This is a genomic window from Pedobacter antarcticus (assembly GCF_900103515.1).
Lineage (GTDB): Bacteria > Bacteroidota > Bacteroidia > Sphingobacteriales > Sphingobacteriaceae > Pedobacter > Pedobacter antarcticus.
Window position 1 is genome coordinate 115,185 of record NZ_FNGZ01000005.1, and the last position, 57,671, is coordinate 172,855.

A 57,671-nucleotide genomic window follows, 5' to 3' on the forward strand; every position below is an offset into this window, starting at 1 on the left:
TTATTTACATTTCAGTATATCAGTCACCGTGTTTTAAGATGGACTATCACTCCTTTTCTATTAATTCTTGTTTTTTTTCTAAATATAGTGTTAGTCGTCAATGATGCCGGGCTATTCTACATAGCCTTATTGATCGCTCAGTGCCTGTTTTATTTATTAAGTATAGCCGGAGTATATTTTGAAAGAAAAAACATCAGAATTAAAGCGCTCTTTATTCCCTATTATTTTTGCGTAATGAACTATGCGGTAATTGCAGGAATAAACCGGTACTTCAGAAAGCAGCAAAGTGCTGCCTGGGAGAAATCCAGACGAAAGTAAAATGGCATACTAGAGTTGCCAGAAATAAGTTTTTTTGTCAGAATTATTGGTTGCAAGGCTGAGTATATAATTGTCATTCATCAGATAACTTTCTAAATTAAACCCGTTAGGGGTTCTATATACTCGTGGTGCTATCGTTGAGAAGGTAGCCATATCATCGATCAGTCCTTCTCCCGTAGCTTTCAATACGGCCTCTTTTCTGGTCCATACGGTGAAGAACCGTAGTCGGTCAGTATCTATCCATCGCTGTTCTTCTTCATGGAAATGCTGATCACAGATATCTGAGAAATCAAAATCAGGTTTAATAAATTCAAGATCGATTCCGACAGGCTGCTCACTTACAGCAATAATAATAAAATCTGCTGAACGCGTAAGGTTATACTCCAATCCATCCACGGAAGGTTTGTGTCCTTTATCTTTTTTGAAATTTAGTGCTGATGGCGACGAATTCAGAAAAACAGAAAGAATATTCCTCAGAAAATACCTTGATCTTTTGAAGTTCTCTTTTAAAGAAGGTAAGCGTAATTTACTAAGATGATGTAATTCGCAATCTGAAAGTATCATATCAGCATCTAGTAATTCTTCTCCTGGTCTAGCTATCGCCGGAATGCAGAAAATATGTAAATCCTGACTGAGCTTTTGAATGGGCAAATAGGGACGCCAGGAGTGGCCCGTCAGTTTCTGTAGAGATAAGTCATACATAGGTTTTAAAGTTTGTCCAGCACTCCTTGCAAGATACGCGCAAACCCTTGATCGTTAGGAGAGTATAGGAACGTCCTGTGATCCCCCGGTATTTCATGTACTTCTACTCCTTTTTTTGCAAATTTCGCCCAGCCAAGAAATTTCAGGTCATCCAGAAAATATAATCTTTTGTTAACCCGGAACAAATGAATTTTGAGGTCTGAAGGTTTGAGTCTATATTTTTGATAAGCAATATCATAACTATTCACTATTTCCAATTCTCTCTCATTAAAATGCTTAGTTTCTTCTTCTTTGTTTTTTGAAAGTAATTGCTTAATTCTGGTTTTAGACATATACATCTGATAAGACCAGGCATCTTTAGGGTTTTTAATAAAGGAGCTAATGAAAAATGGTATTTTTCTGAATTGCCGGATGATTTTCTTACTCATCTTAATTCTTAAATTTTCATCTTCATTCGTTGCGTAGGTATCGATTATTCCGAGGAATTTCACCGTTTTTCCCATTCGCTGTAATTGATTTGCGATTTCAAAAACTATTTTACCGCCCATTGAATAGCCTGCAAGACAATAAGGACCATCTGGGTTGTTTTGCAGGATTTCCTCTAGATATTTACTGGCTATTTCTTCATTCGAATACAGAAGCTCCATATCCCGTTTCATCCCCAGGCCCTGAATACCGTATACCGGCTGATCGTCGTCGATATATTTGCTCATGGATGCAAATAATAAAACGTGCAGACCACCACCATGCACAAGATAGATAGGATCTTTTTTGCCTGAGGGTTTAATAGGGACCAAAACATCCCAGGAATGTTCTTCGTTATCGTCGTCACCTCCGGTTTTTTTTGCCAGACTTGAAATTGTGGATGATTCAAAAAGGGTTGATAAAGGCAACCTTTTTCCTGTGACACGCTCTATTTCTACCATGACTTTGACGGCGAGCAATGAATGCCCTCCTAATTCGAAGAAATCATCATCAGGTGAAGGATTAACGAGGCCGAGCACATCAGACCATATCTCAGCAATAACAGCTTCTCTTTTAGTCATTTTTCTAATTGCTGACTGATTTGCTGCTGCTGTTTGCTGTTTTGGTGGTTTTGGTAATGCCTTACGGTCTATCTTATGATTAGGTGTAAGTGGAAACTCTTCCATGATTACAAAATCCTGAGGGATCATATATTCAGGTAAATGATTTCTGAGTTCTTTTTTCCATTCACCAAAAGTATCAGATTCTAGAAGTTCTTTTTCGACCGGAATGACATAAGCAACCATTCGCTGATCTCCCGGAATGTCTTCCCTGGCGATAACAATTGCAGATTTAACCTCATTAATATCATGCAGTACGCTCTCAATTTCACCAGGTTCAATACGAAAGCCTCGTACTTTGATCTGCTGATCTGAACGCCCCATATAGAGGATTTCACCATCAGCCGTGTATTTTCCTAAATCACCAGTCTGGTACATCCTGGAATCAGGAGAGTCACAGAAGGGATCTTTTATAAATCGTTCGGCGGTAAGTTCCGGCTGATTCAGATATCCCAGGCCGACACCATCACCGCCTATATATATTTCGCCGGTAGCTCCTGGTTTAACTGGGTTAAGCTGGGCATTCAGAATATAAAAACGAGTATTTTGAATGGGCTTTCCAATAGTGATCTGTTTGTCTTCTGCAGATAACAGTTTCAGTGATGACCATATTGTTGTTTCAGTAGGGCCGTACATGTTATACACAGATCCAACTTTGGTATGCAGAATTTCTGCGAGTGCTGGAGGAAAAGCTTCACCGCCACAAAGTACTTTAAGTCCAGGGCTTGAATTCCAGCCTGCGTCAATAAGCATTCTCCAGGTTGCTGGCGTCGCTTGCATGAAAGTAATTTCTCTACTGCTTAGCGTTTCCAGTAAACGGCGTCCATCTCTTGAGGTTTCTCTATCGCATAAAATTAACTCGGCGCCGCTGATCAGCGGTAGAAAAAGTTCTAGACCTGCTATATCGAATGAGATGGTCGTGATTGCAAGTAACTTATCGCGGGAGTTCAGGCCCGGATCTTTCTGCATACTCAATAAAAAATTCACCAGATTATAATGCATAATCTGTACTCCTTTGGGCTTACCTGTTGACCCTGATGTGTATAGAACGTAAGCAAGGTCATTACCCGCAACGATTGGGAAATCGCATTCCTGGCCCACATATTCTAAAGAGCTGAAGATTTCAGAGATAGATAATTCGGTTGCTCGAGAATGATACTTTCCTTTGCATAAATCGGAAACAAGCAGGAAATGTGCTTCGGAGTTCTCCAGCATATATTCAATTCTTTCCGCAGGGTATTCCGGATCAAGAGGTAAGTAGGCGGCGCCACATTTCATAATGGACAGCATACAAATTAGCATTTCAATGGATCTTTCTGCTGCGAGACCGGTTATGTCCCCCGAAGTCATTCCTTGTTTTATCAGATATTCAGCAAGTTGGTCAGATTTTAACTTAAGCTCAAAGTAAGATATAGATCTTTCACCGAATGATACGGCAGTTTTATCCGGATAAGTTAAGGCCGTCTGATCGATCAGTGATATCAGAGAGCTTTCCCTTGGGTAAGGTACATCTGTCTTATTCCAAAGACGAATGCTCTCATTCCATGAATTGCTTTTTTCTTCAGTAAGGTCTTTTATTGGAATATCTGGGTTTGCAGTTACTTTCTCTAGCAAATTTTGAAAATCGAACGCCATCCTTTGGATAGTTTCCGGTTTAAAAAGCTGAGTGTTATAGGACCATTCTAAAATATAAACATTGCCTGCCCCTGAAATATTTAAGAATATTTCAAAGGTTTCGTTAGAACGTGGATTCGAAATTAGCTTATAATCCAGTTGATCGAAAACCAAACCTTGGTCCATGCCAAGGTCAATATTAAAAATAACCGGTACCATAGGAATTCTGGAATGATCCCGTTTAATATTCAATTTCTTGATAAGTTGACCATAAGTAAAAAGCTGATGATCGTAGGCATCAAAAAGCTCAGGTCTTCTTTTCTTCAAATAAGCATTGAAGCTCATTTCCGAATCGATAAAGGATCGCAAAGGAAGCAGATTTACGCAGTGACCTACCAGGCCTGTGTTTTCTGTAGCAGCCTGACCAGCGGCCGGAAGACCAACGACGATATCCTGCTGATTTGTTTGCTGAAATAAGAAAACTTCAAATGCATGAAGTAGTGTGCTAACCATGCTAGAGCCATTTTTAGCGCCGGTTTTGCGTATCTGATTTACTAAGTCGGAATTGAGCTGAAAGTCGAACCTTTTAGACTTATAAGTCCTTTGAGACGGCCTGGGGAAATCAGTCTGCAAATCCAGCACGGGTACAGATTCCTGATATTGGTTAAGCCAGAAAGTATTTGTCTGTTCAAATGCGACAGTTTTTTTAAAACTTTCTAGGGTTGATGCATAGGTGCTGATTTGTGGTGGCGCCGGAAGTTCTGCATACCCATTTTTTAAAAGTTGGTTATATAATTTACTAAGGTCATCCAGGATTACACCAGTTGACCAGCCATCGGCAATAATATGGTGCAGGACTACAGTGAACAGAAAGTGTTTCTCTCCAAGTTTATGAAGATGAAAACGATATAGAGGGCCTTCAACTAAAGAAAATACAAAATTCATTTCCTCGACGATGAACTCGTCAATTAAACGGTTTTGTTCTTCAGGTATAGACGACAAGTCTGTAGTTGAAAGAGAGAAATTACCTGGTTGCTGAATAATAAGTACCTCACCATCAGGAGATATGGTTGCACGTAATGCCTCGTGCCTCTCAATTACTTTGCGTAGTGCAGTTTCAAAGTAAGGTGTATTCATTTCACCGCTGAAATCGAGGGAAACAGACTCATTATATGCGCAGTTCGCATCATTACCACCAATCATACAAGATAACCAGATTTCTTTCTGGGGCTCGTTAACAGGGATAATTTTTTCAATCCCATTTTCTTCTTCAAAAGGATTGAAATCAACTGGCTTATAAGTGATATGTTGGCTAGGGTGCGGCATTCTTATTTGGTTTCAATTTGTAAGTATTTTCCAGGAATTTCAGGATTTTCAATAAACCAGGCAGGATTACCATTTTCATCCTTTCCTAATCTTGCACCAGCTACTGGAGGCTGACTTTTGTCTGTCACCTGCACTGGAACACTATTGTTCGGTTCGAGGTATACAGGAATCAATTTAACTGCCAGCAACTCATCGGCGCTTGCTATAAAAGCATTTAATATTTCTTCAATTTCAACAGCAGTATGTGCTTCTGTTAGGAAACAAGGAAAGCCATCCCATATGTGAATTCCTTTGAGTCTCATTAGGCTAAATATCAATTCGCTATACGGATATTCTTCGTGAAATTTAATCTTCCAGAGCGAACCGAATGAAGCTGCGTATACGGGGATATTCTTCTGTTTACAATAAGTATTAACACTCGCGGTTAGACCAGTGGTTAGTTCGTTCAGTTTTTTCTGAAGAGACGGGCCCTGTGCTTTCATGTAGAGCAAGGCTGCTTTTCCTGCGGCAAGTGCCAGTGGATGACGGACAAAAGTGCCCGCAAAATAAGTAACCCCAACTTCCGGGAAAGACTGATCTCCATATTGCCAGAATCCACCGTCCAGGGCATCCATAAACTGTTTTTTTCCTGCTATTGCACCAATTGGCAGTCCTCCGCCAATAACCTTACCATAAGTACCAAGATCGGCATCGATTCCAAAAATGGCCTGAGCACCGCCAGGATGTGCACGGAACCCGGTAATGACCTCATCAAAAATCAGGACAGCACCTGACTTTCTGGTGATCTCGCGTACTTCTTTCAGAAAATCTACAGGTTGGAATTCCGGTCTGCGGCTTTGCACAGGTTCTACTAATACTGCCGCAAGTTCATGAGCACGCTCTCTGATAATCCGGAGGCTCTCAGGGGTGCCATAATCAAGGATCAGCATATTTTGTACAGATTCCGGCATTATACCTGGTGCTGCAGGAAAGCTTTTTAGTTTTTTAGTGCCGCGAACAATAACTTCATCATTGATGCCGTGGTAAGAGCCATTAAATGCAACAATTAAAGAGCGACCAGTTACAGTTCTTGCAATTCTGATAGCACCCAATACCGCTTCAGAACCAGTATTACAAAGTGCAGCCCGGTCAAAGTTGGTAAACTCGCAGATCAAAGAACATACTTCGCCTGCCAGTGCATGTTGCGGACCTATTTCATAACCTTTTTCAATCTGTTCGAGTATTGCTGATTTTAGTACAGGGTGCTGGTAACCCAATAGATTTGATCCAAAACCATTAAGTGCGTCAATATATTCGTTGCCGTCTATATCCCATAAATGACTACCCTTAGATTTATCGGTAACTATGGAGTAAACAATTTCTTTAGTATATGGCTTGAAGCCAGATACCACCCTTGGGTCGGCCATGTGCGTACGGTGCTGCTGGTTATAAGCTTTACTTTGAGGAGTCTTTTCGTTATACCGGCGAATCAGGTCCTTCAGAAAAACGGTTTGTTCTTCAGACATTGCCGCCGCACTTTTTTCAATACGGGCAGTGGCACCAAAAGGTTTTTTAAGTTCCGTTAGTTCCTCAGGAGATAGGTCTGCATTTATACTCATTTTTTCTACCGTGGGAGCAAGTTCTGCCTGTATGAAAACAGGTTGCGTAGCCGGTTGCTGTGGCGTACCCGTAAGCAATTCTACCTGTCTGGATAATAACTGAAGCTGTTGTGCAATAAGACCCAATGCAGTATTTGCAGGCTCGGTTCGAACAGGATTTTGGGTAGCTTGTTGATATACAGGCTGTGGCACTACCGCTTGTGGCGCTTCCGGAGACTGGCTGCTGATATATGCAGCAAGGGAGTCAATAGTTGCATATTCTTCATTTAATTGCCTGAATGTAATTGGCAGTGCGAATTCATTCTTTAAAGTAATGGCGACCTGAGTTAGTAATAGAGAGTCCAGACCAATTTCAATAAAACTCATTTCTGGAGTTACACCTTCCATCTCTATACCAGAAGCATTTTCCAGTATATTTTTTATTTTTTCAATGAAGTTCTGTTTAGGCATGGTGATTTTATCTTTAGGAGATGTCGATACAGGGACTGCGGCGAGCGCCCAATAGTGTTTTTTATGATAGCTGTAGGTAGGCAGTTCAATTCTCTTTACCGGTTGATTTTGGTAAAATTCGTTCCATTCCGGCTGGATGCCAGCAAGCCATATTTTACCCAGGGCCTGGAGAATTGCATTTCTGCCGCCTGATAATTCTTTCTTTTCCAGACTCGCAATTGCCGTAATGCTATTTCTGTCGAGCTGTTGCCAGGCGAGCGTCGTGCAGGTATTTCCAGGACCAGCTTCAAGAAGAACCGGATAGTCTAGTTCTGAGATCGTGTGAAGCGCATCGCTAAACCTGACGGTTTTACGCAGATGTTCTGTCCAGTAGGCAGGATCAGTAGCTTCAGCATCGGTTAAATACTTTCCTGTTACGGTAGAAATAACCGGCTTTCTTGGTTTTTCCAGTTTGATACTGTTGACCAGGGTTTTAAAGTCAACCAATATTGGGTCCATCATGGCAGAATGGAATGCGTGGCTGGTAAATAATTTTTTATGAAGAATAGCATGGGTATCAAGCAGATCTTGAAATTGCTCAATTACCTGGTCGGGACCTGCTATTACGCAAAGCTGCGGGCTATTTACGGCAGCAACAGAGAGAGCGTCGGGCAATAAGCCTACAATGCGATCCAGACCGGTTCTCACACTAAGCATACTTCCGCCGGGAAGTTTCGAAACCATTAACCCGCGGACTGCAATTAAATGCAGTGCGTCCTCCAAGCTCATTATTCCCGCAAAGTGGGCGGCTACATATTCACCGATACTATGACCACATAACATGTCAGGCTTAATTCCCCAGCTAATCCATAAACTGCCAAGAGCATATGAGGTCAGAAACAGGGCAGGCTGGGTATATTGTGTTTGGTTAAGCAATTCCGCAGCATCTGGATAGTCTTCATACAATAGTTTCCTGATATCCAGATCTACCCACTGATTTAAAAGATTGGCACATCTGTCAACAGCGTCCCGGAAGACAGGCTCCGAGGTGTAGAGTTCTTTTCCCATTCCCGGATATTGTGCACCCTGACCGGGAAACATAAAAACTACTTCACCAGGTAATCTTTTAAGCAAATGACTGGTATGTTTTTCTAATTGCTCCTGAAAAGATGTACCGTCAGTTACTATAAATCTGCGATGATTCATGTTTTCCCGCGTTGTCGCAAGTGTATAAGCGGCATCTGATAATAATGTGCCAGTATGCTGATTCAGAAAGTTTTGTAAAGAAAGACCATAGCCATCCAGACTTTCTGCAGACTTTGCAGACCAAATAATTAGCTGCTCCTGCTGAGTACTGTTAACGGCCGTTTCGTCCTCAATCGTAGCTGGCTGAAAACCTTCCAGAAGTACATGGACGTTAGTTCCGCCGACGCCAAATGAACTTACGCCGGCTAAACGGCGCTTATTGTCCGGCCATGGCTGTAAACGATCACAGACATAGAAAGGAGAATCCTGAAGACGAAGTTCCGGATTAGGGGTTTTGAAATTTATAGATGGTGGGATTTCACCATGATACAATGCCAGCGTAGTTTTAATTAAACCAGCTACACCAGCGGCAGCGGTCATGTGTCCCATATTACTTTTGATACTTCCAATTGCGCAATAATTATGTTTTTCCTGCGAACCGAATGCTAGTTTGAGACCTTCGATTTCAATTGGGTCACCAACGGGTGTTGCAGTACCATGCGTTTCGATATAACTGATATCGGATGCATTAATACCAGCATCCTGGATAGCCATCGCAATTGCAGATGCTTGTCCGGTTGTACTGGGCGCAGTAAAACTGCCCTTTTCGCCACCATCATTATTTAAGCCGGTACCTTTAATTATGCCGTATATAGTATCACCATCTCTCAGTGCTGCAGATAATGTTTTTAGCAGTACCACTCCCGCACCGTCGCTGAATACGGTACCAGTAGCATCAGCATCGAAAGAACGGCAATGGCCATCTTTGCTGAGCATTGCACCTTCCTGATATAAATGGCCACTATATGCCGGGGAGGTAATGCTGACACCACCTGCCACGGCAATATCACATTGCTGACGGCGCAAACTATCAACCGCCTGGGCTACGGCGAGTAAAGAAGTCGAGCAGGCTGAAAATACACTTACTGCGGGCCCTTTTAAATTTAGCTGGTAGGCGGTTCTGGATGATATATAATCTTTTTCATTGGCCGTCATGACCTGAAATTCACCAACCTGATTGATGAGTTCGGTCTGACCAGCAATATTATGCGAATAATAACTGTTATTGCCACAACCGGAAAATACGCCTGTGATTCCTGAGTAAACGGCTGGAAGGTGCCCCGTTTTTTCGAGTACATCGCGACTGATTTCTAGAAATATCCGCTGCTGAGGATCCATCAATTCTGCTATCTTTGGACTAATACCGAAGAAAACGGGATCGAATTGAGCCGCATCTCTGATAACCCCACGCGCACGTACATAATTCTCGTCGTTTCGGATTGCGGCAGGAATTGAACGATCGATTTCTTCAGGTGTAAAGAATGAAGTTGTTTCTTTGCCTGCTTTTAAGATATCCCATAGCTCTTCTATTGTATCTGCACCCGGAAACTTACCGGCCATACCAATTATGGCAATGCCCTCGTTAATTTCGGCAGGCCGGGTTTTGCGGAAAGTAAATTTTTTAGTGTTCCGTTCAGGCCTAAGGAAATCCGCAATTTGAGTCACAGTAGGAAATTGGTAGAGCTTAGTGATCGGGAGGATAATCGCATGGATATTTCTAAGCTGCGTAACCGTTTTTAACGCCAACAGACTATTCCCGCCCAGTTCAAAAAAATTATCGTTTACACCAACCTCGTTAATCTCCAGTACGTTGCTCCAGATCGATGTAATTTGTTTTTCAAGCGTACTTTTAGCCGGACTGAATGGAATGGAAAGATCAGGCCTTTTTCCCTCGGGTAATGGTAAGTTTTTTTTATCAATTTTACCGCTTGTTGTTTTTGGAAACTCCTTCATCCAGGTAAATACAGAGGGAACCATATAATCCGGCATGTCTGCTTCCAGTTTTGTGCGGAGTTGTGTTGTCGTAATTTCGGTATTGCCTGCGATCATATAGGCCAGTAACCGTTGTTGATCAGCAAATTCCTGGTTAATGACTACAGCCTGTTTAATTCCTGGAATATGATTCATCCGTACTTCAATTTCGCCCAACTCGATCCGATATCCACGAATTTTTACCTGATCATCCTTTCTTCCAAGAAATTCAATAGTGCCATCCGGTAAAGTCTGGGCTATATCACCCGTACGATAGACCAGTTTTTCATTTCCGGGAAGACGGATAAATTTTTCTGCGGTAAGATCGGGCTGATTTAAATAACCACTGGCCAGGCTTAACCCGGCAATAGCCAGTTCTCCGGTATTTCCTGGTTCAAGGGGGTTCAGATTTTCATCCAGGATCAGGATCTCTGTATTGTTGATTGGAGTTCCAATGTTCGGTAGTGCCGGCCAGACATCAGGGCTGCCTTCTAGTTTGAGTTGGGTAACTACATGACATTCCGTAGGACCGTACTGGTTGTACAATTTACATTCAGGCAGGTGCTCGAAAAAAGTTTTAACCTGAGGTGTTATTTTTAGTTGTTCGCCGGCGGTTATCACTTCACGAAGGCTGGCAGGAAATACATTGGATCCCACTGCGGCTTCAGCTAGAAACTGTAGTGCGACAAAAGGAAGAAAAATACGTTCAATCTTATGTTCAGCTATGAAATTGAGCAGATTGTGAGGATCTAAGCGCAAGTCGTCACTAATCAGATATAAAACTCCTCCGGTGGTTAAGGTAGACCAGATCTCCTGAAAGGATACATCAAAACTCAGCGGTGCAAATTGTAAGGTGCGGCTTTCTGGTCCGGCGAGTGATTCTATATTTTGCCATTCTAAAAGGTTCACCATCGCAATTTGGGTCATATAAACACCTTTAGGCTTACCGGTAGAACCAGAAGTATAAAGAACATAAACATGTGTGCCTTTTACAGGAGTATTAAGCGCTGATCCAGAACCTTTGTCCTGTTTAAGGCAGCTTAGATTCAATGTATTATATAATGATATTTCATTTTCCGGACAAATACAGAATTTTACTCCGGAGCTCTCTTTCATCTCATTTAATCGCTGTTCTGGATAGGATGGATCCAATGGTAGATAAGCTTTTCCAGATTTGATTATGGCTAATACGGCAATAATCATCTCCGCGGAACGCGTTGTACTCAAAGCGATAAGCTCCTCGTCCGGAGCTTGCTCAAGTATACTTGCAGCTAAAATGGATATGCTTTCCGAGAGCGCTGAATACGTTATTTTCCCACTTTCGGATACGATTGCGGTGTGCTGAGGAAAATTAATGGAAGTTTCTTCAAAAAGGTTATAGATGCCTTGGTGTTCCAGTGCAGCAGAATGATCATTTTTGTGTATGTTTTCCATGATTCTAAAACTAATAACCTTGCATGATCTGTGCCGCAGATAATATTTTATTTCCAGATGCTCAACTATATTTAAATATAACGAGGAAGTCAAAAAGGTGTAACTGGAGTTACGAAAACACAATTACTGTCAATATTGATTGATATTCTGTCATTTAAGCTTTAATATCTTGATTCGGCTAATGCAAATTACTCATAATATTCAGACAAACATGGGCTTAGTGTAACGAAATTGTGATATAATATCTGCGTTATTATTAATAGCAGGAAATGTTTCCTTTAATCACATACTGATGAATTTTAATTTTTGTGAATTATCTTACGCAGTATGGGAATATTACTGTACGGAAAAGCCCTTCAAATAAGTAATTTAGCTTATGTTTTTTATGAAAGTCTATTCCCGGTATAAAATTTGGGATTTGACGATTTAAACTTTGATCTTTAACTATGAATTATCTTGATCTTCTTGAACAGGTGAGGGCACATGTTTCAGGCCTATTTCTGAGCAGTACCGACAAACGATTAATCTATCATAACCTGGAACACACAGCGCAGGTGGTAGATGCCGCGACCCGTATAGCCGGTTTCTACCGGTTGTCAGATCAGGACTTCTTTATTGTCAGTACCGCAGCGTGGTTTCATGATACGGGATATCTGACTGCTGTGACCGGGCATGAAGCCCTTGGAGCTGAGCGTGCCCGGGAATTTTTGGCAGGAAAGGATGTCCCCGAAGATGTTCAACAGGCCGTATCGGGCTGTATTATGGCTACAATGATGCCTCAGAAACCGGCTAATCTCAATGAGCAGATCGTTTGCGATGCAGATTTGTTTCATCTGGGAGATCAGAACTTCAGAGAACGAAATAAGCTGATGCGGAAAGAATCCGAAGCCTTTTTAGGTAAGGAGATTTCCAAGGACGACTGGAAGGTTAAAACAATTGCATTACTGGAAGCTCATCAATATCATACTTCCTATGCTAAAGAGCAACAGGGCCCGGGAGAACAAAGTAATCTCGAAGAACTGAAGACCAGACTTGCTGCGGTAAAACAGGAAGTTTTACCTGTGGAAGAAAAGTTGGAGGTTGAACCGGAAAAACACAAGCAAAAAAAGAAAAATCAAGAGAGCAGGCCGGATAAAGGGATAGAAACCATGTTCAGAATTACTGCTGGTAATCAGCAGAGGTTGAGTGATATGGCAGATAATAAGGCCCACATTATGATCTCTACCAATTCTATTATTTTATCAGTTGTACTCAGTTTGTTATTGCGTAAACTGGAAGATAACCCTCATTTGATTATTCCCACCCTCATTCTACTGATCATTTGTGTGGTCACGATGGTTTTCTCGATTCTGGCAACTAGGCCATCATTACCACATGGGACCTTTAGTATTCAGGATATCAGGGATAAAAAAGCGAATCTTCTCTTCTTCGGGAATTTTTACCGCATGCCTTTGCCTGATTACGAGGCTGGTATGGAGCAGATGATGGAAGATCGTGATTTCTTATATGGGAGCTTAATAAGGGATTTATATTCACAAGGAGTAGTTTTAGGTAGAAAATATCAACTACTTCGTATTGCTTACAGCGTTTTTATGTTTGGAATAATTGCCTCAGTGCTGGCATTTATGATCGCAATTGCTATCGTAACGCTTTAATATGAATAGTTATACCTTTTTCAATCGTGATTTAAGCTGGCTTACTTTTAATGAGCGGGTATTAATGGAAGCGGAGAATACAGAAATCCCTTTAATGGAGCGTATCCGGTTTCTTTCGATCTATTCATCCAATCTGGATGAATTTTATCGTGTCCGGATGCCTGTTTTAATGTCTGTCGATGTGAATGATGACAGGCAGGGGATGCATAATACTTATACAAATGCCCAGTATGTTATTAATGTACAACAAGAAAGATTTGGCAGGTTGCTTCAGAATCAGATTATTCCTGCCCTTGCGGCAAGACATATCACTTTAATTTATAAACAGGAAATTCCTGAAGAAATTAAACAAGCTGTATCAGATGTATTTTTTAATAATATTCTTGGTTATCTTCGTTTGTATCAGGTAGACCGTCAATCCTTTTTTGCTGAAAATAACAAACTATATCAGGCCGTAGTTTTGGAAAACAAAGCCGGAAAGGAGCAAATGGAATTTATAGCTATTCCATCGTCTCAATTACCCAGATTTTATTCATTCAACACGGAAACACAACAATTTATCGTCTTTCTGGAAGATATTATTTGTACACATAGCGCTTACTTATTCCCGGATCAGAAAATTACCGGTATATATCAGGTGAAAATTACCCGCGATGCAGAGTTACACCTTGATGAAGGTACAGATGAAGAAAATATCGTTCAGTTTGAACATTTGCTCAAACAGCGGGATTTAGGACCGGCAACACGCTTTCTCATTCAACCTGAAATTCCTTTGAGGTATATTTATACCATGGCATCCATGCTGAAATTAAGTAGAGCTGCAATCATTCAGGGCGGTTTCTATCACCACCTCCGGGATCTGGATTCTATTCCCGTAAAACAGGAGATGTTTTCTTATCCGAAATTGAGCCCGGTCAGGGCAGTTTTTCTCAGACCGTCTGAAACACTTTTTGACTTGATTAATCAAAAAGACCAGTTGGTTAATGTTCCGTATCAGCAGTATGATCCTATTCTACGCTTTTTCAATGAAGCCGCACATGATTCTTTTACAGAAGAAATTTACGTAACCCTGTACCGGGTTGCTGCGCAATCCAGAATTGTGACAGCATTGATTACAGCAGCGCAGAATGGAAAAAAAGTTACCGTGATGGTCGAATTGAAGGCTAGATTTGATGAGGCTAACAATTTGAAATGGGCTACTGAAATGAAAGCAGCCGGCGTGCGTATCTTATATAGTAATGCTGCCCTGAAGGTTCATGCTAAAGTCGCGTTGGTTAGAAGGCGTATAAATGGAGGGCAACAATATCTTGGATTACTAGCTACCGGTAATCTGAACGAATCTACGGCTAAGTTTTATACAGATCATGTGCTCATGACAGCCAGACAACCGATGCTTATAGAATTGCAGCAGCTTTTTGGTTATCTGAGAAAGAAGAAAAAAAGACCCGCGCTGGAAGATCAGATCACTTTTAATAAGTTGCTGGTCGCAGGTTTTAATCTTTTACCCGGTTTTATTACATTGATAGATAGAGAAATAGCTTATGCTCAAGCAGGGAGGGAAGCATCTCTTATTATTAAAATGAACAATCTTGAAGAGCGCGTCCTGATTTCTAAATTATATGAAGCTTCACAGGCCGGGGTGAAAATTCAGCTGATAATACGTAGTATTTGCTGTTTGATTCCAGGAATAAAAGGGCAAAGCGAAAACATCACTGTAACCAGGATTGTTGGAAGGTATCTGGAACATGGCCGGTTATTTCTTTTTCAAGATGCAGGCAGGCAAGAATTATTTATGGGATCATCAGATTGGATGAACAGGAATATTTATAGCAGAATAGAGGTTTGTTTTCCTGTTGAAGACCCGGATTTAAAAGCGGAACTAATCACTTTACTCAATTTACAGTTAAAAGATAATGTTCAGGCGGTCCGGCTCAATGCCCGAATGGAACAAATTCGGGTGGATGGAAACGGACAGCATCATTCACAGGAAGAAATTTACCAGTTTTTAAAGACCGGCAGCACCTAACATTAAACTAAGAAAATGAGATATTTATCAAACAAAATTTATTTACTTCCGGTCTTTTTAGTGCTGATTTTTTTCGCCTGTAAATCTTCCCGTCCTGACTTTACCAGTCCTGCCGGGTACGATTTTAAGAATCCCGAAAAATTTATAATGCCAGATAATTTACTGGAGATTTCAGGAATAGCATTTTATAAGGATAAAAATGATACCATTTATTCAATACAGGATGAAGACGGTCGTTTATTTCGTCAGGCTTGGGGGAAAAAGAAGCAACTGCACACTACATTCGGTAAAAAAGGCGACTATGAAGATCTGGCTATCCTGAAAGAAACAGTACTGGTTCTAAACAGTAATGGAGAGATTACTGCTTTTCCTTTTTCACAAGCAACCACACAAAAGGTGCAAAGTCCTAAAATCTTTAAAAAGATACTTCCTAAAGGCGAATATGAAAGTATTTATGCTTCGCAGCAGACAGGCCAGGTATTTCTGATTTGTAAAAATTGTAAAGAAGACAAGAAACATGGTGAGTTATCTGGTTCCATCTTTACTTTTGATCAGGCTAAACAGGAATTGATCCCTTCAGGAGAAATTAATATGGATTTGTCGGCGCTGATCAGCTCAGGACAGATTTTAAAAACCGGTCTGAAAACATCAGCTTTGGCCAGAGATGAACACACCGGAGAGTGGTATATTCTTTCTTCTGTTAACAAGTTGCTGGTTATTGCAAGTCCGGACTGGAAAATTAAAAGTACACACAGATTAAATTCTTCTACTTTTAACCAGCCAGAAGGGATAGCTTTTGACAAAGAAAGGAACCTGTATATATCAAATGAAGGAGATGAACTCAGCTCCGGAAACATTCTGAAGTTTAAACGTAAATCCTGATGGCAGAGAATCTAAATAACGATAAGATGCAGTCCATAAAATTAGACCTCAGTAAATATATCTGTGGCAGTGAAAATAGTGAATTGGGGGCAGACATCAAATTTTCGATGAAACCATTCGTCGATTTTCTGACTGCGAAGTCCAATGAAGATACATCGGCCAGGAAAAATATATATGCTTATGTTTTGCAGGAATTTGCTGCCTTTCCGGAGCTCGAAAATAATATTGAAGAAGAAAATACAGCACGTTACGCTAAACTTTTTGATTTAATCCATACCCTTGTATCTCCTCTGCTTCAGCGGGAAGGACAACAGTTATGGGCAATCAGTAAACCTGTTTGCCCTTGTTTTTATTACGGCAGCGATGCTTTTTACAGTGTTCTGTTAGATAAAAAGAAACACCATATCAACCAAAACCTAAGTTTACCATCGACCGGTGAGATGGAAAGAAGTATGCTTGGCAATTTCTATAATCTTATTCTGCAGGAATTTTACCAGTTTTCATTAAATCTGGAGCAGCATATAGTTCATTCTGTTCTTGATCTGGAAACTAATTTGCTGAAATATTACCGGTTGGACGTAGACAGCAGGTTTTTAAAGATCCGCGCACAGCAAGCCTTACCGGAGCTATCACTCGATGTTGTGAAGAAGTTTTTAGATGGTGAAGAAGATTATCTGAAGATTCTGAAGGACGTATTACCCCCCGAAATGTTTACAATTGAAGGGATGTCAATCGTAACTCTAACCGATGCCACGGCTGAATATGCACTCGAATCCGTTAAGAGTACAATTATATCTCACAATCAATGTAAATCCGGTTGGGATTTTCCGGCAATTCATATGGCCTTAAAGGCATTAGTCTGCAATAACCAGCTTGAGTTTAGTTTACTTCCTTTTCTAAAACTAAATCAAAAATCCCTTTTATTTGATCACGACGGATTTCATAGCGTCCTGATCAAACTTGCAAAGGAATCGAGGATGCTTGCTGCGGAATATGATAACCTGATCGAAAAATTTCTGCAGCAGCCTAAACGGATTATTTATCCGGAGATCAATGAAGAGGTCTGTGCGGAAATACCAATGTTGAGGTTATTGCTCGATAATGGTATTAAATCCTTTGCATTATACCCATTATATTATAACGGCAAAATTGTAGGTTGTCTGGAAATGTACAGCAGATCATTTGGGGCATTTAATCCACAAACGATTTCTTCAATAGAGTTTGCTTTTCCTTTATTAGCGCAACTTTATCAGAATATTATCATGGATTTCAACAATGAGATTTCCGCGATTATTACCGATCAGTTCACCGCTATTCAGCCTTCAGTCCAGTGGAGGTTTATTGAAGCTGCTTATAATTACCTCAAATCGGGTAGTTTGGAGAAAAAGTTGCAGATAGAACCAGTTAATTTCAAAGACGTACATCCTTTTTATGGGGCGGTAGATATCAGGAATTCCAGCATCCAGCGTAACCTGATGATAAGAAAAGATCTCTTTGATCATTTCCGCTTACTGGAGTCAACCTTAGCGCAACTGCAGCCCGTGCTTTGCGGATCATTAACTGAAGTGCTGGGTAAAAAACTGAGTGTATGGGATGAACAACATTTTAGTGAACTGTCGGATATGGAAGTCATGAAAACTGATGACTACCTGCGCAGACAGCTTCCTGTTCATTTGGAAGTACTGAAAGAGCAGCACCCCGAAACGAAGACCGTTATTGACAGATATTTGGCTGACAGTAAGAGCGGTGGAAAGGTTTTTATAAACCGCGATCGATATGAACTGAGTATGCAGATGATTAATCATGCAGTCTCAAGGCAGCTCGATGAATTTAACCAGACGATACAAGATTTATACCCCTGCTATTTCGAGAAATTCAGAACTGATGGAGTGGAATTTGATATCTATTTGGGACAGTCAATTGCACCTGGTACGCCTTTTCCAGATTTTATGGTTTCAGTTTTCCGGTATCAGCAATTGCGGGTAATCGCTGAGATAGCACATATTACTGCTAATTTACACAGTCATCTGCCACTTCCGCTAGAAACAACACAATTAATATTTGTATATGGAAAACAGCTGGATATAAGTTTCCGGCTGGATGAACAACGCTTCGATGTTGAGGGCAGCTATAATATCCGCTATCAGATGGTGAAAAAAAGAATTGATAAAGCGAATATTAAAGGCACAACAGAAAGATTAACCCAGCCCGGAAAAATAGCTATCGTATATTTTAATCAGTCTGAAGCCCATGAATATCTGAAGCATATCCGTAGATTACAGACAGAAGAGCTGCTTTCGGGCGAAATAGAATATTTAGAAGTTGAAGAATTACAAGGCGTTGAAGGACTAAAAGCACTTAGAGTAAGCATTAGTCAAAATCCTTTATAAAAACATTACCATATCTCTCATGATACTTAAAACCAGCATATCCGCTGTTCTTACCGGCGTTATACTCAGTCTTTCCGTAAATGTGCTGGCACAAACGACGGCAGTAAGAGATTCGGTTACAATGCCCATTGCTTCCGGTTATGACACAGTTTCCAGTGCCCATCGTTTCTTTTTTGGAGAAGGCTACAGGAAGTTATGGGCAGAGCCGGTCAAGGTGCGGGTGATGGATATGCAGACAGAACGGGGGGGAATGAAAATTCTTCAGCTTGGCGGAGGAATGGAAACCAGGTCATTGCGCCTCGCAGATGCCTCTGGCAAAGAGTGGGCATTACGTACAGTACAGAAATATCCCGAGAGAAAATTGCCTGATAACCTGAAAGCGACGATCGTTAAGGACATTGTCCAGGATCAGATTGCCACTACCCATCCTTTTTCGGCTTTGGTGGTTCCTCCATTGGCAGATGCGCTGAATATTCCCCATGCAAATCCAGAACTTGTCTACGTAGGGGACGACCCAGGTCTGGGAATCTATCAAAAGGAATTTTCAAATGCTGTGTACCTTTTGGAAGAACGTTCTCCTGAAGGTCTGAGAAAAAGTGATAATACTTTAAAAGTATATAGAAAATTACAGGAAGACAACGATACCTATCTGGATCAGAAGCTTGTGCTAAGATCACGTTTGCTGGATTTCATTCTCGGTGATTACGATAAACACGACGATAACTGGCGATGGATAAGGGAAGACGACGAGAAAAAAGATATCAAGACTTATATTCCAGTACCCAGGGACAGGGACAAAGTATTCTACAAGACTTCAGGACTTTTGCCCTGGATTTTATCGCATCAGTGGCTGAAAGCAAATATTCAGCCTTACGAGCCGGAGATCAGGGCCGTAGACCAATGGAATATTTACCAGCGGCATTTTGACCGGTACTTTCTAAATGGGCTGGATGAGAAAGATTGGAGAAAAGCAGTTAAAGAAGTTCAGGATATAATTACCCCGGAACTACTTGAAAAGGCATTCCGCAGGATGCCGGAAAATATCTACAATATCAATGGAGATGAAACCTTAAGGATTGCTATAGCCAGAACTAAGAATCTGGATAAGAGCGCACTGGATTATTATCGGCTACCTCTCCCGTACCGTTGATATTCCTGCTACAGACAAAAAAGAACTGATCGAGCTGGAAAAGAAAGCAGGTGGCGAGGTTAAATTGACCATGCATAATATTAAGAAAAATGGCGATGCGGGAAGAAAACTTTACCAGCGCACATTTGAACCCGGTATTACCAAGGAGATAAGAGTATATGGTATGGCGGGTGAAGATCAATTCAGGCTCACTGGTACTGAATCTTCGCCAATTGTCGTACGTATGATTGGCGGAGATGATCAGGATAGTTTCGAGATTGATCCTAAAGCAAAAAACAGGGGTAAAACATATATCTATGACCGATCCGATGAGACTAATAATATCCCATCATCGAGTCTGGCCAAATTAAGATTAGCCAAAGATACAGCTGTTAACTCCTATAACAAAAATAGCTATGAGTTTGACCGTTTCGGTCCGCTCGTACATCTGAATTATAATATAGACCAGGGAATACAGCCCGGTGTTGGGCTATTACTGGAAAAACAAGGTTTCAGAAGAACCCCATATGCGCAGAAGCAGGAGTTCTGGATCGATTACTCCACCGGACGAAAATCATTTATCCTGAGTTATGCCGGAGACTTCAAGAAAATTATAGGTAATACCAGTTTTAAAATTAATGCAAATCTGCTGGGTCCGAATAATCTGAGTAATTTCTTTGGTTTAGGTAATGAAACAGCATTTATCAAAGATGAGCCCAAAGGAATGTCCTATTACCGGAACCGCTATGATTATTTTCAGTCAGACTTTCAGTTTTATCAGCAGATCAGTAAATGGACTATCGGTGGCGGACCGGCTTTCTCTTACTATACCAGCAGTGAAAGTGCTAACGATAATAGGTTCCTCAACGAATTTAATCAGCAGCATCCTGAAATGAATGTCTTTTCTGACAGGGCTTTTGCAGGTTTATTGGCAGAAGTACGGTATGACTCCAGAGATCAGGTTGCAGTACCAACCAAAGGAATGTATTGGAATACCCGTATTTCTGGTATGCAGGAACTCAATAACGGCAATGACCGCATGGGTAAAATACAGACAGAGTTCAGATATTATGCAAATCCAGGAAAAGGAGGTGTGGTTATAGCAAATCGTCTAGGTGGGGGAACTACCTTCGGAGATCCACAGTATTTTCAGTTGATGCAGCTGGGTGGCGTGCATAACCTGCGAGGGTTTCATACCGGAAGATTCAGTGGTAAAACTATGGTATATGAGAACCTGGATCTAAGAGTTAAACTGTTCAATTTCACCTCTTATATAGTTCCGGGTTCGGTCGGATTGCTAGCCTTTAACGACATAGGCAGAGTATGGTATGGCGGTGAGTCCTCTGATCAGTGGCACTATGGATATGGGGGTGGGCTTTATGTAGTACCTGCAGAGATGATCCTTATTCAGGCAGCAGTAGGCTTCTCGAAAGAGAGTACAATGCCGTATATTTCAGTAGGTTTTAACTTTTAGATAAAAGGTGTGCGGTTAAGCACACCCTTTATGAATTAATAGATCGTATTTTACTTGATTAATACCCAGGGTTTTGTGCCAAGTTATTGTTCCCTGAGATAGCTTCCGTAGGGACAGGAAAGCGATTTAAATGAGCTGAACCCGAAGGCTGATGATCCCACCAGGCACCCGTTGTAAACATTTTCCAGCGGATCAGATCGGTTCTTCTTCTTCCTTCTGCCAAAAATTCAATACTCCATTCATCTAAAAAGCGTTGAGCATCCAAATTTGCAGCAGTGGCTGGATTGGGATCTTCTTGATTTGCAAAGTTCCTTTTCCTCACCATATTAATAAGTTCTGCGGCGCCGTTTTTATCGCCTGTTCGCCATTTGCATTCTGCCAGCATATAATAAATTTCTGTTAAACGTATTATAGGATTATCTGCCCCCCAGCGCAATGTGTTTTCAGAAAGTGGCGGTATAGGAACCTTCACTGGCCTTACACCAGTGTTTTCCTCGCCATCTGACATACGGGAAGGCAGATCAGCTACAGTAGCATATTTTTTCCCCGGACCCACCTCAGAAAACCGGGCAACCTGATCCCTAAATACAAGTGGCTGGTCTTTATATTCCTCGCCTCCCTTAATTACTTCTCCAGAAGGGCTGAGGTGCGCACCTGTAATAAACATACCCTCATAGCGACCGTTTCCCAGAAAGCGGTAAGGTTTTTTTCTTAAATCGCCGTCATCAAAAGTTTCGAAAGGAGATCCTAAGCTGAAAACGTTTTTGTAAAGGCTGCCATCAGGTTTTCTAGAAGGCGTAAGGTGAGTACCGTTATCAGCCCCCATATCTGTATTAAAGTACTGCCTTGAGTTATAATGATAAAATCTACTGTAAAACCAATTGTATTGCAGACGATTAAACTGAGAAGGACTGGACCATATAACTTCAGGGGACCTGTCATTGGTGAAACTATGAGGGCCGCTCCAGTTGTCATCCAATGCGTAAAAACCATATTCATTATTGATTATAGCCTTTGAAACCTCCAGGCACTCCTGATACATTGGTTTGCCGATATATGCTTCAGCATTAAAATATAACTGTGCTAACATCGATGCTGCCGCTGCCTGTTTTAACACTCCCTCTTCCGTTTCGCCACCGTTCTTCTTCTTTAATTTGGTCATGGCCTCTTTGAGGATGCTTTCAATATGCTTAAAGACTTCCTCATCTGTATTTCTGGGCAGTGATTCCTGATCTAGAGAATTAAAGATGGGCATTCCTCCAAAATAATCCAGGCCGCGCAGATAAAAATAGGCCATTAGTGTGTTAAGCTGATTAATATGAGCATCCTTATCTGCCGGTGTAAGGGCAAATCGGGAATAATCTAACTTTTCCAGATCACTTCTGGTATCTAAAGCGAGCGCAACACCCATTAATGTACCTCGCCAGGTCCCCCAAATCCAACCCTCATCAGGTGTCCACTTGTGGTAATGAAATCTCTCATTTTCACCCCCGTTATACCAGTGACGTCCTTTTGTTGTGATTGCAAAATTATCTGCAGTATATTCCTGCAAACTCCAACGGTCCTCTCCTAAATACCAGTTGGCATGGGTGAATGGTCGGTTTAAAGCTGCTAAGATGTCTTTTTCACTCTGAAAGAAGTTTTCAGGTGTCACCTGGCTATAAAATTCAGGTTCTAGTTTTGTACAGCTTCCTGCTAAAATGCCGGTAAGTGCTAATGTCCATATAAAAGTTTTTTTCATAATTTCTGATACTAAAGGTCTTAGGGATTAAAAATTGGCTTGTAAACCAAACATGAATGTTCTGGTTTTAGGGTAAGCATTACGCTCTTCAAACCCAGGATCCAGGCCGTTTATATTCACTTGCGGATCCAGTCCACTGTAATTTGTGAATACAAACAGGTCGCGCCCGGTCGCATATAATCTTAGGTTTTTTAAAGGTTTGATCACAGATTTACTAAAGGTGTATCCGAGGCTGACAGCATCAATTTTCAGAAAATCACCCTTTTCCAGCCAGTAGTCGCTTAATTCCTTTTCACCTTTAATATCTTTATGCGCCGTATAAGCTTCTTTTAATACGTTTTGACCTTTTACATTAGGTAAGCTGTAATACATATTAATCATATTGAAGACATCGTAATTTAACCAGCTTCTCATATAAACTCCCGCATCCCAATTCTTATAGGATATACTATGGTTCCATGATAACTGCAGTTTGGGTATACCGTTACCAATGAATCGTTTGTCTGCTATAGTTTTATTCCGCTTCGATACATCAAAGGCCTCGTTATTGCGGTCATTCAGCATCCATTGTCCCTCGGGTGTAAATCCGGCGAACTGCCAGATGAAAAACTGACCCAGATCCTGGCCAGGGTATAAACGAACAGCATTGCCGGGAGAACCTGGAGCTGGGAATCCTTTTCTGTCTGCGAAAGTCTGATTTCCCCATAGGGAATTTAAACGGCTCTTGTTGTGAGCGGCAACCAGTGTAGTTGTATAGTTCCAGTCGGTAGTTTTAACAGCGTTATAATTTAGTTCAAATTCGAAACCCTCATTCTGCATACTACCGATATTAATAGTGGTTTTGTCATGAATCGCAGGAGGTTGAGAGACACTTATATCATAAATCAAATCGTCGATAACACGTTTGTAATAATCAAATCGACCGGATAGCTTTCTGTTAAATAAAGAGAAATCCATACCTATATTATATTCTTTTTTTACTTCCCAGCGAATGTTTTTATTCTGATTATGCATAACGCCGTATGTCCGTATCCAGGTTCCATTTGCCAGATACCACGTATCTGCACTGTACATCCTTGTCGCTACATTAGCATTAAAGCCCTCATTTCCGGTTTCGCCATATCCAGCACGGATTTTGAGATCATCAAACACATTCAGTTTTTTGATAAAAGATTCTTCAGACAGACGCCAGCCTAAAGACAGGCCAGGAAAGGTGCCCCATTTATTTCCTGGCGCAAATTTGGAGGATCCCTCGCGCCTCATGGTTGCTGTAACGATATAGCGATCTTTGAAAGAATAATTGACACGACCGAAGAATGCTGCGAGTTTGATCCATGGATTTTTGTAAGATCCCATTCCTGCGCGGCCATCAACTAGAAAAGTGCCCGTTCCCAAATCATTTTCCCGGATGCCGTCAACAGGAAAATTTGAATTATTTGCATTGAAGCCCTGACCATTGAAGTCCTGATAACTATATCCTGCAACCGCATTAATACTATGATTGTCAAACTTTTTGTTATAATTCATCGTGGACTCAAATATCCTGTCATCCCAGCGTTGAAATTCCTGTTTCCCGTAACCATCAATTCCATTCAATCTTGATTCACGGTGCTGTGCTGAGCGATAAAAAGTGTCATGCTGATTATTACTTTTGATACCTACTGTCGCAGTGGCAAACAGATCTTTGGTCAGATTGACTTTTAAAGTCGAATTAGCTAAAAGATACTTGTACTGTTTATGATCAGAGCGAAGGGCTACCTCTGCAACTGGATTCCAATAATCATAACCGCCAACGAGCACATTGTATCCGGTAATATCATTGGAGTTATAGGGCGTTTCGGTGGGATTTAGAACCAAAGCCATATTGAAGATATCATTATTAGTAAAGTCTGCATCTACCTGCGTATAGCTGATGTTTGTTGCCAGTTCTGCAATTCCATTGAAAAATTTGAAGTTGCTATTAATCCTTCCACCAATTTCTTCCCGTTTGGAACCGATTGCAATACCCTTCGCATTTCGCTTGAATACCGTCGCATACAAATTGGCATTTTCTGTTCCGCCACTCATACTCAAGACATAACGCTGGCTGATTGGATTTTTGTTGGTTACCTCTTTATACCAGTCTGTGCGATGTCCCAGGTCATCACCTAGACCATTGGCTACAAATTCGTCACCGGATAGCATTTCAGGACGTCTTCTGACAGTCTCTGTAAACAATTCACTAGTAAAAGTTACATTCGTTTCACCGGCCTGAGGTTTTTTAGTGGTAATTAATATTACTCCGCCCGAAGCTCTTGTTCCGTAAATAGCTGCTGCAGACGCATCTCTCAAAATATTTATGGATTCGATGTCTTCTTTTACGACCGAGTTGATGTCTCCGCCAGGAACACCGTCAATTACCACAAGTGGGCCTTGAGAAGCATTTACTGAATTTACCCCCCTTAACTGGAGTGATAAACCAGCATTCGGATCTGTACCATTGGTAGATTCGATATTTAACCCAGGCACTTTTCCCTGTATCGCGAGCAGTGGAGATACAGCACCGGAAATCAAATCCTTTTGTCTGAGTGTGGATACTGCACTGGTTAGTTCTTTACGGTCCAGTGAGCCATATCCCACGACGACTACTTCGTCCAGCCTGGCCATATCTTCTACCAGGCTGATCTGAATTTCCTTCTTTCCCAGGACTGATACTTCCTGGCTGACGAAGCCGGTGTAGGAAATAATTAACACCGCATCATTGCTTATATCTTTCAACTGGAATTCCCCGTCACTATTGGTTATGACGGCCTTATTGTCACCTTTTACACGGATAGTTGCACCCGGCAGTGGTCCACCTTTTTTGTCTGTCACTTTTCCCTTCAAATCTATAGCGAACACTGCAGGCGACACTTTACGCTGAATTTTTTCAGTTACAATCAAAGTTTTACCCTTTACAGAATAACTAAGTTGTTGCTGATCAAAAATTTGGATTAAGGCTTTGTCCAGATCCTCATTCCTGAGATTTACGTTGACTGGTTTTGCATTACGGATTATTTCATTGGAATAGATGAAATAGAATCCGGTCTGTCTGCGAAGTTCTTTTAAAATGTCCTTTAGTTCATAATGATTACCGGAGATGGTTACTTTTTGAGCGAAGGTCGTTGCACCGGTCTGAAAAGAAAAAGCAAAAATAAAAATGCCTGTGTATCTGGCCTTCAAAAAGACCTTTTTTACTAATGCACCGGGGTGCCTCCAGGATTTGAAATCCGTAAGTTTGTTCATAAGCTGTTGGTTATATTTGGTTGATTATTAAGTTTTACTTCCAGGTGGAAATACAGATTCAAAGGACCGTTTGATCCAATTGCGTGCAATCATGTTATCAGTCTGTTCTCTGTCATTTATCTTCTAACTATTATTCGGTTTCCTTCGATTTTAAATTTAACGCCACCTGCCAATTCCAGTACTTCTAAAACTTTTGACAGGTTGTTATTTCTGGGGATTACCCCCGTAAAAGTTACAGATGGTTTTTCACCCTGATAAATCACAACCGCATCATACCATCTGGATAATTGCTTCATGACGTCGTCGATATCAGAGTTGTCAAATGTGAAAATACCTTCTCTCCAGGAGGTGATTTTTCCAGTATCTACGTGCAATAGAATGTAAATTTCAGATGAATTGAGCTTGGTCTGTGCCTGTTGTCCGGGATGAAGGATTTTTGATTTGGTTGAAAAACCCACTTTTACGGCGCCCTTAAGCAAGGTGGTTTCCTGATGGTCATCATTTTCATACGCCATCATATTAAAATGTGTTCCAAGTACTTCCACCGTCTGTCCTGTAGTTTGAACAATGAAAGGTTGCGCCGGATTATGTGCGACTTCGAAATAGGCTTCTCCTGTTAATTTAACAGTACGTGTTCCAGCAGATTTAAAAGTTGCCGGATAGGCCAGTTTACTGTCAGAGTTTAACCACACAAGCGTACCGTCTGCAAGCTTAATCTGATATTGTCCTCCCTTTGGCGTTTCTAGGGTGTGAAATACAGTAAATCCGGGTCCGGAACGTGGAGAGTGCTGGTAAATAAGCTGCCCGCTGGTAGTTTTGCTTATTTCTGCATCACCCGTCAATAGCTTCAGCTGATCATTTTTCTGATCATCGAGGGAAAGACGCCGGCCGTCGGGAAGTGTTAAAGTAGCTTTGTTCTGGCCGGGTTTGAGGTCGGCAGTAATTTGGTCGCGTAAGGTAGGTTTATCTGACTGTACAGGAGATAAAGACAAGTAAAGCCAAGTTCCTAACGCTATCAATAAAGAAGCTGCAATACCGGTTCTTAACCATCTGTTAGCCTGCCACCAGGATACTGGTACATTTTGATGATTTCTGTAAATTTGTTTTTTGATTTTGGCGAGGACTTCTTCAGAAGCCGATTCCAATTTTCTGTCATCGCCGGATGGCTCCCTGCGGTTAAGTTCCAAAATGATAAGCTGCCGCAGATGCTCTTCATTATCGCTATGGAAATTATCCAGAAGTTCCTTTGCTTCTTCTACAGAACACTTGTTCTGTAGATATCTGCTGAATATGTCTTTAATTCTTTGATTTTCCAATTGACACTTTTATCCTTATACGGACGAAAAGCATAATACATATGCTACAATTTTCTTTTTTTTATTATTCGGGAATTATTGACTGATATAGCTGCTTATGAGTAGAATCATAAAGATGTCACTTGTCATCAGATGTTTTTTTACCGCACGCCCTGCTTTTACCATGTGGTCATTTACTGTACCAGTGGAGATTCCCAGTAATTCAGCAACTTCTTCATAACTTTTCCCTTCCATTTTACAGAGGGTGAATATTTTTTTTCGCTGGGGGGGTAATGCGTCAATAGCTAGTTTCAGGTTACCGCTAATCTCTTTGAAATTGATGAAGTCTTCTATATGGTTATATAATTCAGTAGATGCATTAATCAGGTGGGTTCTTAATTTAAGGTCAGATGCAGATCTTCTGAAAACGTCAGTAATCTGATTTTCAGTTATTCTGAATAAGTAAGCTTTGAAGCTTTTTTCAGGATCTATCTGCTCTCTTTTCTCCCATATTTTAAGAAAAATATCCTGTAAAACTTCCTTTGCCATTTCTTCATCCTTTAAAAGGCGAATCAATTTTTTTAAAATTCTAATACTATATAGCGAATATATTTTCTCATACGCGGGTACATTACTTTCCCTAATCAACTGCACAAGTTCCTTCTCCTGAAGTGTTTCCATTCAATTTTATTCTTACTAATTGCAAGATGTAATTTACAATAAATTAAGTAATTCTTATTATTTGCTCGTTGTATGCATCCTGTAAACGTTAGTAATCGTGGCTGCAGCTAACCTTCCCCTTATTCGGGGTAGATTTCTGAGAAGGTAACTTTCAAGGTTGTGGTCTGTGTGCCTGACTTCCATTGAATAGTTTGTGGAAATAAAGACCGGTTGTAAGAATAAGTGATATCATAGGGATCTTTATTTTCTTTACCTCCCCAATTGGCCGAATTACTGAAGAAAAACGGATGCAAACCTTCCAACCCGAATATCCATGCGTTTTTTACTTCTTTAAATAGTGGATTTCCTTCCAGATCATTAAAATACAAAACAGTGTTCCCGGGATAACTGCTAATCTGAAAACTGCCGTCCTCTGCGTATTTAAAAGTCATCCTGGACAAGAGTTTTTTTGCAGCGTCGACTTGTGTCACCTCTGTTAAACGCTGTTGCGAATCATAGTCTAACTGGGTATTTGCCTTAAATATTCTTGCATTTTTCTGAACAGTATAATGTTCCATAGTTTGAGGGGATCCAGTTGTATTGAGTACAAATATTGCCTGTTCTTTAAGTACGCCATCCCTGAAATGAGAAATTTCCTTTGCGAGTAGTTTCGAATTATAACTAATTGCGGTGCTATCCCCAGCGTAACTTACAGCGCGGAGATGACGGGCGGTTGTATAGTAAAGTTTCATCGTGTAATTTTTTTCGGAAATAAGCAGCGGTATTAAACTTCTGATCTGATCTTCAGGATCTGGATTCCCCTTGCCGGGTATTTCTCTGTTTATTTCTGCTAATTCTGTTTTTTTTGAGCAGGAAATAAGCGGCAGAAGTAGAGTTAGTGCGATAGAAATTAAATTTTTTGTCAGGCTGGTCATATTTTCAGTTAAAAGGTGAATTAATACCTGTGAATGTAATTCTGTTAGTTGACAGTTAGTTAACCGATCTTTGCGTCGGGCGTACGTCACAAACGAATAAAACTTCTTTCTACCGAAATAATTACAAAAACAATTTGAAAGGATAATTATTTAAATGGTATTTTAATACAAATTTTATTGACCCTTTCTATTAAATATTTAACAAACAAATGGAAATTATTCATTTAAGTGCAGAATGCTATCCAGTAGCAAAAGTCGGGGGTCTGGGAGATGTAGTCGGCGCTTTACCCAAGTACCAGAATAAGCTCGGGCATTTTGCAAAAGTAGTGATGCCTGCCTATGCAGTTCCTTTTTTACAGCAAAATGAGTTTGAAGTTGTCTATGATTCCTGGGGAAGATTAGGAAATGATAATTTCCCCGTCCGGATCTTTCGCGAAAAGACCAATAAAATGGGCTTCGATCTATTTCTGGTCCATATTGCTGGTTTAACCGACCGCGAAAAGGTTTATGGTTATGGCGATGATACAGAACGTTTTCTCGCATTTCAGATTGCTGTGCTGGACTGGATCTCCCAATGGGAGCATCGGCCCGACGTAATCCATTGTCATGACCATCATACCGGACTTGTTCCGTTTATGATGGGTAACTGTCATGCATATACCAGGCTAAAAGACATTCCTTCCATTCTGACGATTCACAATGCTCAGTATCAAGGCCAGTTCGGTTGGGACAAATTATTTAAGATTCCGGCATTTGATCTCAGAAAATCAGGTTTATTGGAATGGGATAAAGATATTAATCCGCTGGCAGCAGCGATTAAATGTGCCTGGAAGGTGACCACAGTTTCAGAAAGTTATCTGGAAGAATTGAGCCAGGAAGCTAATGGGTTGCAGAGCCTGCTTGCTGCAGAGCGTTGGAAGTCTTCGGGTATCCTTAATGGAATTGATACGGTGGTGTGGGATCCTAATACTGATCCGATGCTAAATAAAAATTTCCAGTTAAAAACTGCAGAAAAAGGCAAGAAGGCAAACAAAGAAGCATTATGCGCTGTTTTCAACCTGAATCCGGATAAACCCCTGTTTACGTTTATTGGAAGGCTTGTCGCCGAAAAAGGTGCAGACCTTTTACCCGATATTTTTCACAATACGCTGGCGCACAGTCAGGGAAACGTTAACATATTGGTGCTGGGCTCGGGAGATCCTGTGGTTGAATCAAGACTCTCAGAACTTAAGAATTGGTTTCCAGGTTCTTATAATGTTTATGTAGGGTATAACGAGCAGTTATCGCATCAGATTTATGCTGGAGCAGATTTCTTGCTGATGCCATCGCGGGTAGAGCCCTGCGGATTGAACCAGTTATATGCATTACGCTACGGAACTATCCCTGTAGTAAGAAGAATTGGAGGCCTGAAAGATACCGTAACTGATATTGGCGACGGAGGTTTTGGAATCTGTCATGATCAAACCAGTATTGCCGATGTCGGACATGCCATAGGCCGGGCCTATGAACTTTATCAGAATAAAAAACAAAAGAAAGCTATAATTCATTATAGTATGCAGTTGGACCATTCCTGGGATCGGGCAGCCCAACGCTATATAGATCTGTACCAAATGTAATTTAATACCATATGACTGAAAAAGTTTTAGGAGTAATCCTTGGCGGTGGCCAGGGCTCCAGATTATCGCCGCTAACACAAACCCGATCTAAACCGGCAGTCCCGATAGGAGGAAAATACCGCCTGGTGGATATTCCGATTTCCAATTGCCTGAACTCTGGTATACACCGGATGTTTGTGCTAACGCAGTTTAATTCTGCTTCACTGAATAAACATATTAAGAATACCTATCATTTCAGTCATTTCAGCAGTGCTTTTGTAGATATCCTGGCTGCAGAACAGACGCCTGATAACCCAACCTGGTTTCAAGGAACTGCAGATGCCGTAAGACAAACTATGCACCATCTTTTGCAGCACCAGTTTGAGTATGTACTTATTTTGTCGGGCGATCAGCTTTATCAGATGGATTTCAATGATATGCTGCAGGCGCATGAGAACAGTGGGGCAGAAGTTACTCTGGCCACAATTCCAAGTACAGCAAAGGATGCAACAAGCTTTGGGATTCTAAAAGCAAATGAAGAAAACATTATTACTTCGTTTATCGAGAAACCTTCAGCAGATCTTTTAAAAGACTGGGCTTCAGATACGGGTCCGGAAATGCAGGCCGAAGGCAGGAATTATCTGGCCTCAATGGGTATTTATATTTTTAACCGGGATTTGCTGGTCCGTATATTCGCGGAGAATCCTGACGATAAAGATTTTGGAAAAGAAATTATCCCAAGAGTATTAAAAGAGCAGAAAGTACTTAGTTTTCAATATGAAGGTTACTGGACCGACATCGGTAATATTTCTTCATTTTTTGAGGCTAATCTCGGGCTGACGGATGATATCCCGAAATTCAATTTGTTTGACAGTGCACAGAGCATATTTACCAGGCCACGTATGCTGCCTCCTTCTAAAATACTTGGCAGTAACCTGGAAAAGGCAGTTATTGCGGAAGGTTGTATCTTAAATGCCGACTGTATCAAGCACTCGGTTATTGGCATCCGTTCAAGGATTGGTAATGGAACGATTATCGAAAACACCTACATCATGGGCTGCGACCGTTATCAGACGCTGCTGGAAATAGCTGCAGATAAAGAAGCGGGAAGGGCATGGCTTGGAATTGGCGACCGCTGTAAAATCAAGAATGCAATTATAGATAAAAATTGCAGAATCGGCAGTGACGTTGAAATCAATGGTGGAGATCATCTTGCTGACGGAGACTTTGAACTTTATGCAGTTAAAGACGGAATTGTGGTCATTAAGAAAGATTCGGTAGTGCCCGACGGCACTATCATCGGATAATATAATAACACGCTTTAAAACATAAAAGAGGCCCTTAAACAAGGGCCTCTTTTATTATCTCTCTGCGTTAAATTACAATATGCGTACCTTCTGCAGTAGGATGTCCGGTACAGATTAATACACGGCCTTTTGCAATTTCATCATCAGTTAAGATCTCGTTGTATTCCATTCTTACCCCGCCTGCGGTACAGGTTGCAACACAGGAGCTGCATATACCGGCACGGCAACTGTATGGAACTTGTATATCTTGTTCCAGCGCGACTTGCAGGATCCTTTTATCAAATGGAACTTTGAGCTGGTAAGTCTGGTTATTAAAATCAAGTATAACGGTGTAAGTATTTTTGTCTTTGACAACCTTTTCCGAGCTGTCGTCCTCATCCACTTCGTCATCCGGAATGAAATAAGTCTCCTTTCTAATCTGCTCCAGGCGGAAGCCAAGTGCCAGTAAAGAAATCCGGCATAACACCATATAATCAATAGGACCACAGGTATAACATAAAGCATCGGTCAGCTCATATTTAAGATTGTCGCGGATAAGCTCTTCAAATGCGAAAGTATTTAATCTTGCATACCGGAGATCTTTGGTACTGCTGAAGCGGTAAATTAACCTGAATCTTTCCGGATACAATCGTTGCCACTCATTAAGTTCATCATAAAACAAAGTAGAGTCAGCATCCCGGCTACTGTAGATCAGCACAATTCTGGACCGGTTTTCTACAGTAAGTGCCGTTTTAATAATAGAAAAAACAGGTGTGATCCCTACACCAGCTGCAAATAGAAAAACTGTCCGGTCTGCTTCAGCGTCTGTCTCATAAGTAAAAATACCATTAGGGGGAAGCACGTTTAAGACGTCACCAACAGCGGTCCGGTGATGCAGGAATTTGGATATTTCTCCATTCTCAACCAGCTTGACAGCGATGCTTAAAGGCTCGTCCAGCGCCGGTGAACTGCAGATACTGTAAGACCTTCTGATCTCCTTTTCATTAATCCTGAAAATAACGGTGAGAAACTGCCCCGGCAAATATAACAGACGACGGGCCTGAGGATAGTCAAATTGGATAAAGATATTGTCTCCCGGACGTTTTTCAATTCTGGTGATAGTTAAGGGCACAGTATTCATTCCGCTAATTTACGGATTTCCATTCAATCGCATTAAAAACCAGTGTAAAGCTAGTTTGTTGAAACGGAATTGAACTGACCTCCAGTGTTCCAGAGTGCATTTTCATGATATTTCTCGTGATCGTTAAGCCAATCCCGGAACCCTGGTTACGGGTACTGAAAAATGGAACGAAAATTTTATCCATATGTTCTGCAGTGATCCCTTTTCCGTTATCAGTCACCGTGATATATACTTTCCTGCCTTCCAGCTTATAATCGATCAGAATATGAGGGTCCTTAATCCCTTCCAGTGCATGAATACTATTGGTGACCAGGTTAATTAAAGCCTGTTCTACCAATTTCAGGTCTGCTGAGAATGTAATCTTGGCAGAAGTTTGTTCAATCTGTAAACGAATTTGTTTTCCGGCCGCGAATGGATGCATTAATACTTTAATATGCTGCAGTGTTTCACCCACAGCAAGTGGTTTTAGATCAGGAGCAGGAAGTTCTGCGATTAAACGGTAGTCTTTAACAAAATCAAGCAGGCCTTCCGAACGTCTCCTAATCGTTTGAATAGCAGGCCTGATATCTTCAAGATCTTCTGCGTTCAGACTTTGTTTGTCAGCGATTAGAGAGTTGACAGTGTCAGAAAGAGATGAGATTGGTGTTATTGAGTTCAAAATTTCGTGTGAGATTACACCTACCAGGCGGTTCCATGCCTCAGATTCCTTACTCTCAATTTCATCTTTGATATTCTGAAAATAAATAATGCTGTAATTATGCTGATAAAGCTGCAGCGGAACAACTTCCAGAGAGAGCTGTACCTTTTTATCAGCTACAGTTAAAGCAACAAACCTTTTTCCACCTTGCCGGACTGCCTCTACTTCTGCTGCAAACTCAGGATTTCTTTCCGCCAGCCGGTGCCAATAGGTATAAGACGGAGTCTGCAATAGATCGGCAGCTGCGGTATTGAGTAAACTGATTTCAACAGGTTTTTCATCTTGTTGATTTTCCTTTAATACAATAATACCTGCAGGAATCTGCTGCAGGATTGTCTGGGTCAACTGGAAGAAAGCGTCCTGCTCCAGCTGGATGTTCTTCTGGGATCGAAGGATTTCCTCAAACGTAACATATAATTCCGGGAAACTGCTTCTTGCCGCTTTTTTACTAAATGCCAAAGTATGATCCCTGGTATTCACGGCAGTGCGGAACCTTTTAATATCCTGATTGAGCTGGTTCATGTATCCATACAGCGTATAAACCATCAGCGTCGTAAATATCGCAAGACCGGTTATCGTAAACCAGAACCGGGTTGTAATAACCAGATAGATCAGAAGGATCACACAAAGGTTTATGAGCAGCAGGCCGGCGATGACTCGAAAAGTAAATCTTTGATAAAACATAATTATAGTCCGAATTTCTCAATCCTCCGGTATAATGCAGCCCGGGTTAGCCCCAGCTCAGCAGCAGCCCGTGAGATATTTCCTTTGTGGTGCTCAATAGCTTTGCTGACCATTGCTTTTTCCATGTCTTCCAGATCCATACCTTTTCCTGCCGGTACCGAACTTCCAAAGCGCTGCGGGTTTAATTGCAGATCTTCTTCAGTAATCTGATCGCCGTCAGTCATGATTACTGCTCTTTCCAGTACATGCTGTAGCTCACGGACGTTACCCGGCCAGTGGTAGGCCAGTAACGCTTTTGCAGCCGTATCGCTGATCTGGGTAATCTGCTTGTGATATTTTGTAGAAAAAGAAGCCAGAAAATGTGTGGCCAGTAAGATAATATCGTCTGAACGCTGATTTAGCGGCGGTAACATCAATTCGACAGTGTTAATTCTGAAAAGTAAATCCTGCCGGAAAGTACCTTTAGCTACCATATCATCCAGTGGCATATTTGTCGCTGTAATCAGGCGTATATTTACATTCCGGGGTTTACTTTCACCTAATCTGGTTACTGTTCTGTTTTGAAGAACCGAGAGTAATTTAGCCTGCAGCGGTAAACTCAGATTACCGATTTCATCGAGGAATAAAGTGCCGTTCTCGGCAAGTTCAAAGCGTCCCGGCCGGTCTTCCCGCGCGTCAGTAAAGGCGCCCTTGGCATAACCAAATAACTCGCTTTCGAAGAGATTCCCATGGAGAGAGCCCAGATCTACATGCATAAATATCTGGTTTTTGCGTAAAGATTGCTGGTGCAGTTCATAGGCGAAAACCTGTTTTCCCGTACCATTTTCTCCAAGGATCAATACATTGGCATCAGTAGGTGCCACTTTAATGAGTGTGTTTTGCAACTGGCGGATTGCGGGAGAATTACCCAGGATATGTTCGAACTTTCTTGCCTGATCCTTTTGCAGCGAACCGTTTATTTTTTCCAGCTTTTTAACCTTTCTGGAAGATTGTCTTAGCTTGAAGGCCGCAGAAAGCGTTGCATAAAGCTTTTCATTTTCCCAGGGTTTCAGAATAAAGTCGGTTGCACCTTTTTTGATAGCCTGGACAGCAAGCTCCACATGCCCATAAGCAGTCATCAGAATAACTACATAGTCTTTATCAATAGATAAAATGTGCTCCAGCCAGTATAAACCCTCCCTGCCGTCGCTGGCACCTTTTTGATAGTTCATATCGAGCAGAACCATATCAATGTCATGATGGCTCAGCAGCACATTGATTTCTTTTGGAGTTTTGCAGGTCGTAACCTGGCTGAAATGCTGCTTTAATAAAAGCCTTGCGCTTAATAGAATGTCGTCATCATCATCAATGACCAGAATATGTGCCGGGATCATATGGATTCGTTTTTTGATCAAAATTAGCAGAATTGTCCGCTGCTGTACAAAGACTGTCCGATAACGAACATTAAAAAATGCTATCTTTTGCTAAGATACTCAAATACAGTTGTTTATTTTGTTGATTTCGCTTTGGCATATCCTGTGCTTTGCAGCAAGCGTAAGCGCACACCAATCAAAGCTTGCCTTGTATAGAATAAGAACTCATGGATAGAATTGTTGCTAAAAAAAGATGGACCAAGAAAACGATAGGAATGCTTGCCGGTGCCGTACTGTTTGGTGTATTACTAATTTACGTATACCGGATGTCGCTTACCAAAGTCTATGCTGCAGATGCAGACAAGCTGATTATCAGTAAGGTCCAGTTCGGCGATTTCGAAGATATTGTTTTACTCAATGCAAGTGTAGTTCCTTTAACCTCTGTAATTGTCAGTTCACCAGAAGGAGGGACGGTAGCAGAGATTTTCACGGAAAATGGTGCCTCAGTTATTAAAGGCACACCATTGCTGCGGATTGCTAATCCGAACGCATTGTCCGGATATACTTCAAGCGAGACTAGTATAACCGAGCAGATTAATCAGCTTAGAAAAGTACGGCTGGATTTAGAACAGAATCAACGCGTGATGACACAGGAAATGATGGTTATTGAAAACAACCTTCGTACTGCTTCCCGGAAATATAGAATAGACAGTACATTACTGGCCAAAAAGGTTATTACCAAAGAAGAGTTTAATGATTCCAAACAAGATTATGATTATAATTTAGGCCGCAGAAAGATCATGGAAGTGGCTGTCAAACAGGAGAATCAAAGTCGTGTGATGCAGCTCCAGCAAATAGATATATCGGTTAAGCGAATGAATGAGAGTTTAGAAACCATTCGTCAGAATATAGAAAATATGACCATTAAAGCACCGGTTTCTGGTATGCTGTCCTCTTATGATCCCGTTATTGGTAAGTCTTATAGCGTCAATGAAATGCTCGGTAAAATAGATGTACTTCAAGGCTATAAATTACAAGCCGGCGTAGACGAGTATTATATTAACAGGGTCAAAGAAGGCCAAAGCGCAAATTGTGAATTTAATGGAAAAAACTACCGTTTAAAGGTGAGTAAGGTTATTCCTGAAGTCACTGCCGGACAATTTCAGGTCGAACTGGTATTTGAAGGAAAGTCGCCGGAAGAATTGCGCAGAGGGTTATCTTTACAAGTAAAACTAACTTTATCTGCGAACAGCAAATCCTTGTTGGTACCGCAAGGACAGTTTTTCCAAAGTACAGGCGGCAGCTGGGTATTTGTGATTATTGATGGAAAGGCGCAAAAAAGAAATATCAAAACAGGACGCAAAAATTACCAGTACTATGAAGTTCTGGAAGGATTGCAAAAAGGAGAAGAAGTAATTACTTCAACCTATGAACAGTTTAAAGATTACGAAGTAGTAGAAATCAAGAAATAAAAAATAGCATACAGATATGATCAAATTAACTAATCTGCAGAAAGTATATCAGACTGAAGAAGTAGAAACGACGGCATTAAACGGAATTAACCTGCATGTCAGCACGGGCGAGTTTGTGTCTATCATGGGGCCGTCAGGCTGCGGTAAATCTACCTTGCTGAATGTCATGGGTCTGCTGGATAAACCAGAGAGTGGTAGTTATTTATTCATGGAGACTGAATTACTGACTTTGAATGAAAAAGCGAGATCCGTATTTCGCAAGCAGCATATGGGGTTTGTCTTCCAGAACTTTAATCTGATTGACGAGCTGACTGTCGCAGAGAATATAGAGTTACCACTAATTTACAATAAAGTCCCTGCCGGTACGAGAAAAAAACTGGTGGATGAAATGCTGCAGCGCATGAACATTGTAAATCGGGGCGGACATTTTCCGCAGCAATTGAGTGGTGGGCAGCAGCAAAGGGTAGCTGTGGGCCGGGCTCTGATTACTAAACCAAAATTAGTTCTTGCCGATGAGCCAACAGGTAATCTTGATAGTACGCATGGAAATGAAGTGATGGAACTTTTATGCGAATTAAATGATCAGGGGACAACGATCGTAATGGTTACGCACTCTTCACATGACGCCAGTTTCTCTAACAGGATCATTAATCTGAAAGATGGACATGTGATCTCCGAAAAAATCAATAAAGCACAGAACGAACAGCTTATTTAAATGACATGTTCAGATTAAATCTCAAAATATCCCTGCGGAATCTTTGGAAAAACAAAGGATATACATTTATCAACATTGGAGGACTTGGACTTGGGCTGGCAAGTTGTATTATCCTGCTTTTATATGTGTCCTATGAGTGGGGTTATGATAAACAAGCGCCGGATTTTGAGAAGACCTATCTGGTTTATAATCATCAGCAGACCAGTGCAGGAATATTCAGCCACCCGACTACACCAGGCGCATTTGCAGCAGAAGTAAAGCAGAATATACCTGGAGTGTACCGGGCTGCAAGATTCGGTTATCCAAAGGATGGGCTAATTACAGAAGGGCAGAGTAGTTTTAGAAAGACCGGGGTTTACGTGGATCCCGACTTCCTGAAAATTCAAGGTTATCATTTTATTTCTGGTAGTGCTTCTTCAGCATTGGCTCAGGTTAATGCAGTTATATTAACCCGGTCTTTAGCGAAAAGTATTTTTGCTGAAGAAGATCCAATTGGAAAAACAGTTACACTGGATAAGAAAGATGCTTTAATGGTCACCGGAGTAATAGAGGATCTTCAGAAAAATACGTCAATCACATTCGATTATCTTTTACCATGGAGCTTGCTGGAAAAACAAGATCCTTTCTTTAAGAACCAAAGCTGGAATAACAATTTTTGCATGACACTCGTGCAGTTGGAAAGTACAGATTTATTTACAAAAGCAGATGCACAGGTAAGGCAGCTTTACAGTAAACATGAGTCCGATAAAGTTTCAGAATTTACCCTGTATCCAATCGCAAAATGGCACCTGTACAATAATTTTGAAAACGGGAAACAAGTCGGTGGAAAGATTACTCAGGTTAAGATATTTCTTTTGCTTGCATTTTGCATTTTATTGATCGCTTGTGTCAACTTTATGAACCTCTCAACAGCCAGGTCTGAGAAACGAGGAAAAGAAGTCGGGATCAGGAAGACAATCGGGGCATCAAAAAAAGCCCTGATCAGTCAGTTTTTGCTCGAATCATTATTGATGTCTGTTTGCGGAATGCTGTTGGCAATTGTGTGCATAGAATTATCACTGCCTTATTTTAACCGGTTGCTGGGTACCGGACTGGAGGTTAATTACAATGACTTGCGGTATTGGGTTTTGCTTATTGGCTTAACTCTATTCACCGGTATTGTTTCGGGCAGTTACCCGGCATTTTATCTGTCTTCTTTTGAACCGGTGATTGTATTGAAAGGAATTGGCAAAAGTAGTAAATCTGCTATCTCTGTCCGGCAGATTCTAGTTGTCTCGCAGTTTGTGTTTGCGGTGTGCCTGATGATCTGCAGTATTGTGATTTATCAGCAGTTGAACTTTATAAAGAATAAACCGGTTGGTTATCAGAAAGACCAGCTGGTAGAAATACAGGTTCAGGGAAATATGCTTAAAAATGCCGGACGATTAATGCTTACTAAAGATAAGCTGTTGCAGTCCGGTGCGGCAAAACAAGTGAGTTTTTTCTCCATGAGTATTACTGATGGTGGAAATAACACATTCGATGTCAGATGGCCGGGTAAAAGTGCGAATGATAGAACTCTTTTTGACTTCAGAAGTACAGGCTATGACCTGGTGGCTACCCTTGGAGCTGAAATGATAGATGGAAGAGAATTTTCTCCAAAGCACGCGGATTCTACCAACATCATCATTAACAGTGCAGCAGCAAAGGCGATGGGCCTTAAAAAACCGGTAGGATCTATTATCAACTGGGGTGGGACTAACCTTGAAATTATAGGTTTGGTTAAAGACATTGTTATACAGTCACCCTATAAGAAAGTAGACCCCATGATTATATATTATAATCTGGAGGAAGTCAATTATATTCTTGTTCGTCTGGATTCGAAAATACCAGTAAATGCTGCCCTGCAAAAGATTAATGCGGTGATGGAAAGCATCGAACCTGGTTTTCCACCGGTTGTGAAATTTGCCGATGATAATTTTGAAGCGAAATTTCAGAATGAGAAAGTACTTGGCACCATTGCTAACTGGTTTGGCGGTTTTTCCATTTTCATTTCTTGCCTCGGTTTATTCGGACTGGCATTATATATGGCAGAACATAGAAAAAAGGAAGTCGGTATCCGCAAGGTGCTGGGTGCAAATCCCCTGCAGATATTAACACTGCTCAACAAAGATTTTATGCGCTTGGTTGGAATCGCCAATCTCATTGCCTTTCCGCTAGCCTATCTGATTATCCAGCATTGGCTTGAAGGTTACAGTTACCGGATTGAATTAACTTTAATTCCCTTTTTTATTGCTTTGGTGCTATCTGTATGCATTGCGCTGCTAACAATTAGTATGCAGTCTATTAAAGCTGTCCGCGCTAATACCGTCGACGCACTTAAATACGAATAGAAAAACCTTAAAACCTAAGATATGTTCAGATTGAATCTTAAAATAGCCCTGCGGAATCTTTGGAAAAACAAAGGATATACTTTTATCAATATTGCAGGCTTGTCGGTAGGGATGGCTGGATGTATTCTGATCTATATTTTTATCAGTTATCAACTGAGTTTTGACCAGCAGTATACTAACAAAGACCGGATTTACCGGGTTGTTAGTTATTGGAAATATTCCGATGGTGAAGAATTTCAGAATGGTGTGCCTAAGCCTCTAGCTTATGCCATGCGGAATGATTTTTCACAATTGGAGGAAGTTGCTCCTTTACAGCGTGGCGGCGGTGTGATACAGGTAATGGATGAAGCCGGGCGTGTTAAGATGAAGACGGATGAAACGGTATTCTATACGGACCTTTCCTTTTTTAAAATATTTAATTATAAATGGCTTGCCGGCACACCTGAGCAATCTGTGACTGAGCCTAATACGGTAGCTATTTCCCGGAAAACAGCAATTAGATATTTCGGAAACTGGCAGCAGGCTATCGGTAAAACCATTGTCTTCAAACAAGTTAATCAGCTAAAGATTAGTGGTGTATTTGAGGATCAGCCGGAAACATCTAGTAACCCGGTTCAGATAGTACTCGCTTATTCAGGGTATAAACATCGTCAGCTTAAGGAATGGGGATCAGTATCTTCTGGTTCGGAGTGTTACGTTTTGCTGAAAGACGGTGTGAAGCCCGCAGATCTGTCAGGAACGATGCAGGCATTTATAAAAAAATATTATTCAGCAGATAGTGATGTCAAAGAGAGCCATTTTTTTCAGTCGCTTTCTGATATTCATGTAGATGAAAGATATGGGAATTTTGCAGGGAAGAATACCAGTATGCGCGATATTTACGGGTTAGCGGCTATTGGTTTACTGCTGCTGCTCACTGCCTGTATTAATTTTATAAACCTGGCTACCGCGCAGGCGATCGGACGCTCAAAAGAAGTGGGTATAAGAAAAGTAATCGGTGGGAACAGGAGAGAACTACTGACTCAGTTTTTTACGGAAACCATTACGCTCAGTTTTTTTGCCCTGTTGCTGGCCTGCGTCATTACCGAAGCTGCCTTGCCTGCTTTATCAGGACTGTTTGAAGATCAGTTAAGCTTTAGCCCGGTAAACCAGCCAGCTCTGATTGGTTTTATGTTACTGCTCGTGCTGTTTGTGGGGCTTCTGGCAGGAGTTTATCCAGCTGTGGTACTTTCAGGGTTTAACCCGGTGCTGGCGTTGAAGAACAAGGTGAATGTCGGAAATTCCGGCGGTGGCAGTCTGCGTAAGGTATTAGTGGTTGTGCAGTTTGCGATTACGGTAGTGTTGATAGCTGGCACGCTGATTATTCTGCAGCAAATGAAATATATGCGGGAGAAACCCCTGGGGTTCAATTCTTCGGCAATAGCTATGGCTTATCTCCCGAATGACAGTCTCAGTGTCAGCAAGTTTGAGATCATTAAAGCAAGGGTTGCAGCTCTTCCCGGAGTATCGGCTGTGAGCCTATGTAGTTTCGGGCCCTCGTCTTCAGATAACAAAACATCCAATTTTTCTTATAACAGTTCCAGGGATATGGACTTTATGGTCAATACCAAGGCTGGCGATGAAGACTACTTCAAAACATTTGGCTTATCCGTTCTGGCGGGCCGGTCGTTGTCAAAGAGTGACACCTTGAAAGAACTCGTCATCAATGAGACACTCATGCGCAAGCTAAATATTGTTAAACCGGAAGACGCTATCGGGCAACATATCACATTAATGGGGAAAAAGGTGCCAATTGTTGGAGTGGTCAAAGATTTCATTAATAAAAGTCTGAAAGAGGGCATTTCGCCGATTGTGCTGTATAACGCAAAGAACAGCATGTCTGAACTTGCGGTGAAAATGGACACCAGGCAGATTTCGACGCTTATGCCTCAAATAGAAGCGATCTGGAACAGCTATTACCCGAACTATGTATATTCATCGTCTTTTCTGGATGACCATATCCGCGCATATTATGAAAGTGAAGTAATTATGGGAACTTTACTGAAGATATTTGCAGGAGTTATAATTTTTATCGCATTTATGGGTTTATTTGGATTGATCTCTTTTGTTGCAACCCAGAAAACAAAAGAACTGGCTATCCGGAAAGTGTTGGGTGCCACTACAGTAGAGCTGGTTAGCATGCTCAATAGCTCATTTATCAAACTCATTTTGCTTGCAAATCTGGTTGCCTGGCCAATAACTTATATGCTGGTGTCCCGGTGGCTTTCTGGTTACGCTTACCGGATAGATTTAAATATCTGGCCGTTTATGGTTGCCATGATTATTTCGTTACTGATTACGGTGCTGACAGTCAGTTTAAGAACTTATCAGGCAGCCATGGCCAATCCGGTTAATGCCCTTAAAAACGAATAATACTTAAAAACAAAGACATGATCACATTAAAACAGATAGAAAAATATTATACCTTGAAAGGGGCGAAGAGCTACGTACTCAGACATATTGATGCCGATATTCAAAAAGGTGAATTTGTTTCTATTATGGGGCCTTCAGGAGCTGGTAAATCTACTTTATTGAATATTATCGGAATGCTTGACGAACCTACTTACGGCAGTTATAAATTCATGGATCAGGAACTATCTTCATTATCCGAAAGAAAGCGGATTGAGATCTACAGAAATCATATTGGATTTGTTTTTCAGGCGTATCATCTGATTGATGAGATGACAGTTGAAGAGAATATAGAAGTTCCGCTTCATTACAAAAATATCAGTAGCTCAGAGAGGAAAAGCCGGGTAGCGGACTTGCTTGACCGTTTTCAGATGGTAGCCAAAAAAGATTTATTTCCGCATCAGCTTTCCGGTGGTCAGCAGCAGTTGGTGGGTATCGCCCGTGCGCTGGCACCGCAACCTTTACTCATCCTTGCAGATGAACCTACAGGTAATTTGCAGTCTGCACAAGCATTGCAGATTATGGATTTGTTTCGACAGCTGAATAAAGACGAAGGTATAACTATTGTACAGGTAACCCATTCTGAAGCTAATGCTTCCTATGGAAATAGGATTTTAAACCTCGTGGATGGCGTGGTTACCAATAATAGCTAACCTGCCTCCTAAGGACATATTCGTATATTTACCGTATGGGACTAAAGTTTACGGATCAGCTTGGTTATACGATTAACCTTCCATCTCCACCAAAAAAAATCATCTCTCTTGTCCCGTCGCAGACCGAGTTATTATTCGATCTGGGGCTGGATAAAGAGATTATAGGCATAACTAAGTTCTGTATCCATCCATTGGAGAAGTGCAAAACCAAAGTGAAAATCGGGGGGACCAAGACTCTTAATATTGAACAGATCAGGGCAATGCAGCCGGATCTGATAATCGGAAATAAGGAAGAGAATACAAAAGAAGACATCGAGCTTTTGCGTAAAGAATTTCCTGTATGGATTTCCGACGTTTCCACATTGGAAGATGCAATGAAGACTATCACTGAGATCGCAGAATTGGTAGACAGAGAGCCTGAAGGAGCTTATCTGAACCATCTGATCAACGCAGGGTTTACTGATCTGCAGACATTGGCACTGCAGTACAGATTAGAGCCCAGAACTATATACCTGATGTGGAAAGATCCTTATATGATGGCAGCGGCAGACACCTTTATAGGAGATATTCTGATGAAGGCAGGGTTAGTGAATATCGCAAAGGGAACCCGATATCCGGAAACTACACTAGAAGAACTTCAGCTCCTATCTCCGGAATTGATTTTACTGTCTTCCGAGCCCTATCCATTCCGCGATAAACATATTTCTGAATTAAAATCGGCTATTCCTGGAGCAGATGTCAGGTTGATTGACGGAGAAATGATCTCCTGGTACGGCAGCAGACTGGTTAAAACGGTGGGTTATTTGTTCGACTATCAAAAATCTTTAAAATAAATAATCTTATTATCAGCTGTTTAACTCCTTTGTTGCAGACAATTCAAATATTCTTTTTGATATATAAAATCAATGTCTATATTTGCAGTCCCTAATGCGGATGTGGCGTAATTGGTAGCCGCACCAGACTTAGGATCTGGCGCTTCACGGCGTGGGGGTTCGAGTCCCTTCATCCGCACATTAGTTTAAAAGCAGTCTTCACAGACTGCTTTTTTTGTTTTACGCGGTTTTCCAATTTAAATTTCTGGAATGTATTAACGGATCAACGGAATTGGGGATCAATGCCAAATGTGGGACAGTCAAATTTTTTGAATTTAAACATACAAACGACGCTTTGAGTTGAAGAGACAGCATCAATAAAAATGGAAATAATAATAAATATTTATTGATTATCAATAAATATTTATTATTATTGTTCAAATTTCATCAGATGAATCAATCAAGATCATTACTTAAAAGCCTGTCCATATTGGTAAATGTGATATGGTATGCAGAACTCGTTGCTTCGGTATTATTTATTGGAGCTGTAATTATTGGGGCTATAATTAGAAAGCAATTTCTGCTAATGATTCCGATTAACTTCAGTACTATTAATCTAAGACAATTTAAATCTTCTAATAATGTCTTCCCTGATGCTAGACTAGACAGTAATACAGGACACTTAGTCTTTCATATCAATACCACATGGTTAAATGTAGTTAGTGTTATAATGGTATATGCAATTCTAATTGGATTTATTATTGCGATTACATTCCAGATAAGAAAGATATTCTTGAATTTTAAAAATGGTAATTTATTTAACAAAATAAACATACATAGCATACGTATTATTTCCTTTCTTATTATTGTTTTTCCATTTACCAAATGGTTGATATGTTTGGCGATGAATCAATTATTAACTGAAAATCTAAGGTTTAAACATTTTGAATTGTTGAATGTCTTTAGCTTTGGTTATCTATTGACAGGACTAGTCCTATTTTCAATCGTGGAGATATTTAGACTAGGAACGGAATTAGAAGAGGAACAGAAACTAACAGTATAAAATGGGAATTATTATAAATTTAGATGTAGTAATGGCTAAAAGGAAGATGTCGTTAAATATGTTATCCGAACGAACCAATATTACATTATCGAACTTGTCTATATTAAAACAGGGAAAAATAAAGGCCATTCGTTTAAGCACTCTTGAAGCTGTTTGCAAGGCACTTGATTGTCAACCGGGAGATATATTTGAATATACGCTAGAAATAGATACGACTTAAACATTCAGATGGCATGGGTGTCGTCACTTCGAGACCGTATGTGCACTTATTGGGGTCACTATCTCGTGATAAACCTTGCCAGTTTGAAGATTCCGATAGCTAACCGCAAATAACCCGGAATGCATTTGCATTCCGGGTTATCTCATTATAACGTTTCAACAAGCGGGGCTTTGACAATCGATATTACAAAGTCGCCATATCAATCACAAAACGGTAACGGACATCTCCTTTGAGCATACGATCGTACGCAGACTGGATATCTTTGATGTCAATCATTTCAATTTCTGACACAATATCGTGTTCTGCACAGAAATCAAGCATTTCCTGAGTTTCGGCAATTCCTCCGATGCCAGAGCCAGCTATGCTTTTTCTGCCACCCAGAAGGCTGAATGCGGCGATCTCAGCTGGTTTTGATGGTACGCCCACACAAATCAATGTACCGTCAGTTTTAAGCAGGGACAGGTACATATTGAAGTCGTGTTCCGCAGATACTGTATCCAGAATAAAATCAAATGAATTTTGTGCTGCTTTAACCTGCGCCTCGTCTGTAGTAACTACAAAATGCTGTGCACCTAATTTTCTCGCATCAGCCTCTTTACTAGCTGAGGTACTTAGTACAGTCACTTCTGCGCCGAAAGCTACACCGAATTTAACAGCCATGTGTCCAAGGCCGCCTAAACCTAAAACGGCTAGTTTATGACCTTTTCCTACTTTCCAGTGTCTTAGTGGAGAATAAGTGGTAATACCTGCGCATAATAATGGCGCAACTGCTGCCAGGTTCAGTTTATCTGAGACATGTAAGACAAATTCCTCTCTTACGACAATAGTGTTTGAATAACCACCGTAAGTAGGTGATTTTCCATCTCTCTCATACGAGTTATAAGTTTGCGTATTTCCTTCCAGACAATACTGCTCCAGATCTTTTTTACAGTTTTCACATACCTGGCATGAATCTACCATACAACCAGTACCTGCCAGATCACCTACTTTAAATTTAGTAACGTGATCGCCTACTTTAATTACGCGTCCGACAATCTCGTGGCCAGGAACCATTGGGAAAATCCCAGGAAACCAGTCATTTTTAATCTGGTGAAGATCTGAGTGGCAGACACCACAGAATAAGATGTCAAATTGCACATCATGAGGACCTACCTCGCGACGTTCAAAATTCCATGGGGCTAAATCTGTTTCCGCGCTTTGCGCTGCATATCCTTTTGTTGCAATCATAATATCTAAAATTAAGTTTTAAATTTCTCCACAAAAGTACTTTGGTTCTCCTTCAAAAAAGCTGCAAGATTCAAACTGTTTACTGTAAAATTCAAACATTTTGAAGCTTTCGGAAAGCTCTTGGTGTCAAGTTTGCATTCTTTTTAAAGTAATTAATAAAATGGGGGAGTTCTTCGAATCCCAGGCACCAGGCGATCTGTGTTATTGTCCAGTCCGAATGCATTAATAAAGCTCTGGCCTCCTGAATTAGTCTTTCTTCGATCAGCTGGGAAGTAGTTTTTCCGGTTATCTCTTTTAGCGAGCGATTTAAATGATTCACATGGATAGAAAGCTGTTTTGCAAATTCTACCGGCGATCTGAATTTCATTTTCTGATTAGGAGATTCAATCGGGAACTGTCTTTCCAGTAATTCCGTAAAGACAGATGCTACTCTTACCGATGCTGTAGAACCGTTATAACGCGAGCTGGTAGCAGGCGTCATTTTCAGGGCACTGTAAATCAATTCCATCAGTAGATTTCGTAAAAGATCATATTTGTAGGTGAACTCAGAATTTATCTCCACCAGCATTTTCTGGTATATTTTGCTGATGTCTTCCAGCTGCTGATCTGAAAGTATAAATACAGGAGGATCACCAGGTTTAAAAACAGGATACTCCTTAATATGGGCCAGATTGTCTAAAAAGGACTCTGAAAAGATGCAAAAGAAGCCTGTAGCTTTTTCCGCTTTAGATTCCCAGGAGTAGGGAATCTGGGGATTAGCAAATATTAACGCGCTTTTTTCGAATTCGACTGACTTATCAGCGTAATAAAACTTTGTAGGTCCTGTAATCAGGCTTACTTTATAGAAATCACGTCTGCTGTAAGGTAGGCAATCTGTGTTGGGGACAAGGTGCTCTTCCAGTCGGAAAACATTAAAGTGACCCAACTCTTTTTTCAGATTGTCAGGCATCCAGTGTGAGGTTTTTTTATAGAAATCTTCCAGCTGCTCTGCTTTTTTCATTTTGCAAATATCAAATATTAAATATAATATTTACGCGGCGGTTTATCTTACAATTGTCATACAAAAGCAGGAGATTTCTGCTTAATTTTAAAGAGATGGAAAAAACACAGACGCTGGAAGAGTTTTATAAATCCAAATTAAACTGGATGCCAGATAATTTACAAAAGGAAATGGGACATTTTAATGTGTTTCGCCTGGATGAATTTTCAGGGCCGAAAGCTAAGATTTTGCCATACAGCCGGAAGAATTATTATAAGATCAGTCTGATTAATGGCCATACCCGTTTGTTTTATGCCGATAAGACAATTGAGTTTGATACCAGTGCCTTATTATTCGCTAATCCTCAGATTCCCTACTCGTGGGAATCTGATGCAGAGCAGCAGACAGGTTATTTCTGCATTTTTACAGAAGCATTTTTTAATCAGTTCGGCCATATCAAAGAATATCCGGTTTTTAAACCAGGTGATAATCCTTTATTTCATCTTTCTCCTTCAGAAGTAGATAAAATTAGTCAGATTTTTCTAAAAATGCTTCAGGAGATTGAATCTGATTTTACGTATAAATATGACGTCTTACGTACACTGGTTCTGGAGCTGATTCATCTTGCGCTTAAGATGCAGCCTGCAAAAGGTAGCCAGTATAATGAATCAAATGGTAATTTACGGGTTTCTTCTATGTTTACCGAACTGCTGGAAAGACAGTTTCCAGTAGAATCTCCCGGTCAACGTTTGAAAATGCGTTCTCCTGTCGAATTTGCCGGACAGCTTTCTGTGCATGTAAATCATTTGAACAGATCCCTGAAGGAAGTAACGGGAAAGACAACATCGGCTTTAATTGCAGAGCGGGTAATTCAGGAAGCGCGTACTTTGTTGAGGCATACGGATTGGAATGTATCCGAAATTGCCTGGTGTCTGGGCTTCGATGAGGCTCCTCATTTTGTCAATTTTTTCAAGAAAAATGTTCAGCTCACGCCTAAGCGTTTCCGTCAAAACCGGGATGTTTGATTTTTGTATTTGTTGGTTTGATTATCGCAATTGCCACGCTCTTCATTGAATTAATTTTGGTCTGTCAAATAAATGACGTCGATCAAATTAATTGAAAATGGAAAATATGAATTCTGGAATTAAGGGTAAAGTTGTCGCGATTACAGGGGCAAGCAGTGGTATTGGTGAAGCAATCGCGGTACATTTAGCGAGTAAAGGAGCCAGAGTGGTACTGGGAGCGAGAAGAACATCCAACCTAGTGAAAATTGTTTCTTCTATAATTGAAAATGGGGGTGAAGCCGTTTACTTTTCTGTAGATGTTACGCAACCTGGCCAGGTAAAAGATTTTGTTAGCTATGCTGTAGAAAATTTTGGGACCCTGGATGTTTTCGTTAATAACGCTGGTCTGATGCCACTTTCTATGATAAACAGTTACAAAGTTTCAGAATGGCATCAGATGATAGATGTTAATATCAAAGGGGTACTCCATGGTATTGCGGCTGCCTTACCTGTTTTCGAGGCTAAAGATAATGGGCAATTTGTAAATATTACTTCTGTCGGCGATCGTTGGGTAGGCCCCACATCTACGGTATATAGTGCGACTAAGTTTGCGGTACGGGCCATATCTGAAGGTTTACGCCAGGAAGTGAGTGCTAATATCCGGGTGACGCTAGTCGCTCCGGGGGCGACAGAATCTGAGCTGGCAGAAACGATCTCCGATCCTGAATTGAAAAAACTAGCGATAGAAAAATTCAGAGTCAATCTATTATCTGCTAATGCTATTGCAAAGGCAGTTGCGTATGCTGTAGAACAGCCTTCCGATGTAGATGTCAATGAACTGGTGGTACGCCCGACGGCACAAAAAAGTTTCTAATCTGTTAGAAAGCTAGTTGTAATTAGCTTTTCCTTGCGCCCGCATTTACTTTGTATTTGAGGCGGGTTGATATACCCTTGGTATACCGTTGCGATACCCTTGCGATACCCTTGGTATACCCTTTGGGTAAAGGAAGGGTATACCAAGGGTATCGCAAGGGTATCGCAACCCCGAAGAACAACAAAGGAAAATAAGGTTGCGGAACGGTTGGTTTCAAAACCAGATAACAGGATGATCCGACTCATTTTAATGTTTCATTAACGCAATAATGAGATTAGAATGTTCTAATGTGCAATGATTTAACTTTTCAGCCTTTTATCTTTGTGAAAAAATAAAGCATGAATATTTTATTGATTGAGGACGAACCTAAAGTTTCAGGATTTATTAAAAAAGGACTTGAAGAGCAGTTACATAATGTTTCGGTAGCTTACGATGGAAACATGGGCTCTAAAATGGCTCTTGAACACGAATATGACCTGATTATTCTGGATGTGGTATTGCCTTATATCAATGGGATGGAAATATGCAAGATGATCAGGCAGGTTAAAAAAGAAGTGCCTGTCTTAATGCTTTCAGCGCTTGATACGGTAAATGATAAGGTGCAGGGACTTGAAAACGGGGCAGATGATTATCTCACTAAACCTTTTCATTTTGCTGAACTGCTTGCCAGAATTAAAGCCTTAAGCAGACGAAAAGACATGGTGTTGCCTGGTACGCTTTATAAGATAGCAGATCTGGAGATGGACTGTTATAAGAAAACAGTGACCAGAAATGGTAAGTTGATTCTGTTATCGGCTAAAGAGTTTATTTTACTGGAAGTATTGCTAGCTAATAAGAACAGAGTATTGTCGAGAATATATATAGCAGAAGCAGTATGGGGAATTTCTTTTAACAGGGGAACTAATCTGATCGATGTTTATATCAATTATCTGCGCGCTAAAATCGACAAAGGCTTTTCTGCACCGTTAATCCATACTGTAATTGGGATGGGTTATGTAATTAAAGAATCTTAAATCCCAGGCATGAAGTTTAAAAATGCATTGTCCCTGCAGTTTACCTTTATGTTCGCTTTTTTACTCTTCATTGTACTGAGTGGTATTTACGTGATCGTAGAGCATAACCGGTCTAAGTCCTTTTTTAATAAACTGGATGAGCGGGCAATGATAGCTGGTCAATTCTATTTTGCAGAAGATAATCTGCCAATTAAGCTGTTCAGGAAAGTTTCTGAAAAGTTTCCGCAATCACTTTCTCAGGAGTCTATCAGCATTTATAATGATCAGCTGCAGTTTAAATTTATGCCCGAAGATTCCATTCATTGGAAAAGGAGCTTTCTTCAGGAGATTCTGAAAAAGAAGAATTTGCATTATAAATCCGGGGACAGGCAGGTCTCCGGATTATATTATGAGGATAACTCCGGAAACTTTGTTGTTGTAGTCTCAGCGATTGATGAACGTGGATTTGAGGATATGGATCAGTTGCGGATCATTATGTCTGCCTTTTATGTCGCTTCACTTTTTATTACTTTTTTTATCGGGCGGATATTTGCAAATATTTCTTTGCGGCCGATTGTTAAAATTACGGCTAATCTTAAACGGATCCGCTCTTCGAATCTTCACCGGCGTTTATCTATTAATACGGCAAAAACAGATGAAATAGATATGCTTTCACTCACTATAAATCAGATGCTGGAACATCTGGAACAGTCTTTCGATAGTCAGAAATCATTTGTAGCTAATGCCTCCCATGAATTGCGGACACCCATTACTTCTATTTTGGGTGAGGCAGAAATCACCTTAATGAAAGAAAGAGATCCGGAGACTTATAAATCTGCACTGAAAGAAATCGTATCCAGTGTAGAAAGGCTCAATCTGATTATTAACAGTCTGATGGAGCTGATGCAAACTAATCTTGACAACCGCGATTTTCAAAACGTGAAGGTAGATGAGCTGATGTGGGAAATTGCAGATGAGCTCGCCGGCAAATCAAATGGAGATCAGGTCAGGATGGGTTATCATCTGCCGGAAGATATTACCAAAAGTGTCATTTCTGGTAACCGGCGGCTACTGTTCATTGCGATTAGTAATATTCTGAAAAATGCAGTTAAGTTTTCAGAAGGGAAAACTGTAGACTGTGAAGTGCGCTATATAGATAAGGGAATTCAAATTACCATCCGGGATCAGGGGATAGGCATCGCGAAAGACGATCTGATTAAAATCTTTCAACCATTTTTCCGTGCTTCCAATGCGATGAATTTTCAGGGCTACGGTATAGGACTGTCACTGACAGATAATATCGTAAAGTTACATAACGGAACTATCTCCATAAATTCAGTTTTAGCGCAGGGTACTACAATCGTCGTGTTTTTTCCTACGGCCTGACATTAAGACTTTCTAATCATCTTCTAATGCGATACCAATAGTGTATTAAGGGGGTTTTAATAGTCCACCTATAGCTTTGCTTTTAAAATAATTAAAGCTATGAGTCTAAAAATTGTCCATGTCCTTTTGCTGCTCATTTTTACAGCAGGCCTGGGAAAGGAGAACAAAGCATTTGCACAAAATATTGCAGGAGATACCTTAAGAATCACCATTAAAGAGGCCGAAGGCCGGTTTTTAAAAAACAATCTTTCCCTGCTCGCTGCTCAGTATCAGATTGATCATGAAAAGGCAGAAATTATCACTGCAAGTTTATTTAACAATCCGGAAATAGGCTTTGAGAATATTCTTTACAATCCTGATACCCGTAAATTTTTTGACATGAGTTATGACGGCGGGCAGTATACCGGCCTGATCTCTCAGCTCTTCCAGACGGCGGGTAAAAGAAATAAAAATATTCAGCTGGCTAAAATAGGGGCCAGACAGGCAGGGTATGAGTTTTTCGATCTGCTGAGAACGCTGAAGTATACGCTCCGAACCAATTTCAATAAAATTTACTTTCAACAAGCTTCTTTGGACGTATACGATCAGGAAATCAGTTCTTTAACTACCACGCTTGCTGCTTTTAAAAAACAATACGCGGCCGGTAATATCGCGCAGCACGAGCTATTGCGGATTCAGTCACAGCTTTATGCGCTTCAAACTGAAAAGAACGAATTGCAGGAAGATATCGATGCAGCACAGTATGAGTTCAAATTGTTGATCAGGGTGGATCCTAAAATAAGGATTTTGCCAATGGTTGGAGTCTTGCAGCCTGTTAAAGAGAAACTTGCTCAGGTGCCTTATAAATTGTTGCTGGATTCTGCTTATAACAATCGTTACGATTTGAAGCTTGCCAAAGGTAATGTCGCTTACAGCGACCTTAATCTGCGGCTGCAGCAGGCAATGGCGGTGCCGGATATTACAGTTTCACTGACTTACGATAAATACGGAAGTACAGTTCGGGATTATACAGGATTAGGGATCAATATTCCGTTGCCGCTTTTTAACAGAAATCAAGGAGCTATTAAACAAGCCAAGATTGCCATTCAAAGCAGCAAAAATAATCTGGAAAGGCAGCAGGACGAGATGGAAAGTGAAATTGATCAGTCATTTCAAGCTGCTTTCAGACTGGAGAAACTCGAAGAAAGTTTTGATCCTGGTTTTAAGAACGATTTTAATCATCTCATTGAGGAGGTTACTAAAAATTATCAGAAAAGAAATCTCAGTCTGCTTGAATTTCTAGATTTCTATGATTCTTATAAAACGAATGTCGTGCAGTATAATGAGCTGCAAATGAATCGTATGAACTCACTGGAGCAATTAAATTTTGTGACAGGTACCCAATTTTTCAACAAATAATATTTCCTGATATGTATCATAAATTAAAACTCCCGGTTGCAGGGTTTACTTTAGCTGTTGCTGTATTTTGTCTGCAGGCCTGTACCCAAAAAGAAAAGACCGATGCTGTAAAAGACCCGCAGTTTCAGGTCAGTGAAAAATTACTGCAGGAACTTAAGGTCGATACGGTATTGGCAGGTAATGCAGTATCAAGGTTATCGCTTACCGGTATGGTTGCACCAGATGAAAACAAAATGGCCAGGATATTTCCCCTGGTTAGTGGTATTTCTCAGGATGTAAATGTTCAGCTTGGAGATCTGGTTAAAAAGGGACAGACGCTTGCAGTGATCCGGAGTACTGAAGTTGCGGGATATACCAAAGATATGGTCTCTGCGGAGGCAGATCTGAGAAGTGCTAAACGGGCCTTACAGTCTGCGAAAGACTTGTATCAAAGTGGTTTGGCTTCTGAGAAAGATCTGGAGCAGGCGCAGTCCGACCAGGAGAAAGCAGCAGCTGAGTACAAACGTGCCGGTGCCGTAATGGCAATTAACAGAACCGGCAGCCGGGGTTATGAGATTACTTCACCGATCAGCGGGTATATTATCGAAAAAAATCTGACTGATCATATGCAGATCAGAGAGGATAACGCCGAGCATCTTTTTACAGTGGCAGACCTCTCAACGGTTTATATACTCATTAATATTTATGAATCCGATATCTCTAAAGTTAAAAACGGGAGTGAGGTTAAAATTACGACTTTGTCTTATCCGGATAAGGTCTTTAAAGGGAAGATCGATAAAGTCTACAGCCTGATAGATCCGGAAAATAAGGTGATGCGTGCCAGGGTTAAAATTGACAATCCAGGAGATCTGCTCAAACCGCAGATGTTTGCCAAAGTTTCTGTAGCAGATCTGTCAGGGGATACTATGCCTTCGGTACCGGCTGCCTCTATTATTTTTGATCATGATGGTTCATTCGTTCTGGTCAAAGATGGGGTGTCTAAAGTTCATATTCAGCCGGTTAAGATTGCAAAAAGGGTAGAAGATACCGCCTACGTCAGTGAGGGCCTGAGAGCCGGAGATGTTGTGATCAGTTCCCGTCAGCTATTTCTGTATGAATCCCTGAAAAAATAATTCAATCGTATTTACTCCCATTAATTTATTCAAATGAATAAAGTCATTAAAAATGTCCTTGATTTTTCATTGAGGAACAAGTTTTTTATATTCTTCATGACATTCTTACTGTTGCTGGCCGGGTATATCAGTTTCAGAAAAATAAGTATAGATGCTTTCCCCGATGTAACGAATACTTCGGTAACCATGATTACGCAATGGCCTGGCAGAAGTGCAGAAGAAGTAGAGAAGTTCGTTACCCGTCCGCTGGAAATCGCAATGAATCCTACGGAAAAGAAAACCTCTATCCGTTCTTCTTCCTTATTCGGACTCTCTGTTGTTAAAGTTTCCTTTGATGACGAGGTCGATAATGCTTTCGCAAGAATGCAGATAAATAACCACGTCGGGGATGCTGAGCTCCCTGACGGTGTGAAGCCGGAGATTCAGCCGCCTTACGGACCTACAGGAGAAATATTCCGGTATACGCTTACCAGTAATACCAAATCTGTCCGGGAATTAAAAACCCTCGAAGAGTGGGTAGTGGAAAGGGAGATCAGATCGGTGCCAGGTGTAGCAGATGTGAATAGTTTCGGTGGTCAGACTAAGGCTTACCAGATTACGATAGATCCGCAAAAAGCTGTGCAGTATGGTGTTACGCCGCTGGAGGTTTATGAGGCAGTTTCTAAAAGTAATATCAATGTTGGCGGCGATGTCATTGAACAAGGTGGCCAGGCATACGTTGTGCGCGGAATTGGTTTGCTGAATGATATTCCGGAGATCAAAAACATTATCGTAGATAACATTAAAGGAACTCCCATTTTCGTTAAAGATATCGCAGAAGTTACCGAATCACATCTGCCTGCACTGGGTCAGGTGGGCCGTGATCTGGATCCCGATGTGGTGGAAGGTATTGTGGTCATGCGTAAAGGTGAGAACACCAGTGAGGTGATAGAAAATCTTAAAATAAAGATTCACGAACTGAATAGTACGATACTGCCCGATGATGTTAAAATAGACGCGTTCTACGACCGGGAAACACTCATAGATTTCGCAACCCATACGGTCATGAACAATATGGCGGAAGGGATCGTATTTGTAACGGTGATAGTTTTCCTTTTCATGGCAGACTGGCGTACTACAGTTATCGTTACTGTGGTTATTCCGCTGGCTTTGCTATTTGCATTTATTTGTCTGAAGATGAAAGGAATGTCCGCCAATCTACTTTCGATGGGGGCGATTGATTTCGGTATTATCATCGATGGGGCAGTAGTTATGATGGAAGGAATTTTTGTCGTGCTTGATCAGAAGGCCAAAAAGGTTGGAATGGACCGCTTTAACAAGATGAGCAAGCTAGGTATGATCAAACAGGCATGTCTGGTAAATGGGAAGGGAATCTTTTTTGCCAAACTGATTATTATTGCGGGTTTGCTTCCAATCTTTAGCTTCGAAAAGGTAGAAGGAAAGATGTTCTCGCCTTTAGCCTGGACTTTAGGTTTTGCTTTGTTGGGTGCATTGATTCTGACTTTCACCCTGGTGCCTGTTCTAGCCAGCGTTTTACTGAAAAAGAATGTCCGGGAAAAGCATAATTTCTTTGTTATCTGGTTAACCAGAAACTGTGTAAGAATCTTTAATATCTGCTTTAAACAGCGCAGAATTGCGTTTACGATCACCATTATTATTTTAATCGGCGGTCTGTTCAGCTTTAAATTTCTGGGGACTGAATTTCTTCCGCAATTGAACGAGGGGTCTATTTATGTACGGGCTACGGGGCCTTTGAGTACGTCATTGGAAGGGTCGGTTAAACTGGCCAACGACATGCGTAAGGTCTTCCTTAATTTCGAAGAAGTGAAACAGGTAATTTCCCAGACCGGCCGGCCGGATGATGGTACGGATGCCACGGGTTTTTATAATATTGAGTTTCATGTAGATCTGCTGCCTCAGAAAGAATGGAAGCGTAAGCAAAGTAAAGCAGAACTGATTAGCAGAATGCAGGAAAAGCTGAGTTATTTTCCGGGTATAGATCTGAATTTTTCACAGCCTATTTCGGACAATGTCGAAGAAGCGGTATCCGGTGTCAAAGGTTCAATTGTCCTTAAACTTTTCGGGGATGACTTTAAATTCATCGAGCAGCAGGAAGAGAAAATCTTTGCCGTGATGAAAGATATTGAGGGAATTGAAGATCTGGGGATCTTACGGAACCTCGGTCAACCTGAACTGCAGATTAACCTGGATCAAGAGAAAATGGCTTTTTATGGCGTAACTGCCGCAGATGCCAATGCAATTATTGAAACGGCAATTGGTGGTAAGGCTGCTACAGAAATTTATGAAGGCGAACGGAAATTTGAACTGAGAATCAGGTACCCCGAAAATTTCAGGAATAATGCCGATGCAATCGGCGATCTGCGCGTACCGACGCTTTCAGGAAATAAAGTTCCGATCAGGGAGATTGCCGGTATTCGTAAAATTATCGGTCCGAGTCTGATCTACCGCGATCAGCATAAAAGATACGGCGCAATCAAATTCTCTGTTCGCGGACGCGATATGGGCAGTACGATTAAAGAGGCACAACAAAAAGTAAATGCGAGCTTGAAATTACCGAAAGGCTATTCTATCCAATGGGCAGGAGATTTCGAAAATCAGGAAAGGGCAATTAAGCGGTTGACGGAAGTTGTGCCGGTTAGTATTCTGATTATCTTTTTTATTCTCTTTGTGCTGTTCGGAACACTTAAAGACTCTTTGTTAGTCTTGAATAACGTGCCATTTGCTATTATAGGCGGTATTTTTGCCCTGCTGCTTACCGGAATTAATTTTAGTATCTCTTCTGGTATCGGCTTTATTGCCCTGTTCGGTATCTGTGTGCAGAATGGTGTGATATTGATTACTAAATTCAAATCTAATATCAGCGAGATGCGAACGACGCATCCGGAATGGACACTGGTTGATGCCCTGAGGATTGGCGTAGAAAGCCGGGTCAGGCCGGTGATCATGACTGCTATGATGGCCGCGATAGGTTTATTACCTGCAGCGATGTCTACGGGAATTGGCTCCGAAACTTCGAAACCTTTAGCTACAGTGGTTATCGGTGGATTAATTACCGATACGGTATTTAATCTGTTTATATTTCCAATCGTATTCTATTGGGTATACCGTAAAAAGGTATCAAAAATTGCTGCTGCAGGTGCCTGAGTTTAAGACT

Annotated in this window: 37 protein-coding genes and 1 tRNA gene (1 of these 38 only partly in view); 25 read left to right on the top strand and 13 right to left on the bottom strand. The window is 41.0% G+C overall.

Going from position 1 to position 57,671, the window contains the following annotated elements:
* Window positions 1-318, top strand: the 3' portion of a protein-coding gene (locus tag BLR53_RS12120; RefSeq protein WP_074589998.1) for a glycosyltransferase family 2 protein. The gene continues 849 nt to the left of window position 1, outside the view; only the last 318 of its 1,167 coding nucleotides appear in the window; the start codon falls outside the window, past its left edge; its stop codon occupies window positions 316-318.
* Between the two features lie 9 nt (window positions 319-327).
* On the opposite strand, the gene BLR53_RS12125 is transcribed toward BLR53_RS12120, so the two are convergent.
* The 3 genes from BLR53_RS12125 to BLR53_RS12135 are packed head-to-tail and all read right to left on the bottom strand — an operon-like array spanning window position 328 to window position 11,563.
* Window positions 328-1,020, bottom strand: a complete 693-nt coding sequence (locus BLR53_RS12125; RefSeq protein WP_074590000.1) for a 4'-phosphopantetheinyl transferase family protein — start codon at window positions 1,018-1,020, stop codon at window positions 328-330.
* 5 nt (window positions 1,021-1,025) lie between these two features.
* Window positions 1,026-5,045 carry a non-ribosomal peptide synthetase gene (locus BLR53_RS12130; protein WP_074590002.1) on the bottom strand — a complete coding sequence of 1,340 codons (4,020 nt, stop codon included), beginning with the start codon at window positions 5,043-5,045 and terminating at the stop codon, window positions 1,026-1,028.
* A 2-nt stretch (window positions 5,046-5,047) separates the two neighbouring features.
* A complete protein-coding gene (locus BLR53_RS12135) occupies window positions 5,048-11,563 on the bottom strand; it encodes a type I polyketide synthase (protein WP_074590004.1) in 6,516 nt (2,171 codons plus the stop codon).
* A 446-nt stretch (window positions 11,564-12,009) separates the two neighbouring features.
* Here BLR53_RS12135 and BLR53_RS12140 point away from each other — a divergent pair, with 446 nt between their 5' ends.
* The 6 genes from BLR53_RS12140 to BLR53_RS20185 all read left to right on the top strand — a co-directional run bounded on the left by BLR53_RS12140 (window position 12,010) and on the right by BLR53_RS20185 (window position 21,119).
* Window positions 12,010-13,218, top strand: coding sequence for a Pycsar system effector family protein (locus tag BLR53_RS12140; RefSeq protein ID WP_074590006.1), 1,209 nt, complete (start codon window positions 12,010-12,012; stop codon window positions 13,216-13,218).
* Window position 13,219: 1 nt separating this feature from the next.
* A complete protein-coding gene (ppk1, locus tag BLR53_RS12145; protein WP_074590008.1) occupies window positions 13,220-15,244 on the top strand; it encodes a polyphosphate kinase 1 in 2,025 nt (674 codons plus the stop codon).
* A 15-nt stretch (window positions 15,245-15,259) separates the two neighbouring features.
* Window positions 15,260-16,126 (top strand): SdiA-regulated domain-containing protein, encoded by an 867-nt coding sequence (locus BLR53_RS12150; RefSeq protein ID WP_074590010.1) that lies wholly within the window; start codon window positions 15,260-15,262, stop codon window positions 16,124-16,126.
* Window positions 16,126-18,516: a GAF domain-containing protein gene (locus BLR53_RS12155; RefSeq protein ID WP_244889502.1), complete on the top strand. Its 2,391-nt coding sequence runs from the start codon at window positions 16,126-16,128 to the stop codon at window positions 18,514-18,516. The genes BLR53_RS12150 and BLR53_RS12155 overlap by 1 nt, the downstream gene beginning before the upstream one ends.
* 19 nt (window positions 18,517-18,535) lie before the next feature.
* On the top strand, window positions 18,536-19,666 hold the full coding sequence (locus BLR53_RS20180) for a hypothetical protein (RefSeq protein ID WP_244889504.1): 1,131 nt from the start codon (window positions 18,536-18,538) through the stop codon (window positions 19,664-19,666).
* A 70-nt stretch (window positions 19,667-19,736) separates the two neighbouring features.
* Entirely contained in the window at window positions 19,737-21,119 is a 1,383-nt protein-coding gene (locus BLR53_RS20185; RefSeq protein ID WP_244889505.1) for a BamA/TamA family outer membrane protein, read from the top strand.
* A 58-nt stretch (window positions 21,120-21,177) separates the two neighbouring features.
* Here BLR53_RS20185 and BLR53_RS12165 read toward each other — a convergent pair whose 3' ends face one another.
* The 5 genes from BLR53_RS12165 to BLR53_RS12185 all read right to left on the bottom strand — a co-directional run bounded on the left by BLR53_RS12165 (window position 21,178) and on the right by BLR53_RS12185 (window position 29,014).
* A complete protein-coding gene (locus BLR53_RS12165) occupies window positions 21,178-22,860 on the bottom strand; it encodes a RagB/SusD family nutrient uptake outer membrane protein (RefSeq protein WP_074590012.1) in 1,683 nt (560 codons plus the stop codon).
* Window positions 22,861-22,887: 27 nt separating this feature from the next.
* Window positions 22,888-26,124, bottom strand: coding sequence for a SusC/RagA family TonB-linked outer membrane protein (locus tag BLR53_RS12170; protein WP_083332069.1), 3,237 nt, complete (start codon window positions 26,122-26,124; stop codon window positions 22,888-22,890).
* Between the two features lie 116 nt (window positions 26,125-26,240).
* The gene (locus BLR53_RS12175) at window positions 26,241-27,440 is read right to left on the bottom strand and encodes a FecR domain-containing protein (RefSeq protein WP_074590014.1); all 1,200 of its coding nucleotides are present in this window, start codon (window positions 27,438-27,440) and stop codon (window positions 26,241-26,243) included.
* A gap of 75 nt (window positions 27,441-27,515) precedes the next feature.
* Window positions 27,516-28,100 (bottom strand): RNA polymerase sigma factor, encoded by a 585-nt coding sequence (locus tag BLR53_RS12180; RefSeq protein ID WP_051759746.1) that lies wholly within the window; start codon window positions 28,098-28,100, stop codon window positions 27,516-27,518.
* A 119-nt stretch (window positions 28,101-28,219) separates the two neighbouring features.
* Window positions 28,220-29,014 carry a hypothetical protein gene (locus tag BLR53_RS12185; protein ID WP_037439440.1) on the bottom strand — a complete coding sequence of 265 codons (795 nt, stop codon included), beginning with the start codon at window positions 29,012-29,014 and terminating at the stop codon, window positions 28,220-28,222.
* Between the two features lie 209 nt (window positions 29,015-29,223).
* Here BLR53_RS12185 and BLR53_RS12190 point away from each other — a divergent pair, with 209 nt between their 5' ends.
* Window positions 29,224-30,630: a glycogen synthase gene (locus tag BLR53_RS12190; RefSeq protein WP_074590016.1), complete on the top strand. Its 1,407-nt coding sequence runs from the start codon at window positions 29,224-29,226 to the stop codon at window positions 30,628-30,630.
* Window positions 30,631-30,641: 11 nt separating this feature from the next.
* On the top strand, window positions 30,642-31,916 hold the full coding sequence (locus BLR53_RS12195; protein ID WP_037439436.1) for a glucose-1-phosphate adenylyltransferase: 1,275 nt from the start codon (window positions 30,642-30,644) through the stop codon (window positions 31,914-31,916).
* 67 nt (window positions 31,917-31,983) lie between these two features.
* Here BLR53_RS12195 and BLR53_RS12200 read toward each other — a convergent pair whose 3' ends face one another.
* The 3 genes from BLR53_RS12200 to BLR53_RS12210 are packed head-to-tail and all read right to left on the bottom strand — an operon-like array spanning window position 31,984 to window position 35,811.
* On the bottom strand, window positions 31,984-33,036 hold the full coding sequence (locus BLR53_RS12200; RefSeq protein WP_037439434.1) for a ferredoxin--NADP reductase: 1,053 nt from the start codon (window positions 33,034-33,036) through the stop codon (window positions 31,984-31,986).
* 4 nt (window positions 33,037-33,040) lie between these two features.
* Window positions 33,041-34,417, bottom strand: coding sequence for a sensor histidine kinase (locus BLR53_RS12205; protein WP_037439432.1), 1,377 nt, complete (start codon window positions 34,415-34,417; stop codon window positions 33,041-33,043).
* A 2-nt stretch (window positions 34,418-34,419) separates the two neighbouring features.
* The gene (locus tag BLR53_RS12210; RefSeq protein ID WP_244889507.1) at window positions 34,420-35,811 is read right to left on the bottom strand and encodes a sigma-54-dependent transcriptional regulator; all 1,392 of its coding nucleotides are present in this window, start codon (window positions 35,809-35,811) and stop codon (window positions 34,420-34,422) included.
* Between the two features lie 185 nt (window positions 35,812-35,996).
* Between BLR53_RS12210 and BLR53_RS12215 the strand changes: the two genes are divergently transcribed.
* The 9 genes from BLR53_RS12215 (at window position 35,997) to BLR53_RS12255 (ending at window position 45,524) form a co-directional block, all read left to right on the top strand.
* Entirely contained in the window at window positions 35,997-37,241 is a 1,245-nt protein-coding gene (locus BLR53_RS12215; RefSeq protein ID WP_074590021.1) for an efflux RND transporter periplasmic adaptor subunit, read from the top strand.
* A gap of 16 nt (window positions 37,242-37,257) precedes the next feature.
* The gene (locus BLR53_RS12220; protein WP_037439429.1) at window positions 37,258-37,956 is read left to right on the top strand and encodes an ABC transporter ATP-binding protein; all 699 of its coding nucleotides are present in this window, start codon (window positions 37,258-37,260) and stop codon (window positions 37,954-37,956) included.
* 5 nt (window positions 37,957-37,961) lie between these two features.
* Window positions 37,962-40,328 (top strand): ABC transporter permease, encoded by a 2,367-nt coding sequence (locus tag BLR53_RS12225; protein ID WP_074590024.1) that lies wholly within the window; start codon window positions 37,962-37,964, stop codon window positions 40,326-40,328.
* Window positions 40,329-40,349: 21 nt separating this feature from the next.
* Window positions 40,350-42,740 (top strand): ABC transporter permease, encoded by a 2,391-nt coding sequence (locus BLR53_RS12230; protein ID WP_074590026.1) that lies wholly within the window; start codon window positions 40,350-40,352, stop codon window positions 42,738-42,740.
* 17 nt (window positions 42,741-42,757) lie between these two features.
* On the top strand, window positions 42,758-43,429 hold the full coding sequence (locus BLR53_RS12235) for an ABC transporter ATP-binding protein (protein WP_074590028.1): 672 nt from the start codon (window positions 42,758-42,760) through the stop codon (window positions 43,427-43,429).
* Window positions 43,430-43,464: 35 nt separating this feature from the next.
* Window positions 43,465-44,262 carry an ABC transporter substrate-binding protein gene (locus tag BLR53_RS12240; RefSeq protein ID WP_074590030.1) on the top strand — a complete coding sequence of 266 codons (798 nt, stop codon included), beginning with the start codon at window positions 43,465-43,467 and terminating at the stop codon, window positions 44,260-44,262.
* 96 nt (window positions 44,263-44,358) lie between these two features.
* A tRNA-Leu gene (locus BLR53_RS12245) sits at window positions 44,359-44,440 on the top strand.
* A 252-nt stretch (window positions 44,441-44,692) separates the two neighbouring features.
* Complete coding sequence (locus BLR53_RS12250) at window positions 44,693-45,304, top strand: DUF2975 domain-containing protein (protein WP_074590032.1); 612 nt, start codon at window positions 44,693-44,695, stop codon at window positions 45,302-45,304.
* Window position 45,305: 1 nt separating this feature from the next.
* Complete coding sequence (locus tag BLR53_RS12255; RefSeq protein WP_074590035.1) at window positions 45,306-45,524, top strand: helix-turn-helix domain-containing protein; 219 nt, start codon at window positions 45,306-45,308, stop codon at window positions 45,522-45,524.
* A 183-nt stretch (window positions 45,525-45,707) separates the two neighbouring features.
* Here BLR53_RS12255 and BLR53_RS12260 read toward each other — a convergent pair whose 3' ends face one another.
* Together BLR53_RS12260 and BLR53_RS12265 are read right to left on the bottom strand one after the other, a co-directional pair.
* On the bottom strand, window positions 45,708-46,751 hold the full coding sequence (locus BLR53_RS12260) for an NAD(P)-dependent alcohol dehydrogenase (protein ID WP_037439414.1): 1,044 nt from the start codon (window positions 46,749-46,751) through the stop codon (window positions 45,708-45,710).
* 91 nt (window positions 46,752-46,842) lie between these two features.
* Window positions 46,843-47,751: a helix-turn-helix domain-containing protein gene (locus BLR53_RS12265; protein ID WP_037439412.1), complete on the bottom strand. Its 909-nt coding sequence runs from the start codon at window positions 47,749-47,751 to the stop codon at window positions 46,843-46,845.
* 95 nt (window positions 47,752-47,846) lie between these two features.
* On the opposite strand from BLR53_RS12265, the gene BLR53_RS12270 reads away from it, so the two are divergent.
* The 7 genes from BLR53_RS12270 to BLR53_RS12300 all read left to right on the top strand — a co-directional run bounded on the left by BLR53_RS12270 (window position 47,847) and on the right by BLR53_RS12300 (window position 57,661).
* On the top strand, window positions 47,847-48,755 hold the full coding sequence (locus BLR53_RS12270) for a helix-turn-helix domain-containing protein (RefSeq protein ID WP_074590037.1): 909 nt from the start codon (window positions 47,847-47,849) through the stop codon (window positions 48,753-48,755).
* 97 nt (window positions 48,756-48,852) lie between these two features.
* Complete coding sequence (locus BLR53_RS12275; RefSeq protein ID WP_074590039.1) at window positions 48,853-49,608, top strand: SDR family oxidoreductase; 756 nt, start codon at window positions 48,853-48,855, stop codon at window positions 49,606-49,608.
* Window positions 49,609-49,946: 338 nt separating this feature from the next.
* On the top strand, window positions 49,947-50,621 hold the full coding sequence (locus BLR53_RS12280; RefSeq protein WP_037439406.1) for a response regulator: 675 nt from the start codon (window positions 49,947-49,949) through the stop codon (window positions 50,619-50,621).
* A gap of 9 nt (window positions 50,622-50,630) precedes the next feature.
* Window positions 50,631-51,986: a sensor histidine kinase gene (locus BLR53_RS12285; protein ID WP_074590041.1), complete on the top strand. Its 1,356-nt coding sequence runs from the start codon at window positions 50,631-50,633 to the stop codon at window positions 51,984-51,986.
* A gap of 99 nt (window positions 51,987-52,085) precedes the next feature.
* Window positions 52,086-53,384, top strand: coding sequence for a TolC family protein (locus tag BLR53_RS12290; protein WP_074590043.1), 1,299 nt, complete (start codon window positions 52,086-52,088; stop codon window positions 53,382-53,384).
* 11 nt (window positions 53,385-53,395) lie between these two features.
* On the top strand, window positions 53,396-54,496 hold the full coding sequence (locus BLR53_RS12295; protein ID WP_037439399.1) for an efflux RND transporter periplasmic adaptor subunit: 1,101 nt from the start codon (window positions 53,396-53,398) through the stop codon (window positions 54,494-54,496).
* A 33-nt stretch (window positions 54,497-54,529) separates the two neighbouring features.
* Window positions 54,530-57,661, top strand: coding sequence for an efflux RND transporter permease subunit (locus tag BLR53_RS12300; protein ID WP_074590045.1), 3,132 nt, complete (start codon window positions 54,530-54,532; stop codon window positions 57,659-57,661).
* Window positions 57,662-57,671: the final 10 nt, after the last annotated feature.

Bases quoted from the DNA above. Each gene is read 5' to 3' on its own strand.
- BLR53_RS12165 (WP_074590012.1), bottom strand. From the start codon at position 22,860: ATGAAAAAAACTTTTATATGGACATTAGCACTTACCGGCATTTTAGCA.
- BLR53_RS12215 (WP_074590021.1), top strand. From the start codon at position 35,997: ATGGATAGAATTGTTGCTAAAAAAAGATGGACCAAGAAAACGATAGGA.
- BLR53_RS12300 (WP_074590045.1), top strand. From the start codon at position 54,530: ATGAATAAAGTCATTAAAAATGTCCTTGATTTTTCATTGAGGAACAAG.
- BLR53_RS12130 (WP_074590002.1), bottom strand. From the start codon at position 5,045: ATGCCGCACCCTAGCCAACATATCACTTATAAGCCAGTTGATTTCAAT.
- BLR53_RS12255 (WP_074590035.1), top strand. From the start codon at position 45,306: ATGGGAATTATTATAAATTTAGATGTAGTAATGGCTAAAAGGAAGATG.
- BLR53_RS12230 (WP_074590026.1), top strand. From the start codon at position 40,350: ATGTTCAGATTGAATCTTAAAATAGCCCTGCGGAATCTTTGGAAAAAC.
- BLR53_RS12170 (WP_083332069.1), bottom strand. From the start codon at position 26,124: ATGAACAAACTTACGGATTTCAAATCCTGGAGGCACCCCGGTGCATTA.
- BLR53_RS12195 (WP_037439436.1), top strand. From the start codon at position 30,642: ATGACTGAAAAAGTTTTAGGAGTAATCCTTGGCGGTGGCCAGGGCTCC.
- BLR53_RS12290 (WP_074590043.1), top strand. From the start codon at position 52,086: ATGAGTCTAAAAATTGTCCATGTCCTTTTGCTGCTCATTTTTACAGCA.
- BLR53_RS12135 (WP_074590004.1), bottom strand. From the start codon at position 11,563: ATGGAAAACATACACAAAAATGATCATTCTGCTGCACTGGAACACCAA.
- BLR53_RS12180 (WP_051759746.1), bottom strand. From the start codon at position 28,100: ATGGAAACACTTCAGGAGAAGGAACTTGTGCAGTTGATTAGGGAAAGT.
- BLR53_RS12240 (WP_074590030.1), top strand. From the start codon at position 43,465: ATGGGACTAAAGTTTACGGATCAGCTTGGTTATACGATTAACCTTCCA.
- BLR53_RS12220 (WP_037439429.1), top strand. From the start codon at position 37,258: ATGATCAAATTAACTAATCTGCAGAAAGTATATCAGACTGAAGAAGTA.
- BLR53_RS12250 (WP_074590032.1), top strand. From the start codon at position 44,693: ATGAATCAATCAAGATCATTACTTAAAAGCCTGTCCATATTGGTAAAT.
- BLR53_RS12270 (WP_074590037.1), top strand. From the start codon at position 47,847: ATGGAAAAAACACAGACGCTGGAAGAGTTTTATAAATCCAAATTAAAC.
- BLR53_RS12185 (WP_037439440.1), bottom strand. From the start codon at position 29,014: ATGACCAGCCTGACAAAAAATTTAATTTCTATCGCACTAACTCTACTT.
- BLR53_RS12155 (WP_244889502.1), top strand. From the start codon at position 16,126: ATGGCAGAGAATCTAAATAACGATAAGATGCAGTCCATAAAATTAGAC.
- BLR53_RS12140 (WP_074590006.1), top strand. From the start codon at position 12,010: ATGAATTATCTTGATCTTCTTGAACAGGTGAGGGCACATGTTTCAGGC.
- BLR53_RS12125 (WP_074590000.1), bottom strand. From the start codon at position 1,020: ATGTATGACTTATCTCTACAGAAACTGACGGGCCACTCCTGGCGTCCC.
- BLR53_RS12150 (WP_074590010.1), top strand. From the start codon at position 15,260: ATGAGATATTTATCAAACAAAATTTATTTACTTCCGGTCTTTTTAGTG.
- BLR53_RS12260 (WP_037439414.1), bottom strand. From the start codon at position 46,751: ATGATTGCAACAAAAGGATATGCAGCGCAAAGCGCGGAAACAGATTTA.
- BLR53_RS12295 (WP_037439399.1), top strand. From the start codon at position 53,396: ATGTATCATAAATTAAAACTCCCGGTTGCAGGGTTTACTTTAGCTGTT.
- BLR53_RS12235 (WP_074590028.1), top strand. From the start codon at position 42,758: ATGATCACATTAAAACAGATAGAAAAATATTATACCTTGAAAGGGGCG.
- BLR53_RS20185 (WP_244889505.1), top strand. From the start codon at position 19,737: ATGCATAATATTAAGAAAAATGGCGATGCGGGAAGAAAACTTTACCAG.
- ppk1 (WP_074590008.1), top strand. From the start codon at position 13,220: ATGAATAGTTATACCTTTTTCAATCGTGATTTAAGCTGGCTTACTTTT.
- BLR53_RS12275 (WP_074590039.1), top strand. From the start codon at position 48,853: ATGGAAAATATGAATTCTGGAATTAAGGGTAAAGTTGTCGCGATTACA.
- BLR53_RS12280 (WP_037439406.1), top strand. From the start codon at position 49,947: ATGAATATTTTATTGATTGAGGACGAACCTAAAGTTTCAGGATTTATT.
- BLR53_RS12265 (WP_037439412.1), bottom strand. From the start codon at position 47,751: ATGAAAAAAGCAGAGCAGCTGGAAGATTTCTATAAAAAAACCTCACAC.
- BLR53_RS12285 (WP_074590041.1), top strand. From the start codon at position 50,631: ATGAAGTTTAAAAATGCATTGTCCCTGCAGTTTACCTTTATGTTCGCT.
- BLR53_RS12225 (WP_074590024.1), top strand. From the start codon at position 37,962: ATGTTCAGATTAAATCTCAAAATATCCCTGCGGAATCTTTGGAAAAAC.
- BLR53_RS12205 (WP_037439432.1), bottom strand. From the start codon at position 34,417: ATGTTTTATCAAAGATTTACTTTTCGAGTCATCGCCGGCCTGCTGCTC.
- BLR53_RS12200 (WP_037439434.1), bottom strand. From the start codon at position 33,036: ATGAATACTGTGCCCTTAACTATCACCAGAATTGAAAAACGTCCGGGA.
- BLR53_RS20180 (WP_244889504.1), top strand. From the start codon at position 18,536: ATGATACTTAAAACCAGCATATCCGCTGTTCTTACCGGCGTTATACTC.
- BLR53_RS12190 (WP_074590016.1), top strand. From the start codon at position 29,224: ATGGAAATTATTCATTTAAGTGCAGAATGCTATCCAGTAGCAAAAGTC.